The 57,671-nt window shown below is 60.1% G+C and carries 48 protein-coding genes and 3 tRNA genes (2 of these 51 only partly in view); 35 read left to right on the top strand and 16 right to left on the bottom strand.

Annotation, left to right across the window (positions count from 1 at the left end):
• Positions 1–511, top strand: partial view of a protein-L-isoaspartate(D-aspartate) O-methyltransferase gene (locus SMD27_RS19840; RefSeq protein WP_320510173.1) — the 3' portion only. The gene continues 155 nt to the left of window position 1, outside the view; the window shows 511 of its 666 coding nt (coding positions 156–666); the start codon falls outside the window, past its left edge; its stop codon occupies positions 509–511.
• A gap of 31 nt (positions 512–542) precedes the next feature.
• Positions 543–1,865 (top strand): peptidoglycan DD-metalloendopeptidase family protein, encoded by a 1,323-nt coding sequence (locus SMD27_RS19845; protein WP_320510174.1) that lies wholly within the window; start codon positions 543–545, stop codon positions 1,863–1,865.
• Positions 1,866–1,883: 18 nt separating this feature from the next.
• Here the strand turns inward: SMD27_RS19845 and SMD27_RS19850 are convergent, their stop codons facing one another.
• Positions 1,884–2,129, bottom strand: a complete 246-nt coding sequence (locus SMD27_RS19850; protein WP_320510175.1) for a hypothetical protein — start codon at positions 2,127–2,129, stop codon at positions 1,884–1,886.
• Positions 2,130–2,423: 294 nt separating this feature from the next.
• Between SMD27_RS19850 and SMD27_RS19855 the strand changes: the two genes are divergently transcribed.
• From SMD27_RS19855 to SMD27_RS19875, 5 genes are all read left to right on the top strand, one after another.
• A complete protein-coding gene (locus tag SMD27_RS19855; RefSeq protein WP_320510176.1) occupies positions 2,424–3,788 on the top strand; it encodes an erythromycin esterase family protein in 1,365 nt (454 codons plus the stop codon).
• A gap of 55 nt (positions 3,789–3,843) precedes the next feature.
• Positions 3,844–4,509, top strand: coding sequence for a phosphoribosyltransferase (locus SMD27_RS19860; RefSeq protein ID WP_320510177.1), 666 nt, complete (start codon positions 3,844–3,846; stop codon positions 4,507–4,509).
• A 224-nt stretch (positions 4,510–4,733) separates the two neighbouring features.
• Positions 4,734–5,162 carry a CBS domain-containing protein gene (locus SMD27_RS19865; protein WP_320510178.1) on the top strand — a complete coding sequence of 143 codons (429 nt, stop codon included), beginning with the start codon at positions 4,734–4,736 and terminating at the stop codon, positions 5,160–5,162.
• A gap of 10 nt (positions 5,163–5,172) precedes the next feature.
• The gene (locus SMD27_RS19870; RefSeq protein WP_320510179.1) at positions 5,173–5,361 is read left to right on the top strand and encodes a DUF3008 family protein; all 189 of its coding nucleotides are present in this window, start codon (positions 5,173–5,175) and stop codon (positions 5,359–5,361) included.
• Positions 5,362–5,550: 189 nt separating this feature from the next.
• Entirely contained in the window at positions 5,551–6,819 is a 1,269-nt protein-coding gene (locus SMD27_RS19875) for an Hsp70 family protein (protein ID WP_320510180.1), read from the top strand.
• Here SMD27_RS19875 and SMD27_RS19880 read toward each other — a convergent pair.
• Genes SMD27_RS19880 through SMD27_RS19890 form a run of 3 tightly spaced genes read right to left on the bottom strand, consistent with a single transcriptional unit; the run spans position 6,816 to position 9,938 of the window.
• Complete coding sequence (locus SMD27_RS19880) at positions 6,816–8,264, bottom strand: DUF294 nucleotidyltransferase-like domain-containing protein (protein WP_320510181.1); 1,449 nt, start codon at positions 8,262–8,264, stop codon at positions 6,816–6,818. The two genes, SMD27_RS19875 and SMD27_RS19880, sit on opposite strands and share 4 nt — an antisense overlap.
• Positions 8,265–8,274: 10 nt before the next feature.
• A complete protein-coding gene (locus tag SMD27_RS19885) occupies positions 8,275–9,069 on the bottom strand; it encodes a 3'-5' exonuclease (protein WP_320510182.1) in 795 nt (264 codons plus the stop codon).
• Positions 9,066–9,938 carry an alpha/beta hydrolase gene (locus SMD27_RS19890; protein ID WP_320510183.1) on the bottom strand — a complete coding sequence of 291 codons (873 nt, stop codon included), beginning with the start codon at positions 9,936–9,938 and terminating at the stop codon, positions 9,066–9,068. The genes SMD27_RS19885 and SMD27_RS19890 overlap by 4 nt, the downstream gene beginning before the upstream one ends.
• Before the next feature lie 215 nt (positions 9,939–10,153).
• Between SMD27_RS19890 and rplM the strand changes: the two genes are divergently transcribed.
• The 4 genes from rplM (at position 10,154) to SMD27_RS19910 (ending at position 12,740) form a co-directional block, all read left to right on the top strand.
• The gene (rplM, locus tag SMD27_RS19895) at positions 10,154–10,618 is read left to right on the top strand and encodes a 50S ribosomal protein L13 (RefSeq protein WP_320510184.1); all 465 of its coding nucleotides are present in this window, start codon (positions 10,154–10,156) and stop codon (positions 10,616–10,618) included.
• A 1-nt stretch (position 10,619) separates the two neighbouring features.
• Positions 10,620–11,123 (top strand): 30S ribosomal protein S9, encoded by a 504-nt coding sequence (gene rpsI / locus SMD27_RS19900; protein ID WP_320510185.1) that lies wholly within the window; start codon positions 10,620–10,622, stop codon positions 11,121–11,123.
• Between the two features lie 154 nt (positions 11,124–11,277).
• On the top strand, positions 11,278–12,189 hold the full coding sequence (gene argC / locus SMD27_RS19905; RefSeq protein WP_320510186.1) for an N-acetyl-gamma-glutamyl-phosphate reductase: 912 nt from the start codon (positions 11,278–11,280) through the stop codon (positions 12,187–12,189).
• Between the two features lie 17 nt (positions 12,190–12,206).
• The gene (locus tag SMD27_RS19910; protein WP_320510187.1) at positions 12,207–12,740 is read left to right on the top strand and encodes a gamma carbonic anhydrase family protein; all 534 of its coding nucleotides are present in this window, start codon (positions 12,207–12,209) and stop codon (positions 12,738–12,740) included.
• A gap of 77 nt (positions 12,741–12,817) precedes the next feature.
• Here SMD27_RS19910 and SMD27_RS19915 read toward each other — a convergent pair whose 3' ends face one another.
• On the bottom strand, positions 12,818–14,812 hold the full coding sequence (locus SMD27_RS19915) for a methyl-accepting chemotaxis protein (protein WP_320510188.1): 1,995 nt from the start codon (positions 14,810–14,812) through the stop codon (positions 12,818–12,820).
• A gap of 134 nt (positions 14,813–14,946) precedes the next feature.
• Positions 14,947–16,617: a methyl-accepting chemotaxis protein gene (locus SMD27_RS19920; RefSeq protein WP_320510189.1), complete on the bottom strand. Its 1,671-nt coding sequence runs from the start codon at positions 16,615–16,617 to the stop codon at positions 14,947–14,949.
• 266 nt (positions 16,618–16,883) lie between these two features.
• On the opposite strand from SMD27_RS19920, the gene SMD27_RS19925 reads away from it, so the two are divergent.
• Positions 16,884–17,747: a DUF962 domain-containing protein gene (locus SMD27_RS19925; protein WP_320510190.1), complete on the top strand. Its 864-nt coding sequence runs from the start codon at positions 16,884–16,886 to the stop codon at positions 17,745–17,747.
• Positions 17,748–17,760: 13 nt separating this feature from the next.
• On the opposite strand, the gene SMD27_RS19930 is transcribed toward SMD27_RS19925, so the two are convergent.
• The 5 genes from SMD27_RS19930 to SMD27_RS19950 all read right to left on the bottom strand — a co-directional run bounded on the left by SMD27_RS19930 (position 17,761) and on the right by SMD27_RS19950 (position 23,757).
• A complete protein-coding gene (locus SMD27_RS19930; protein ID WP_320510191.1) occupies positions 17,761–18,921 on the bottom strand; it encodes a trans-sulfuration enzyme family protein in 1,161 nt (386 codons plus the stop codon).
• 82 nt (positions 18,922–19,003) lie between these two features.
• Positions 19,004–20,413: a type I glutamate--ammonia ligase gene (gene glnA / locus SMD27_RS19935; RefSeq protein ID WP_320510192.1), complete on the bottom strand. Its 1,410-nt coding sequence runs from the start codon at positions 20,411–20,413 to the stop codon at positions 19,004–19,006.
• Positions 20,414–20,478: 65 nt separating this feature from the next.
• Positions 20,479–20,817, bottom strand: a complete 339-nt coding sequence (locus tag SMD27_RS19940; protein ID WP_320510193.1) for a P-II family nitrogen regulator — start codon at positions 20,815–20,817, stop codon at positions 20,479–20,481.
• 315 nt (positions 20,818–21,132) lie between these two features.
• Entirely contained in the window at positions 21,133–22,455 is a 1,323-nt protein-coding gene (locus SMD27_RS19945) for an NAD(P)/FAD-dependent oxidoreductase (RefSeq protein WP_320510194.1), read from the bottom strand.
• Positions 22,456–22,572: 117 nt separating this feature from the next.
• Positions 22,573–23,757: a pyridoxal phosphate-dependent aminotransferase gene (locus tag SMD27_RS19950; RefSeq protein WP_320510195.1), complete on the bottom strand. Its 1,185-nt coding sequence runs from the start codon at positions 23,755–23,757 to the stop codon at positions 22,573–22,575.
• A 280-nt stretch (positions 23,758–24,037) separates the two neighbouring features.
• Between SMD27_RS19950 and SMD27_RS19955 the strand changes: the two genes are divergently transcribed.
• A tRNA-His gene (locus SMD27_RS19955) sits at positions 24,038–24,114 on the top strand.
• Between the two features lie 699 nt (positions 24,115–24,813).
• Here SMD27_RS19955 and SMD27_RS19960 read toward each other — a convergent pair.
• From SMD27_RS19960 to mce, 3 genes are read right to left on the bottom strand one after another with little or no spacing between them, the layout of a single operon-like run.
• On the bottom strand, positions 24,814–25,386 hold the full coding sequence (locus SMD27_RS19960) for a DNA-3-methyladenine glycosylase I (RefSeq protein ID WP_320510196.1): 573 nt from the start codon (positions 25,384–25,386) through the stop codon (positions 24,814–24,816).
• Positions 25,386–25,643, bottom strand: a complete 258-nt coding sequence (locus SMD27_RS19965) for a DUF1467 family protein (protein ID WP_320510197.1) — start codon at positions 25,641–25,643, stop codon at positions 25,386–25,388. The genes SMD27_RS19960 and SMD27_RS19965 overlap by 1 nt, the downstream gene beginning before the upstream one ends.
• Complete coding sequence (mce, locus tag SMD27_RS19970; RefSeq protein WP_320510198.1) at positions 25,640–26,044, bottom strand: methylmalonyl-CoA epimerase; 405 nt, start codon at positions 26,042–26,044, stop codon at positions 25,640–25,642. Before mce ends, SMD27_RS19965 begins: the two co-directional genes overlap by 4 nt.
• 259 nt (positions 26,045–26,303) lie before the next feature.
• On the opposite strand from mce, the gene SMD27_RS19975 reads away from it, so the two are divergent.
• The 21 genes from SMD27_RS19975 (at position 26,304) to SMD27_RS20075 (ending at position 53,953) form a co-directional block, all read left to right on the top strand.
• Positions 26,304–26,708, top strand: coding sequence for a nuclear transport factor 2 family protein (locus SMD27_RS19975; protein WP_320510199.1), 405 nt, complete (start codon positions 26,304–26,306; stop codon positions 26,706–26,708).
• A 103-nt stretch (positions 26,709–26,811) separates the two neighbouring features.
• Positions 26,812–28,506: an SPOR domain-containing protein gene (locus SMD27_RS19980; protein ID WP_320510200.1), complete on the top strand. Its 1,695-nt coding sequence runs from the start codon at positions 26,812–26,814 to the stop codon at positions 28,504–28,506.
• Positions 28,507–28,536: 30 nt separating this feature from the next.
• Positions 28,537–30,066, top strand: coding sequence for an NAD(P)H-hydrate dehydratase (locus SMD27_RS19985; protein ID WP_320510201.1), 1,530 nt, complete (start codon positions 28,537–28,539; stop codon positions 30,064–30,066).
• A 285-nt stretch (positions 30,067–30,351) separates the two neighbouring features.
• Positions 30,352–30,436 (top strand) — tRNA-Leu (locus SMD27_RS19990).
• Positions 30,437–30,509: 73 nt separating this feature from the next.
• Positions 30,510–31,847 (top strand): trigger factor, encoded by a 1,338-nt coding sequence (gene tig, locus SMD27_RS19995; protein WP_320510202.1) that lies wholly within the window; start codon positions 30,510–30,512, stop codon positions 31,845–31,847.
• Between the two features lie 189 nt (positions 31,848–32,036).
• Positions 32,037–32,687 carry an ATP-dependent Clp endopeptidase proteolytic subunit ClpP gene (gene clpP, locus SMD27_RS20000; RefSeq protein WP_320510203.1) on the top strand — a complete coding sequence of 217 codons (651 nt, stop codon included), beginning with the start codon at positions 32,037–32,039 and terminating at the stop codon, positions 32,685–32,687.
• Between the two features lie 242 nt (positions 32,688–32,929).
• Complete coding sequence (gene clpX / locus SMD27_RS20005; protein ID WP_320510204.1) at positions 32,930–34,201, top strand: ATP-dependent Clp protease ATP-binding subunit ClpX; 1,272 nt, start codon at positions 32,930–32,932, stop codon at positions 34,199–34,201.
• 453 nt (positions 34,202–34,654) lie between these two features.
• Positions 34,655–37,063, top strand: a complete 2,409-nt coding sequence (gene lon / locus SMD27_RS20010) for an endopeptidase La (protein ID WP_320510205.1) — start codon at positions 34,655–34,657, stop codon at positions 37,061–37,063.
• A gap of 164 nt (positions 37,064–37,227) precedes the next feature.
• The gene (locus SMD27_RS20015) at positions 37,228–37,500 is read left to right on the top strand and encodes an HU family DNA-binding protein (protein WP_320510206.1); all 273 of its coding nucleotides are present in this window, start codon (positions 37,228–37,230) and stop codon (positions 37,498–37,500) included.
• 130 nt (positions 37,501–37,630) lie between these two features.
• A tRNA-Val gene (locus SMD27_RS20020) sits at positions 37,631–37,706 on the top strand.
• A gap of 1,118 nt (positions 37,707–38,824) precedes the next feature.
• A complete protein-coding gene (gene tal, locus SMD27_RS20025; RefSeq protein WP_320510207.1) occupies positions 38,825–39,910 on the top strand; it encodes a transaldolase in 1,086 nt (361 codons plus the stop codon).
• A gap of 58 nt (positions 39,911–39,968) precedes the next feature.
• Positions 39,969–41,606, top strand: a complete 1,638-nt coding sequence (gene pgi, locus SMD27_RS20030) for a glucose-6-phosphate isomerase (RefSeq protein WP_320510208.1) — start codon at positions 39,969–39,971, stop codon at positions 41,604–41,606.
• Positions 41,606–42,538, top strand: a complete 933-nt coding sequence (locus SMD27_RS20035; RefSeq protein ID WP_320510209.1) for a 2-deoxy-5-keto-D-gluconate 6-phosphate aldolase domain-containing protein — start codon at positions 41,606–41,608, stop codon at positions 42,536–42,538. The genes pgi and SMD27_RS20035 overlap by 1 nt, the downstream gene beginning before the upstream one ends.
• Before the next feature lie 30 nt (positions 42,539–42,568).
• Complete coding sequence (gene gnd / locus SMD27_RS20040) at positions 42,569–43,585, top strand: phosphogluconate dehydrogenase (NAD(+)-dependent, decarboxylating) (protein WP_320510210.1); 1,017 nt, start codon at positions 42,569–42,571, stop codon at positions 43,583–43,585.
• A 56-nt stretch (positions 43,586–43,641) separates the two neighbouring features.
• The gene (tkt, locus tag SMD27_RS20045) at positions 43,642–45,699 is read left to right on the top strand and encodes a transketolase (RefSeq protein WP_320510211.1); all 2,058 of its coding nucleotides are present in this window, start codon (positions 43,642–43,644) and stop codon (positions 45,697–45,699) included.
• A 40-nt stretch (positions 45,700–45,739) separates the two neighbouring features.
• Entirely contained in the window at positions 45,740–47,308 is a 1,569-nt protein-coding gene (gene zwf, locus SMD27_RS20050) for a glucose-6-phosphate dehydrogenase (protein ID WP_320510212.1), read from the top strand.
• A gap of 21 nt (positions 47,309–47,329) precedes the next feature.
• Positions 47,330–48,148, top strand: a complete 819-nt coding sequence (locus SMD27_RS20055) for a Cof-type HAD-IIB family hydrolase (protein ID WP_320510213.1) — start codon at positions 47,330–47,332, stop codon at positions 48,146–48,148.
• Positions 48,149–48,157: 9 nt separating this feature from the next.
• Positions 48,158–48,883, top strand: a complete 726-nt coding sequence (gene pgl, locus SMD27_RS20060) for a 6-phosphogluconolactonase (protein WP_320510214.1) — start codon at positions 48,158–48,160, stop codon at positions 48,881–48,883.
• A 3-nt stretch (positions 48,884–48,886) separates the two neighbouring features.
• Positions 48,887–49,567, top strand: a complete 681-nt coding sequence (gene rpe, locus SMD27_RS20065) for a ribulose-phosphate 3-epimerase (protein WP_320510215.1) — start codon at positions 48,887–48,889, stop codon at positions 49,565–49,567.
• Between the two features lie 203 nt (positions 49,568–49,770).
• Positions 49,771–52,407: an MGH1-like glycoside hydrolase domain-containing protein gene (locus SMD27_RS20070; RefSeq protein ID WP_320510216.1), complete on the top strand. Its 2,637-nt coding sequence runs from the start codon at positions 49,771–49,773 to the stop codon at positions 52,405–52,407.
• A 25-nt stretch (positions 52,408–52,432) separates the two neighbouring features.
• Positions 52,433–53,953 (top strand): alpha-amylase family glycosyl hydrolase, encoded by a 1,521-nt coding sequence (locus tag SMD27_RS20075; protein WP_320510217.1) that lies wholly within the window; start codon positions 52,433–52,435, stop codon positions 53,951–53,953.
• A 30-nt stretch (positions 53,954–53,983) separates the two neighbouring features.
• Here SMD27_RS20075 and glf read toward each other — a convergent pair whose 3' ends face one another.
• Positions 53,984–55,165, bottom strand: coding sequence for a UDP-galactopyranose mutase (gene glf, locus SMD27_RS20080; protein WP_320510218.1), 1,182 nt, complete (start codon positions 55,163–55,165; stop codon positions 53,984–53,986).
• On the bottom strand, positions 55,158–56,429 hold the full coding sequence (locus SMD27_RS20085) for a glycosyltransferase (protein WP_320510219.1): 1,272 nt from the start codon (positions 56,427–56,429) through the stop codon (positions 55,158–55,160). The genes glf and SMD27_RS20085 overlap by 8 nt, the downstream gene beginning before the upstream one ends.
• A gap of 267 nt (positions 56,430–56,696) precedes the next feature.
• On the opposite strand from SMD27_RS20085, the gene SMD27_RS20090 reads away from it, so the two are divergent.
• A protein-coding gene (locus SMD27_RS20090; RefSeq protein ID WP_320510220.1) for a beta-glucosidase crosses the window boundary here: on the top strand, positions 56,697–57,671 show its 5' portion. Its footprint extends 189 nt past the window's final position; only the first 975 of its 1,164 coding nucleotides appear in the window; its start codon is at positions 56,697–56,699; the stop codon falls past the right edge of the window.

Raw genomic sequence — 57,671 nt, forward strand, 5'->3', positions numbered from 1 at the left:
CATCGCCCAGGGGCAGACCATCAGCCAGCCGCATATCGTCGCCATGATGACCGAGGCGCTGCAGCTCAAGAAGACCCATAAGGTGCTGGAGATCGGCACCGGTTCCGGCTATCAGGCAGCGGTGCTGTCCAAACTGGCGCGGCGCGTCTATACGGTCGAGCGCTTCAAGTCGCTGTTGAAGGAGGCGGAGAGCCGTTTCCATCAATTGCGGCTGCACAATATCACCAGCAAGGTGGGCGACGGTTCTAAGGGCTGGCCGGAACAAGCGCCGTTCGATCGCATCATCGTCACTGCGGCCGCCGAAGAGATCCCGCAGACACTGGTGGACCAGTTGGCGGTGGGCGGCATCATGGTGCTGCCGGTTGGGCCGGATCGCGGCGATCAGGTATTGATCCGCTTGCGTAAGAATGAAGACGGGATCGAATGCGATCATCTGGCCGATGTCCGATTCGTGCCTTTGGTCGGTGGCGCCCTGCCGGAAGGCGAAGCGAAGGCGGCATCTGCGCGGTGAAAATAGCGCGATGAAAGCGAGGAGAGTTGGCATGACATGTCGGCATAAGTTGCTGTTGGCGGCAAGCGGCGTCGCGCTTGCGTTCCTGACTGGCTGTAACCAGTCGGGGCGGCCGCTCAGCGACGGCACGGCCGGACCGGCTTTCACAGGCGAAGCGCCGAAACTTGGCGTCGTCGACGGCAGCTCTTATATCGTCGCGCCCGGCGATACCGTCGGCGCGATCGCCGAGCGCACCAATACGCCGATCCGCAGTTTGATCGACCTCAATCATCTGGTGCCGCCTTATCGTCTGCAATCGGGCACCCGGCTGCTATTGCAGCCGCGCTCCAGCTATGTCGTGCGCCAGGGCGACACGATCGAGAAGGTTGCGCAAAGCCAGGGCGTTTCGCAGAGCGCGCTGATCCAGCTCAATAATCTGACGGCTCCCTATACGTTGCGCGCGGGACAAAACCTGGTCATGCCCAGCGGGGTCGAAGCCAGCAAGGCGCCGACCAGCGTCGCGGTCGGCCAGACCTTCGTGATGCCGCAAGCAACGCCGGATGGATCGACGGCGCCGACCACCGCGCCCAGCGGCGGGGTCAGCAAGAGCGCTTTGCCGCCGCTCTCTTCGGCGACTGCTTCAACGGCGGCTACTGCGCCTAAAACACTCTCGGCCCCGGCGGGTTCGGCGCAAGCGCAGACATCGGTGACAGCCACGGCTGCAGCGCCCGCGGCCAAAACCATCCAGACCCAGCCGATGGCGGCCGCCTCGCAGCAACCGGCACAGACAGCCGCGAAGACGGCAAAGGCGTCGGATGGCACTCTGGCAGCGCCGCCCGATCCAGTCTTGCCCGATCCTGATCCCTTCGATGAAGCACCGGCGAAACCGGGGACGACATCCAGTGCCGCCCAAACCGCTGCTACTCAGACCGCTTCGGCGCAGCCGGCGGCGAAGACGCTGCAACCTGCCGTACCGGCGCCGGCTGCCAATACCGGCAACGGCCAATTCGGCTGGCCGGTGCAAGGCAAGATCATCTCGAAATTCGGCGCGACCTCCGATGGGCTGCGCAATGACGGCATCAACATCTCGGCCCCGGCCGGCGCACCGGTCCAGGCCGCGGCCGATGGCGTCGTCGCTTATGCCGGCAACGAATTGCGCGGTTTCGGCAATATGGTGCTGATCCGCCACGCCAATGGCTGGGTCACGGCCTATGCGCATAACGAGTCGCTAAATGTGAAGAAAGGCGATCAAGTGAGACGCGGCCAAGTTATCGCCCGCGTCGGTTCGACCGGCAATGTGCAGTCGCCCCAGCTTCACTTTGAGATCCGCAAAGGCACGTCGGCGGTGGATCCGATGAAATATCTCGGCAGTTGATCGCGGATGCTCGCGGCCTTAACGGACGAGAACGAAGCCTGCAAGGCCGATCAGAACGATCACCGCAATCGCCACATAGAGCCAGAACCAGGTCGAGACGGTCAGCTCGCCGGAAATGGTGCGGCCGCGCTCGTCGAACGACGAGGCAGCGCTGCGATTCTTTTCGGCCCGCTGCGCTTGCAGCCGCTGCTCTGCGCTTGGCGGATGTCCACCCGCTTCCTCGTCAGTCCCCAAGGGCGCGGCGGCCGGATCGATAAAGGGCACTTTATCCCCGGCTTGTCCGGCGTCAATATCGTGCCGTAAACGATCTGCTGTGGGAGGCTGCGCTATGCGCCTCGGTGTCTGTGTGTTGCGCTCAGTCATGTGACGGCCTCATTTCCCGCTCAACAGCTTCATGAGCGCCCAGGTTCCTTATGCCCTGATTGGTCCCATATTGCCCGCCTTGCTGGCGGCATGACTGGAACGCTTTTACCAAGATACGGTTATCGATAGCAGGGGGTGCATTCATCGGTTGAAGGGCGGAAAGCGCTGGTTCAAGCGCGGAAAGGAGCCGACCTCATGAGCGATGTGGAAACCGTCAGTCGCGCGACCGTAGATCTGCAGGGCCTTGTCGACATCCTGAAGCGATCGGCCGAGCCTTTGCCCAATCCAGCCAAACAGCGGGAATTCGGAGAGTTTTTCGACCGCTTCGGCGATGCGCGGGTCGTACTTCTGGGCGAAGCGACCCATGGCAGCCGCGAATTCTACCAAGCGAGAAGCGCGATCACCCGGCGATTGATCGAACATCACGGGTTCAACATCGTTGCGGTGGAAGCGGACTGGCCGGATGCTGCGCGCATTGACAATTACGTCCGCCATGCCGCGCCGCGTCCGAACGCGCAGGAAGCCTTTACCCGCTTTCCGACCTGGATGTGGCGGAACGAAGAGGTGATGGAATTCATCACCTGGCTGCGCGGGCATAACGAAACGCGCTCGCCGGATAAACGCGCTGCCTTTCACGGTCTCGATGTTTATAGCCTGGGCACATCGGTCCAGGCGGTGCTTGACTACCTGGATCGCGTGGACCCTGCCGGAGCGGCGCTCGCGCGCAGCCGCTATGGCTGCCTGACGCCCTGGCATGAGGAGCCGGCCGCTTATGGCCGCGCCGTGCTGTGGGGCGAAGATCAGTCTTGCGAGGACGAGGCCGCTGCCCAGCTAGCTTCCCTGCTGGAGAACAGGCTCACTTACATGCGTGAGGGTGGCGCGGATTTCTTCGACGCGGCACAGAACGCCCGTATCGTTCGGGCGGCGGAACAATATTATCGCGTCATGTATCGCGGTTCGCGGGAATCCTGGAATTTGCGCGACCGCCATATGTTCGACACGCTGCAATCGCTTCTTGCCCATCATGGCGGCGCGCGTGGCGAAAAGATGGGCCAGAAGGCGAAGGCCGTCGTCTGGGCGCATAACTCCCATATCGGCAATGCTGCCGCGACACGGATGGGCTGGCAGGGCGAATTCAATATCGGCGAGCTATGCCGCACCGCCTATGGCCAGGATGCGGTCCTGATCGGCTTCGGCACCGATCATGGCACGGTCGCGGCGGCGGATGATTGGAACGGTCCCATGCGGGTGATGAACCTGCGTCCGTCGCGCCAGGACAGTTATGAATATGCTTTCAAACAGACTGGTCGGTCTTGCAGCCTTACCGACTGGCGGACACCGGAGCGGCGGGAGTTGGCAGCCGCGTTGAGCGAGCCGCGGCTGGAGCGTGCGATCGGTGTCATTTATCGACCCGATACCGAACGGAGCAGCCACTATTTCGACGCCGTCCTCGCCGAGCAGTTCGATGCCTATGTGTGGTTCGATGAAACGGGGGCCGTGACCCCTCTGGCGGCGGCCCGGCCGGCGGGCGTGCCCGAAACATATCCGTTCGGCGTTTAGCCATGACCATCACAGCGGAAGCGCAGCCTCTTAAGATCGGGTTCCGGCCCTCGCCATGACCAGGCCGCCGGCAGCGTTCAGCGACAGGCGTGAAGCCGGCCGGCAGTTGGCCCAGGCATTGAAACCTTTCCGCCTTCAGCAACCTGTCATCCTCGCTTTGCCGCGCGGCGGTGTTCCCGTTGCTTTCGAAGTCGCGAAAACGCTGCAAGCCGTCCTGGATGTTCTCCTGGTGCGCAAGATCGGTGTGCCCGGTTATGAAGAACTGGCGCTGGGGGCCATTATCGACGGTGCCTCACCGCAAATGGTCCTGAATGAAGACGTGGTCGAGCTTGTTCGCCCCGAACCGGCCCATCTGGAAGCCGCCCGCCGGCGCCAGCTCGCCGAGATCGAGCGTCGCCGCCATCTCTATCGCGGCGAGGCGGCGGCGGTCGTCTTGGCCGATCGGACAGTCATCATCATCGATGACGGCATTGCGACCGGCGCCACGGTCAAGGTGGCGATACGCGGGGTAATGCTGACTGGGCCGCGTCGTCTGATCCTGGCGGTCCCTGTCGCGCCCCAGGAGATCGTTCAGGCGCTTTCCGCCGAATGCGATGAGGTCGTATGCCTCGCCATGCCGGAACCGTTTTATTCCGTGGGCACGCATTACCACGACTTCTCGCAGACGACTGACGCGGACGTTGTCGCGCTTCTGGCGGAAGCCCGGAACCTGGCGAATTGAGGCGGTTTTTTGTGCCGGCCGTGAACCTTGGGCCGGCTTCGTGGTTGATGGTCGATCAAGAGCTTTAGAGGGCGATGCCACGAGCGCGGCCGGTCCTGGAGGTCTCGAGTTGGAGGTCTCAAGACAATATGCGAAGCGACAACACCCAAGGTCCGTTCCGCTTGCCGGGAAAATATCGGCCGCTGGTACTGGATCGCCTTCAATTCACGGAGAGGAGAATAACCATGAACATTCAGGAGTGCATGAGCAAGGATGTGCAGATTGCCTCGCCGAACCAATCCATCCGCGATGCAGCACAGAAGATGAAAGAGATCGACGCCGGGTTCCTGCCGGTTGGCGAGAATGACCGGCTAGTGGGCATGATCACAGACCGGGATATCGCGGTGCGCGGCGTCGGCGCGGGGAAAGGACCGGATACCCCCATCCGCGACATCATGAGCAAAGAGGTCCTCTACTGCTTCGAGGATGAAAGCGTAGAGGACGTTTCGCAGAAAATGGCCAAGCAACAAGTAAGGCGCATGCCGGTGCTTAACCGCGACAAGCGTCTGGTCGGGGTTATTTCGCTGGGCGACATCTCGCAGCAGGACCAATCAGGAGGCGCCGAAGCGCTCAGCAGTATCTCGTCTCCTGGTGGTCAACACGTGCAACATTGAGGAGGTAGCTATGCCAGCCAAATCCAAAGCACAGCAAAAGGCCGCAGGCGCGGCCCTGGCCGCCAAGCGCGGCGATATCAAAAAAAGCGAACTTCGGGGCGCTTCAAAGTCGATGGCCAGCTCAATGAGCGAGAAAGAATTGCACGACATGGCTTCGACCAAACGCAAGGGTAAACCGACTCACAGCTCCCGCAGCTGACCTCTGATCAAGCCCCTCGGTGCTGACCTGCGCCGAGGGGCCCTTTCGCCTATTACGTCTCTATCCGCGATTGCAGTTGGCACGTCCTTGCGCTAAAACCTGCCGCCCGTTTCCCATCCTTTTCACTCTCAGCGACGCCGTGATCTTCGAGGCCGTGGCCTTTGCCTGAGCGTTTCAGCGGACGAGACCATGCGCGCACGCCATTGCGGACTTGACTTCGGCACGTCGAACTCGACGCTCGGTTTCCGCACCGGGGCCGGCTATGCGATGTGCCCCTTGGATGGCGATAGCCCGACATTGCCCAGCGCCGTCTTCTTCGATTACGAGGAGGACCGCGTGCAATTCGGCCGGGGTGGCATTGCCGCTTACATTACCGGTGTCGAAGGCCGCTTGCTCCGTGCCTTGAAAAGCGTGCTGGGCAGCCAGTTGATCGGGGAAACGACGTTGATCGGCCGCAAGCGGGTGCCGATGCGGGCCATCATCGGCATGTTCCTGCGTCAGATGAAGAAGCTGGCGGAACAGCGCCTGGGCCACGAGATCGACAATGTCGTCCTTGGCCGCCCGGTTCGGTTTGTCGATGAGGATGACATGGCGGATCGGCGGGCGGAAGAGGAACTCGTCGGCATTGCCAAGGAGCAGGGCTTCAGGCATGTCGCCACCCAGCTGGAGCCGATTGCCGCCGCTTTAGCCTATGAGCAGTCCTTGTCGCAGGAGGAATTATCACTGATCGTCGATCTTGGCGGCGGCACGTCCGACTTCGTGATTGCGCGCCTGTCGCCCGAAGGCGCGCAGCGCAGCGATCGCTCCGGCGATATTCTCGGCCGCAGCGGCGTTCATGTCGGCGGTACTGATTTCGATTGCAGCCTCAGCATTGCGCAGGCGATGCCGCATCTCGGTTATCATGCGCTGATCGGACCCAAGCGTTTACCGATGCCGTCGCATCTTTTTCACGACCTGGCGACCTGGCACAAAATCCCTTTTCTCTATACGCCGCAGAACATCTCTTATCTGCGATCCATCATCGATGATAGCGATCAGCCGGCACGGCTTGAGCGGCTGTTGCACCTGCTGAGCAAGCGTCAGGGGCACCAATTGGCGGGCGAGGTCGAGGCGGCCAAGATTGCCTTGTCGGACGCGATGGAGGCAATTCTGCATTTGCCGCGCGATCCGGAGGCGGCACTGCCCGATGCAGCCTTCACCGTCACGCGGGCGGATCTGGACGAAGCAGTCAGCCGCGACACCGGCAGGATTATCGCTGCGATCGACCGCTGCTGCCGCGAAGCGGCGGTTAACCCTGCACATCTTCAATCGGTTTTCCTGACCGGCGGCTCGACCGGCATTCCCTCGGTACGCCGCCGCATCCTCGAGCATGTGGCGAATGCCCGTCCGGTCGCCGGAGATATGTTCGGCAGCGTCGGCCTCGGCCTCGCCATCGATGCGGATCGCCGCTTCGGCTAGATCAGGCCTAATGCATTTCGCACCAGCAGGTCGATCTCATCTACCATATGCAAGGCGCGGCGCAGCCGTTCCTTGTCGATGGAAACCAGACGCTTGATTTCGACATTGCTGCTGGGGGCGATGCCGATCTCATGATCGGCCAATTGCTGGTCGAGGATGAGGCCAAGGATCAGGCTGAAGGCATCCTCGATCCGCGCAAGATCGTCATCCGAGACAAGCTGCACAGCGGCGGCAGCGCGCCAGCGATTCAGGGTACTCGTGGTGGCGAGGCCGAGTTCCAAAGCGAGCACGCGCGCCCCAGCCACCAGCGGCTGCAACCCGTGGGCTTTGAGATCGACCCGCCCGTCGCGTGTCCTAAATTTGCCGAGCAAGCCCAGCGCCGATCCTTTGCGCCTTATGCCTTTTGCCAGCAACGCATGGAAGACGCGATGACCACGCGCGCTGGTGATCGCTTCCGCACGCAACGAAGCAGCCAGGTGGAACTCGCCGGCGACGGGCCGGAAATCGTAGAAGATATCGGCATTTAGCAAAGCTTCAGGCGTTGCCGCCTCCAGCCAGGCCGCGATGCATTTGCGCCAGCCCTTGGCATTGTGGCGCAGGTCGCGCTTCGCTGCCATGACGCCGCCACGGCAATAGGGCAGGCCGGCCACGTCCAGCAGATCGGCGACGCGCTGCCCGAGTTCGGCGAACCAAGGATGATCGTCATCTTCGCCGTCGTGGATGAGCGCATTGTCTTGATCCGCCGCCAGCAGGCTTTCGCCGCGCCCTGCCGATCCCAGGATCAGCAGGCACCAACGCGCCGGCGCCTCGCCCCTGCCGGCAGCAGTCATCTCTTTCACCGCAAGATCGGCGGCCCGGGCCGTCAGGTCGCAATAGGCGGTGCCGATGACATTGGCGATCTGTTCCGGCCGCAATTGTTCGCGGCGCAGGGCAGCCGCGAGATGCGGCAAGTAGGCATTGGCCTGGAGCAGATCATCCGAGGAATTTGCATCCGCGATATCGTTCTGCAGGGCGAGCGCATCTTCCGCCCGCTGCCGCAAGACGCTCGAGAGATGAAGGATACCGACGAGCCTCCCATCGACCGGATCGGTGACAGCGAGGTGGCGGATGCTCCGCCGGTTCATGCGGGCGATGGCAGCGTAAAGATAAGCGTCGGGCGGCAGGGACACGACCGGTGCGGACATGATATCGGAGACGGATTTCCCCAGGATCTCGGCGCGGTCCGCTGCCAAGGCCTGGATAATGTCGTATTCGGTGACGATGCCGACCGGGCGATGATGTGCACCGAGTACGATCAGGCAAGAGGATTTCAGCCGCGCCATCTCGGCAATGGCGGCATCGACCGTTTCCGTCGGCGCGATCGCTGCTGTCGGTACCGTCATGATCTCGCCAAGCCGGCGCTGAAAGGGGTAGAGGTCGATGCGGGAGGGGATCGAAGCCGGCATGCGAGCGTTCTCAAAGATCGTAAGCATCGCTGTTCAGATCGCGATGCCGCCGCCGCAACCGGGCCAGTGCCGCAGCGCTTGCTTCCTCGGCGCGGCCCAGGGTCAGTATGTCGCGGGCCGCCAGATGCGGTAGCAGCCGATAATAAAGATCGAGCGCGATCAAGGCATCACCCCGGGCGGTATGACGGCCGATGAGGGAAATCCGCAGCCGCTTCGCCACATGGTCGAGGCTGAGCGTTTCAGCTTGGGGGTAAAGAGCGGCGAACAGCAGCATCGTGTCGAGCAAAGGCGGCATTTGCCAGTCGCGGCCGGCACGCCGCATTTCATGATGCAAGAGGGCGGCATCGAAATGTATGTTATGGCCAAGCAGGACATAACCGCCGAGCCGCTTTTCCAGCATGCCGGCAAGATCGACGAAATGCGGCGCGTTGCGTACGTGGCGATCGGTGATGCCGTGAATGCGTGTGACGTTCGAGGGAATGGCACGGCGCGGATTGACCAGCATATCCAGCATCAGGCCAAGATGCAGCCGTCCGCTGCTGAGATTGACCGCCGCAATCGAGACGATTCGATCGTGTTGCGGATCGATGCCCGTTGCTTCCGTATCCAGCGAGAGAATGGGCAGATCGACCAAGGGTGTCTGCCGGTCATAGGTGGTGAGAGGCGGTAGTTCTCTCGTTCCAGCCACCGGCCAGCGCGAGCGCCGATACCGGCGTTGGGTGAGGGCAAGGCCGACCGCATAGATACGGAGCAAGGGATGCAGCGGCTGCTTGGCATAACCCGGGATCGGCCGGGGCGCTTTCATGCGCAGCCCTGCACCAGGTTGATGAGCATCGGTGCGAGCGTGCCGTCGTCATGCGCCAGATTGCGGATGACCGAATAGTGATGAGTCTCCGGCAGGATCAACAGTTGCGCTGTCCGGCCTTCTTGCCGCAGCTTGTCGTAATAGGCCTGGGATTGCGCGACCCAAAGAGGGGGCTCATCGCCACCGACCGCGACCACGCAATGGGCGTCGCTGCGTATCGGCAAGGCGAGCGGGCTGAGGCCGGGAATGTCCGCCGCCTGCAAACGGATATCTTCCTGGACCGGCAGGCGTGGGATCGGCGTCAAATCATAAAGGCCGCTGATCAGCATAGCGCTCTTGATCTGCATCTGCGGGAATCCGTCGGCCTGCCAGTCATGGCTCAACATCATCGCGGCAAGATGGGCGCCGGCGGAATTGCCGGCAATGTGGAATGAGCCGGGATCGCCATTGAAGGTGCCGGCGTTCTCATAAGCCCAGCGCAAGGCGAAGGCGGTCTGGGCTACCACGGTGCTCAGGCTGACAGCGGGGCAGAGATCGTAATTGGGCAGCACGACGCTGATGCCCCGGGCTTGCAAGGGGCCGGCAACATAGCCGTAAACCTCTTTGGACAAAGCGCGCCAATAGCCACCGTGAATGAAAACGAGGACCGGGCTGCCCGGGTCTTCCGCCGGATAGATATCGGCCACCTGCCGCGGCCCGGGACCATAACGCCGGTTTTCAATAACCGTGATGCGTTCCTTCAGCTCGGCCGTCAGACGCCGGTCGCCTGCCAGCCAGGTTTCCGCATCGGGCACGACTTCGCGCGGCATCATCTGCGCCGCCAGATCGAGGTCGCTATACCGGCTGAAATCGAGATTTTTCTTGGTCATTCGATTCCTCTCGGTAAAGATGGTTGCGGCCCGCTTGGAAAAAGTCCAGGATTTCCGCGGTTCTCCGTTGCGGTATCCCAGTACGGTATTCCTAAGTTATTGAAGTAAATATATATAATTTAATTGACGGCATTATTTCATTTCTCTATATCCAGGGCCGATCGCCGGTGCCCATTTGGGCGGCCGATATACCCGGAGCAGTAAAGCGAGCAATCATGAAGACTTATTCCGCTAAGCCGTCCGAGGTGGTGAAGAAGTGGGTCGTGGTCGATGCCGAAGGCGTCGTTCTCGGCCGTCTGGCGTCAATCATCGCCAACCACCTTCGTGGCAAGCATAAGCCAAGCTACACGCCGCATGTCGATTGCGGCGACAACATCATCGTTATCAATGCCGCCAAGGTGCACGTCACCGGCAATAAGCTCGAGGACAAGGTGTTCTACTATCACACCGGTCATCCCGGCGGCATCAAGGAACGCGTCTGGGGCAAGATCCTGGGCGGCGCTCATCCCGAACGCCTGATCATCAAGGCGGTGGAACGTATGGTTCCGCGTGGTCCGCTCGGCCGGCAGCAGATGAAGAATCTGCGCGTCTATGCCGGTGCCGATCATCCGCATGAAGCGCAACAGCCGGAAGTGCTGGATGTCGCGGCCATGAACCCGAAGAACAAGCGGAGCGCCTAAGATGAGCAATGAAACCCAGCGCCTGACGGATCTGAAGGATCTCGGCGCCGCCACCAAGGGCGCCACTGCCGCTTCCGCCGAAGCCAGGGCCCCGAAGCACGAGCGCAAGGTGGACGCTCAGGGTCGTGCCTATGCGACCGGCAAGCGTAAGGACGCTATCGCCCGCGTCTGGATTAAGCCGGGCAGCGGCAAGGTCACCGTCAATGGCCGCGACGTGGCGCAGTATTTCGCCCGCCCCGTGCTGCGCATGGTGGTCAATCAGCCCTTCGGCATCGTCAACCGCGTCGGCCAGTTCGACGTCGTCGTGACGGTGACCGGTGGCGGTCTCTCCGGCCAGGCCGGTGCGGTCCGTCACGGCATCAGCAAGGCGCTGACCTATTTCGAACCGGAACTGCGTCCCGCTCTGAAGCATGAGGGCTTCCTGACCCGCGACAGCCGTACCGTCGAGCGTAAGAAGTACGGCCGCGCGAAAGCCCGCCGCAGCTTCCAGTTCTCCAAGCGCTAAGCGCAACGGTCTGCCGGAATGGCAAAAGGGGTGCGCAACGCGCACCCCTTTTTCTTTGTCGAGCGTTTATTGCTGCCTTTTCGTTACCGACTTTTCTTTGCACCGGCCGGCCGCGCTTTCATATAGTGACGCTGTCCGCAGTAAGGAGTATCCGATGGCCAAAATCTTCATCGACGGCGAAGCCGGCACGACCGGCCTTGGCATCCGCGAGCGCCTGCTGCCGGTTGCCGGCATCGAGCTGCGCAGCCTGACCGGCGACAGCCGCAAGGATCCGGCCGCGCGCCGCGCCATGATGACCGAGGTCGATCTGGTGGTGCTCTGCCTGCCCGATGACGCCGCCAAGGAATCCGTTGCCCTGGCGGCCCAGCTTGGAAATGATGCGCCGAAGATTTTGGATGCCAGCACGGCCCATCGCGTGGCGCCCGGCTGGGTCTATGGCTTTCCCGAATTGGAACGCGGGCATGCCGAGCGCATCGCCGCCGCGCAACATGTCTCCAATCCTGGCTGCTATCCGACCGGCGCTGTCGCCTTGCTGCGGCCGCTGATCGATGCCGGCTTCATCGCCGAAGACCACCCGGTCACCATCAATGCGGTCAGCGGCTATTCCGGCGGTGGCAAGTCGATGATCGAGGCGCATGAGCGCGATCACGGCCCGGCCTTCGAGCTTTACGGTCTCGGCCTGGAGCACAAGCATGTGCCCGAGCTGATCGCTTATGGCAAGCTCACCCGGCGGCCGATTTTCGTGCCGTCGGTGGGGCATTTCCGCCAGGGCATGCTGGTTTCGATTCCGCTGCATCTCGACACCCTGGCGCGGAAAGCATCCATCGCCGATCTGCGCGACGCCTTGCGGCAGCATTACGAGAATGCCGCCCTGGTCCGCGTGATCGAGACCGAAGCCAATGGAAAACTGGAACCGCAGGCTCTCAACGATACGGACCAGCTGGAATTGCGCGTCTTCGGCAATGAGGCGCATCGCCAGGCGGTGCTGGTGGCGCGGCTCGACAATCTCGGCAAGGGCGCCTCGGGCGCTGCCGTGCAGAATATCAAGCTGATGCTGGGCCTTTAAGACAAACGGAGATCGCCATGCCTGCTTTGATCAGACCGCATCACGGCATATCGCCGCGCATCGCTTCTGATGCCTTCGTGGCCGAGACGGCGGTGGTGATCGGTGATGTCGACATCGCAGCCGGCGCGTCGATCTGGTATGGCTGCGTCTTGCGTGGCGACAGCAATTCGATCCGTATCGGTGCGCGCACCAATATCCAGGACGGCACGGTCATTCACGTCAATCACGAGCGTGAAGGTGCGAGCGGCACACGCACCGTGATCGGCAGCGGCATCACCGTCGGCCATATGGCGCTTCTGCATGCCTGCACCCTTGAAGACGACTGCTTCATCGGCATGAAAGCCTGCGTGATGGATGGCGTGGTGGTGGAAAGCGGCGCCATGGTGGCGGCCGGCGCTTTGGTCACACCAGGCAAGCGGGTGAAACGCGGCGAGCTCTGGGCCGGCAGCCCGGCCAAGTTCATGCGCAATCTCACCGAAGCCGAAATGGCCTATTTCGCCTATTCGGCCGATCACTATTGCGAACTGGCCGCTAGTCATCGGTGTGGGTGACAACCTTGTTTGTTGTCGGCGCTGTGTAATGATTATCGCTGCTGGCGCGAGCGATTGCGCTTAGTCGTAGCTTCCAGTCAACCCGCGCGCAGTTCAGCGAGGAAGTAATCGACCTGGTTCTGCAGATCCTGCGACTGGCGCGTGAGGTCTTCGGCGGCATTGAGCATCTTGCTGGCGGCCGAGCCGGTCTCGTTGGCCGATTGCGTGACATTGCCGATGCTGCGGGCAACGTCGCTGGTGCCTGAGGCGGCGTTTTCCACATTGCGGCCGATCTCCTGGGTCGCTGCGCCTTGCTGCTCCACGGCGGCGGCCACGGTCGTGGTGATTTGATTGATCTCCTCGATCGTTTTGGCGATCGCCTGGATCGCGTCCACCGCCTGGCCCGTTTCGGTCTGAATAGCGGCAATCTGTTGCGAAATCTCGTCGGTCGCCTTGGCGGTCTGGGTCGCCAGGTTCTTCACCTCGCTCGCCACCACGGCGAAGCCCTTGCCGGCTTCGCCCGCGCGCGCCGCCTCGATCGTGGCATTGAGCGCCAGCAGATTGGTCTGGTTGGCGATATCGGTAATGAGGCGCACGACATCGCCGATCCGCTGTGCCGCCACGGCAAGACCTTGCACCTGATCGTTGGTGAGGCGCGCCTGATCGGCGGCCTGGGCAGCGATGGCGGAGGAGCGCGCCGTCTGCCGACCGATCTCGCTGACCGATCCGGCAAGCTGTTCGGTCGCGGCGGCCACCGCATTGACGTTGGTTGCCGCCAGTTCCGATGCGCTGATGACGCTTTCCGCTTCGCCGACTGTGCTTTCGGCCGTGTGGGTCATCTCCTGGGCCATGCTATGCACGGAGGTGGAGGCGCTCAGCACGGAATCGGCGACACGCTTCACATGCTCCTCGAAATCGGCGGCAGCGGTCATTTCGCGTGTCACCAAGCGCCAGCTCAGCATGGTGGAGGCATAGGCACCGGAGCTGTCGAGCAGGGCGCTGGCCTGAATATCGAAATACTGCCGCCCATGGGGGATGACGGAACGGTAGGGCAAGGCCTGAATGTCTGCCAGCCGTTCCCGAACAGATTCCGGCGCATCAAAGAAAGCGAGTAGCGACACGCCGTCTTCGGTCTCCAGGACCTCCGTGTCGATTGCCAATTTCTGAAGCTCGGCGGGGAGATCGCCGGCCGGCAATTCGCCCAGGGACGTTCGCGCGAAGTGGTTCAAATAGGTGATGCGGAAATCCGCTTGTGGGTCGGCCAACACCACTTGCAACGGCATATCTTCGATCACGCGCTGCAATTTGAAGGCATTCTCGACCTGTCGCTGCAGGCCGTCGAAGGCCCGCAACATATCGCCGATCTCATCGCCGCGTTTGGGATTGAGGCCGTGCCGAAAGCCGGCATCGCCTTCGGCCAGGGCGCTCACCGCCAGGGCGGTCTTGCGCACGGCGCCGGAGATATTTCGGGCGGTGAAGAAGGTGACGATGCCTGCCAGCAAGGCGGCGAGGGCGAACACGATGAGCGATGCCTTCAGCCCTTTATCGACCGCAGCGGCAAGATCGTCCATGGCGCTTTCCTGAGAATCGCGCACGCTATCCTCTGCCGTGGTGATCGCCTCGATCAGACTATCAGTCCGATCGCCGATGCTTTGATTGAGATCGGTGAAGACCTTGGCTGCCGCCTTGGCTTCAACCGCATCCATGAGCGCCTTCTTGTCCTTGCCGAGATCGCTCAGGATCGTATTGACGGGATCCAAAGCTTCCTCGGCATCGGCGGGCAGGCCGGCCTTCTTGGCATTCATCAGATCCATCTGGATCTTGTAGGGGAGGGAGGTTAAAGCCGCGCGATGCGTCTCGTCGACTTCGCCGGAATCCTTGCTGACGATGAGCGAGACTTCGGCCAGCGCCAGTTCCAAAGCCGCCTCGCGGGCCGAGGAGAGGGCGGTGAGTTGATCGGTTGCGGCGCTGCCACGGGCCGTCTCGTTGCTGACGACGCGCGAACTGTACCAGGTCGTCGCCTCGATCACCGCCATGGCGACGGTCAAGCTGGCCGCAATAATGAAAAGCTTCCCGGCAATCCTCAAACGCACGTCGAACCTCATCTGCCAAATGATAATGCCTGGCGATTTCCTCGCTTGCGCATCAGTCTCGCGTCCGGGGGTAAACGGAATCTAAATTTCGCGCCGAAAGCGCTAATTAAATCTCGCTGGAACGGCGCCGAGAATTACAGTGTCTTGACAGAGCGCAGGAACCTCTCAACCCCGCCGCGCAGGTCGGCGGCATGACGGTCCAAGGCTTCCGTCGCCTGCAGCAGTCGGCCTGCCGCGGTCCGCGAATGACCCGCCGCGCCCGCTACCATATCTATGCTGCCGGAAACACTCCTGGCGCCGCCCGCCGCTTGTTCCACGCTGCGAGCGATTTCCTGGGTGGCGGCACCCTGTTCCTCGACCGCTGCGGCGACCGAGGTGGTGATCTGATTGATATCGTCGATGGTGGTGCTGATGCCGCGAATGGCCTGGACCGCTTGTTGCGTCTCGTTTTGGATCGATCCGATCTGGGCGGAGATTTCCTCAGTCGCCCGCGATGTCTGCGTGGCCAGGTTCTTGACTTCGCTCGCCACCACCGCGAAACCGCGTCCGGCCTCGCCCGCGCGGGCCGCCTCGATCGTCGCATTGAGCGCTAGCAGATTGGTCTGGTTGGCGATGTCGTTGATCATCTGCACAATGGCACCGATTTTCTCGGCCGCGCCAGCGAGGCCTTCGATATCATGATTGGTCTGTCGCGCTTCCTGGGAAGCCTGAGTGGCAATCTGGGTGGAGCGTGCGACTTGCCGGCTGATTTCCGAGATCGAACTGGCCAGCTCTTCAGTTGCCGCTGCGACGGAGCCGACATGATTGGCGGTTTCGCTGGACGCGCTGGTCGCATTATTTGCCTCGGTCGATGTCTGTTCCGCCAGTTCCGACATCGATTCCACAGCCTTCTGCATCTCCTGCAGCGAGGCAACCACGGCGCCAAGCACGTTGGTGATCTCGGCATCGAAATCACGGCATAGGCGGTCGATGCTGTTGGCCCGCTGCTCACGTTGTTCCTGGGCCTCGCGTTGGGCCTCGGTAAGTCGCCGGGCTTCGACTGCATTCTGCTTGAAGACCTGCAGTGCTGCCGCCATGGCGCTGACCTCGTCGCGGCGCCCGGTATCCGGTATGTCGATTTCGATCTCGCCACCCGCAAGCCGCCGCATCGCATCGGTCATGCGCGACAGCGGCCGGATGATGGAGCGGCCGATCAGCGTCAGCACACCCAGCAGCACGATTGTCGCGGCAGCGGCACCGAGGGCGATCACGATCACCAGCCAATCCATCAACTCCGTTACATGCTGCTTGGTGCCATCGGCCGCCTGTTGCAGTGTATCGCTGATGACGCTCATCTTTCCTTCCAGATCGGAAAAGGTCTTCTGGAAGTCCACGAGCTTGTCTTGGGCTGAGTAGTTATCCGTGAAGGCAGTCGTCGACATTGTCTTCGCCATGGTCAGATAGGCTTCTATGGCGGGCGCCGCCGCCTCCATGGCGCTGTGCGTCTCAGCCGGCAGGTCCAGCGCCTTATTGGCGGCGATCTCCTCGCGGAAATGGTTGAGATGTTCTTCTGTATCCTTGACCACCGCGTCCTGGGCGGTGCGGTTGCCGCTGCGTCCCTCGCGCAGAGCGATCAGCACATCTGATCGTAAAGCGTCGTGCATCATATCGGCTTCCATCTGATGTCGGATCGCCGCCGCCATCGTGTTGAGACGCGTTGCGCTCTCATTGCCGGTGAGCATGCCCCAGAGGCCAATACCGCCCACCAGGATCACGGCTATGACCGCGATGATGCCGGAAAGAAAAAGCCGTTGCCGAATAGTCATGCGCCGCTCCGACCGGTCCGAACCCGAATAGAGATTTCGAGAAATTGAGCCTCGGAGTTTCGCAGAAAGTAGTTAATGCGAAGATAATGTGGCCGATACGACGCCGTCTATGCCGCTCATCGTCAGACGATATTCCTGCACAATCCTCTGGAGAGATGCTTCCAGGGGTTGCAAGCTTCCCAACAGCTTTTCCTGGCGTGATGTAAGGGCCCTGGGCCGGCTGCATGCGCGCGGACTCGGATATCTGACGGGGGAGCGCTGTTCAAATGACGTTCAAATCCTTCTGGCCAGTCTATCTGACACATCATTCGCTGCCCGGCACCCGGCTGCTGCATTATTTCGCCACGGCCATCGGACTCTTGAGTGCTGTGGAAGCGATTGTCATGGGGCGGCCTTTGGTGCTGCTGGCCGGTATTGCCGTTGGTTACATGGTTGCGATCAGCTCACATTGGCTTATCGAACATAATCCGCCTTTGATCCGCATCAACGCCTTATGGGGCGCCATGGCAGAGCTGCGTATGTGCTGGCTAGCCCTGCGGGGCCGGCTGGCCGAGGACCTGCTCGACAGTGACACATGGCGGAGGCACCGGCAAAAGTTCGAACGGTCCAGAACCGCCCTGGCTTCCAGGCGCGGCCGTTACACGATGCTGACGATCGGCGCTTTAGGGCTGATCGCTGGTCTTCTCGATTTGGGCGATATCTTCGAACCGGATGCCGGCCTGCACTATCCGATCATTCAGCTTGGCGTGCCGGTGGCTGCCTTCATTGCGGCGATGGTCGCCGGGATCAAATCCATCGCTTTGGCGCGTCTTGCCGGTCCTGTCGCGACTGGTGCCGCGCCGGCCGACCCGGGATCCTTGAACGTGGCCATGGCCTCACTTTCGGGCGATGCGCGATCGGTCATCGGCGATTCACTCTGGCGCGCGCATCTGCTCTTGTTGGCCTTCGGGGCCATGACCATGGCGCTGGCCGAATTCGCCGAGGCCAGCTTTCAGCCATCCGCCGAATTCTATCTCGCCGCAATCCTGCTGGCCGGCGCGATATGTTGCGTGGCCGTCGTCCTCGGCGCATCGGCCCGGCGACCTGCCGGCCGGTTCTGCGATAGCGATCGATGCGACACCGAGACATGATAAGTCATAGACTTTAAACCAGCGCTGCCTCCAGATCGGCGATCAAATCATCCGGATCCTCGATGCCGACGGACAGCCGCAGCAGATCGCGCGGCACCGGCGATTGCGGTCCCTCTATGGAGGCGCGGTGCTCGATCAGGCTTTCGACGCCGCCCAGCGATGTGGCGCGTTTCCACAGCTTCACCCGGGCGGCGCAATCCACCGCCGCCTTCATGCCGCCTTCCGCGCTACTGCCCGCGAGCCGCAGGGACAGCATGCCGCCGAACCCGCCCTGCATCTGGCGGCGGGCGATAGCGTGATCGGGATGATCAGGCAGGCCGGGATAGAGGACCTCGGCGATCGCCGGATGCTCGGCGAAATGCGCGGCGATCTGCGCAGCCGATTGACTGGCCTGCCGCACACGCAGGAAAAGCGTGCGCATGCCGCGTTGCAAAAGCCAAGCCTCGAAGGGACCCGGCACGCCGCCAATCTGCGGCCGCAGGTTTTTCAGCTTTTCCCAGAAACCATCGCAGCGCGCCGTGGTGAGGCTGCCGGCCAGCACATCGGAATGGCCGTTCAAGTATTTGGTGGCGGAATGCATGACGAGGTCGGCGCCATGTTCGATCGGCCGGCTCAAGACTGGTGTTGCACAGGTTGAATCGACCGCCACCCTTGCGCCGGCTTCATGCGCCAGCTTGGCGACGGCGGCGATATCGGTGATGCGCCAGAGCGGATTGGCCGGCGTCTCGATCCAGACCAGCTTCGTCTTGTTCGGCTGCAAGGCGGCATCGACAGCGGCGAGATCCGTCATATCGACCAGGGTTACCTCCAGGCCCCAATCGAGAGCCGGTCCCGTCAGCCAGTTGCGCAATGCCCAATACATCAGTTGCGGCACGATCACATGATCGCCCGGTTTGAGGCCGGTGAAGGTGCAGACCGCCGCCGCCATGCCGGAAGAGAAGATCATGCTGTCGGCGCCGCCTTCCAACCGCGTCATCAGCTCTTCCGCCGCCTGATAGGTCGGATTGTCGTAACGCGTATAGCTCCAGCCAGAACGGTACTGATTGTCGCTGTCGCGCTGGAAGGTCGTCGCCGGGTGGATCGGCGGAATGATCGCGCGTGTCGTCGCATCGACGGATCCCATGGCCTGGGCCGCCAGGGTTGCAGGCATCCAGTCTGCCTTCGGCTGCTTCATGATCATTGCCTTCAAGGTCAAGAAAAAGCCCGCCTGAACGGCGTCCAGGCGGGCGGTAGTCCGTACTTGGGGAAGTCTCGTTTTAGAGAGAGTAGTACATCTGGTATTCGATCGGATGCGGCGTGTGCTCGATCGCATACACGTCGTTCCACTTCAGCTCGATATAGGCATCGATGAAGTCCTTGCTGAAGACATCGCCCTTCAGCAGGAATTCATGATCGGCTTCCAGCGATTGCAGGGCTTCGCGCAGGCTGCCGCAGACCGTCGGCACTTCCTTCAGTTCTTCCGGCGGGAGATCGTAGAGGTTCTTGTCCATCGGATCGCCCGGATGGATCTTGTTCTGGATACCGTCGAGACCGGCCATCACCAGCGCCGCGAAAGCGAGATAGGGATTGGCGAGCGGATCGGGGAACCGCACCTCGACGCGCTTGCCCTTCGGGCTCGCGGTATAGGGAATGCGGCAGGAAGCCGACCGGTTGCGCGACGAATAGGCCAGCAGCACCGGTGCTTCGAAGCCGGGGATCAGGCGCTTGTAGCTGTTGGTGGTCGGGTTGGTGAAGGCGTTCAGCGCTTTGGCGTGCTTAATGACGCCACCGATGTAATAGAGCGCGGTCTCGCTGAGATCGGCATAGCCATTGCCGGCGAACAGCGGCTTGCCGGCTTTCCAGATCGACTGGTGCACATGCATGCCCGAGCCGTTATCGCCCTTGACCGGCTTCGGCATGAAGGTCGCGGTCTTGCCATAGGCATGGGCGACATTCTTCACGACATATTTGTATTTCTGCATCGCATCGGCGCAGTGGGTCAGCGTGCCGAACTTCACACCCAGTTCGTGCTGGCTGGGTGCCACTTCATGGTGATGCTTTTCGACTTCCACGCCCATGGCGGCGAGGGTGGTCAGCATTTCGGCGCGCAGATCGCCGGCGCTATCCAGCGGTGCCACCGGGAAATAGCCGCCCTTCACCTTCATGCGGTGGCCGTGGCTGCCTTCGGGCACCTGCTTGCCGGTGCCATAGGGGCCTTCCTCGGAATCGAATTCGACGAAGGTGCGGTTCATGCTGACTTCGTAACGCACATCGTCGAAGACGAAGAATTCGGCTTCCGGACCGACATAGATGGTGTCGCCGACACCCGAGCTCTTCACATAGGCTTCGGCGCGCTTGGCGATGGAGCGGGGATCGCGGCTATAGGCCTGGCCGGTCAGCGGCTCGGCGACGTCGCAATAGATGATCAGCGACTTCTGGGCCGAGAACGGGTCGAGCACGGCAGTATCGCAATCCGGCAGCAAGGTCATGTCGGATTCGTTGATCGCCTTCCAACCCTCGATCGAGGAACCGTCGAACATCACACCTTCGGTCAGCAGGTCCTCGTCCACGGTGCAGACATGATGCGCCAGATGGTGCCACTGGCCTGCCGGATCGGTGAAACGGAAATCGACGTACTGCACGTCTTCTTTTTTAATCAGGTCCAGGACCTTGTTCACGCTCGACATTTTCGGTCTTCCTGTCGGTTGGTTGTCATGATGTCGCCCGTCGCGACGGATAATGATGGCATGTATCAGATCGCATCCGGCCCGCGTTCGCCGGTGCGGATACGGATTGCTTCTTCCACGTTCAGCACGAAGATCTTGCCATCGCCGATACGGCCGGTGGCGGCGGCTTGGCGGATCGCTTCGATCGCCCGTTCCACCAGATGGTCTTCCAGCACCACTTCCAGTTTCATCTTGGGCAGAAAATCGACCACGTATTCCGCACCACGATACAGCTCCGTATGGCCCTTCTGGCGGCCGAAGCCCTTGGCCTCGGTCACGGTGATGCCTTGGATGCCGACTTCATGCAGCGCATCCTTCACCTCATCCAGCTTGAACGGCTTGATGATCGCTTCGATTTTTTTCATTCCGGCATCCCTTTCGTTAATCGATGCGGCGCTTGCGCCTTTAAGAGCAATTGCCATGCCAACGGTGCTTGCCGCAGGTTTCTGCGAATTTCCTGGTATTTCAGCAGCTTCGCCTGCTGCCCATCAGTCGTTTGCCTAATTTACAGGCGTGAGTTTGCTCAAAATTTGGGCACGCAAATTATATCGGTGCGTCGATGACTTCCAGTTGAAGCAGATCTGCTTCAACTGGAAAGGTGAATCGCCCTCTATCTTGTGAGTAGAGCGGCTTCAGATTACGCCTCCAATCGCTTCGGCGACTGCAGGTGCCATCCGGCTCTAATATATCGCACGTGGCTTCTTCACGTCGCCCTCGGCAAACCGGGTGAAGCGGAAGGCGCGAAGGTCGAGCGCCGTTGCACCCGTCGTGATCAGCTCAGTCATCAACTGGCCGGTGATCGGTCCCATGGCGAAACCATGGCCGCAATAGCCGGTCGCAATCAAGAGGCCCTCGATCCCCGGCAGCGGCCCGATGACGGGAATGCCGTCGGGAATGCAATCGATATGGCAGGCCCAGCTTTCCACCGCCTGCACGGCGCCGGCCGCAGGGAAAGCATGGCGCAGATTGGCGATGGCGCGGTGTACCCGTTTGGGATTTGCGGGGATCAGCGGGTCACGGTCGTGGATCAGCGGCTGCTGCGCTTCCGGCCGCCAGGGCAGGCGGTGCACCAGATCGCGCCAGGCGAAATCGTTCACACGGAAGGTGAACATATCGCGCATCTCCACCATCGGCGGCAGGAACCAGCGCATGGCCCGCAGATGACCCAGCGTCAGGTCGACATCGGTGGAGACTTCATCCGCCAAAGTGATGCTGCCATCCTTGCGCTGGCGGAAACCGATATGCTGGCCATAGAAACAGAGTCCGGTCAGCGGCGCGATGCGATTGGTGCGCATCGCCGTCGAGCGGACATATTGCTGCGGCAGATCGAGGCCGAGGCCCCGCAGCACCCGCCAGGAACTGGCGCCGGCGCAGACCAGCACCGCATTGGTACGGACCGGGCCTGCTTCGGTCAGCACCGTATCGACCTTGCCGTTGATGGTTTCCACTTTCACAGCGCCGCAGCCTTCGAAGATCAGCGCGCCAAGTTCAGCGGCGCGTTGTGCAAAAGCCGGCGCCACCTTGCGTGGCTCGGCCTGCCCTTCGCTCGGGCTGTAGAGGCCGCCCTTTCCCGAACCGCGCAGGCCCGGCAGCAGCTTCGCCACTTCGCCGGCGCTCAGCAGCTTCGTGTCGAGTTGATAGTCCCGTGCAATCGGCATCCATTCTTCATAGCCCTGGAGCTCCTTCTCGTTATCGGCCATGAACAGGCAGCCTTCCCGACGCCAGTCCAGATCGGTCTGCAATTCCGCTTCCAATCCGGGCCAGATATTCATCGCTTCCATCATCAGCGGCACCTCGGCCGCATCGCGGCTCATGATCCGCACGAAGCCCCAGGCGCGGGTCGATTGCTGACCGGCGATGCGCGATTTATCCAGCAGCACCACGCTGACCCCGCGCTTGGCGAGATAATAGGCCGTGGCGCAGCCCATGATGCCAGCCCCGATGATGGCGACATCGGCACGGTCCGGCAAAGGCTGGCCGGTGAAGCTGGAAAACACGCTCATGATCTGCGTCCCCTGGATACTGACCGGAAGACTGTAACGGGGAATGAAGCGCACGCAATGAAAAAGGCCCGGATTGCTCCGGGCCTTTCGTCATTTCTGGAACGAGACGAGGTGTTATCAAGCGGCCTTGCGGTTGGCGTCGAGCCACTTGCCGATCCGCTTCATCGCTTCGCCAATATTCTCGATCGAATTCGCATAGGAGATGCGGATATAACCTTCGCCATGGGCGCCGAAGCTGGTGCCGGCGATCGAAGCAACGCCCGCTTCGTCCAGCAACTTCACTTCCAGCTCCTTCGACTTGAAGCCGGTGCCGCTGATATTCGGGAAGGCGTAGAAGGCGCCATAGGGATTGATGCAGCTGACACCCGGCAGCTTGTTCAGCTCGCCGACCACGAAGCGGCGGCGCTCGTCGAAGGCCTTCATCATTTTGGCGACTTCATCCTTCGGGCCGGTGAGGGCGGCGACACCGGCCCATTGGGCAGCGGCATTGACGCAGGAATGGCAGTTGATCGCCAAACGCGTCGCCTGCTCGATCAGATGCTTCGGCCACACCGAATAGCCCATGCGCCAGCCGGTCATGGCATAGGTCTTCGACCAGCCGTCCAGCATGATCAGGCGATCGGCGAGCTGCGGATATTTCAGCAGGCTGGTGTGGATCTTGCCGTCATACAGCATCTCGGAATAGATCTCGTCGCTCATGATGGCGACATTGGGGAACTTCTCCAGGCCGGCGACCAGCTTGTCGATCTCCGCCTTCTCAACAATGCCGCCGGTCGGGTTGGCCGGGCTGTTGATGATGATCAGGCGGGTCTTCGGCGTGATCAGGCTCAACACGTCATCGGCCTTGAAGCCGAAGCCGTTCTTTTCCAGCAGCGGCATCGGCACCGGAGTAGCGCCGGTGAACTTGATGGCCGATTCATAGATCGGGAAACCCGGATTCGGATAAACGATCTCGGCACCCGGTTCGCCGAACATCAGGATGGCGAAGAACATGGTGACCTTGCCGCCCGGCACGATCAGCACATTGGCCGGATCGACATTGACGCCATGGCGCTTGTTGAGATCGGCAGCGACAGCTTCGCGCACCTGCGGAATGCCATTGGCCGGCGTATAGCCGTGATGGCCCTCCTTCAGCGCCTTGATGGCAGCTTCCACGATATGCCCGGGGGTCTGGAAATCGGGCTGGCCGATCGACAGCGAGATGATGCTCTTGCCTTGAGCTTCGAGCGCCTTGGCACGTGCCAATACCTCGAATGCTGATTCCGTTCCCAGGCGGCCCATGCCGCTCGCCAGTTGAAGCATTGACTGATCCTTATTCTCTAGCGGTTTCTCTAGCGTTGAAGAAAGCCGGCATCGCGCGGCAATGGCCCCGCCCGGCCGGATGGGAGGAGTGTAGCTGGAATCGAGGTCGAATAAGACCGCCGGACGACCAGATTTTGCGAAATGACGACCACGATACCGGTAACTTGCCGCCGGCCCCGCCCAAGCCCGGCAGAAGCCGACAAATTCGGGCTCTTCTAGGAACTTACGGCTTATTGCTTGACGCGGTGCGGCGCCTTCGGTTACACCCTGCGCGCCTGTGGCGGGTGTAGCTCAGTTGGTTAGAGCGCCAGATTGTGGCTCTGGAGGTCGCCGGTTCGAGACCGGTCACTCGCCCCAACGGGCCCTCCCAGGAGGGCTTTCCTTAAAAAGGGATTTTCGCATGCAGTCGGTCGATCGCCGGCTGCATTTTTGTGCGCAGTGCTTCCTCTGGGAAGTTCGACAGGGCGGAGAGTTGGATCCGGTGAGTCGGAGCTAGGCGCTGGGCGTCGACAGGTTCCGCCTGACTATTCAGAAAGAGTCAGGAAAGTGGCCTATTTGCGACCTCGCCTTGAGGTAAATTGTCGCGGATATGGTAATATTCTCGTCACAATTGGATTCTATCCTTTAAATCAATAACTTAATCTTTTAGATAAAACTGACCGATTGGTCAGATTACGGAATCGTTTATTCCGTAATTGCGAACTTCGCAACTCAGTCATGTATTTGCCGCGTGACTGACCCGATCCCGTTACGATAGGCTCCCTCTATCGACGTCAAGTCGAGCCGAGTGGCAAAAGCCACGGTCCAAGTTCTGGGAAGATGTGTCACTCCGTGGTTCGGCCCGGTTCCGGCCTTGGAGAGGGGAGTAATCGGCAGAAAAGGCAAGCGCGTGGAGGCTTGCCTTTTTTGCTGTCCGCATCCTGGCAAGCCCACTGTTTCTGAACTAGGAAAATCCCGGGGCGTTCGCAAGTCCCTGCGGCCAAAACCCGCATCTCGCTGTGACGAGTATCACGCACAGGTTCGGACAACGCCGGATGAGTGCAAGCCGGTACGTCTTCAATCGTGGAAGCGCATGCCCTTGTTGACCGCCTTCATCCAAGGCGGGCCGAGCTTGGCGATCTTCTTATAGACCGGACAGGCTTCGACATGTGCGCCGGGCAGGTAGCCGGTGCTCATCAGGAATTCGCCGACGATCTCGCCGCCGGTGAAGACGAAGGTATTCTTGAACAGCTTCACCCAATCGGGCTTGCGCAGCGGATGCTGTGCGGCGAGCCAGGCCTGAAAACTGCCATGGCTCTTTTGCAGCGCCCGTATGCGCCGCGCATTTTCGATCGCCGCCTCGACTTTCAATCGATTGCGGATGATGCCGGGATCGGCGAGCAACCGCTCTCGATCCTTCTCGCCGTATTTTGCGACCCTGGCGATGGAAAAATTGCTGTAAGCGGCGCGAAAGGATTCCTGGCGTTTCAGAATCGTCAGCCAGCTCAGCCCGGCCTGATTGATTTCCAGGACGAGCCTTTCGAAAAGCTGATCGTCATCGGCAATGGGAAAGCCGTAATGCCGATTGTGATAAGGCTCATGCCATTCATGGCCCAACGCGCTTTGGCAATAACCCGTCAAGCCGCTCATCACTTATTCTCAAAGACGGATTGCAGCGAATAGCCGAGAATGTGGGTGACATAAAACAGGATGCCCCACAGCACCAAGGCGAGGATCGTGGTCGCAAGCGCCTTCTTCTTCAGTGCCGGATTGACCGGCGCCCCGGCATCGTGGCCCACTTCGGGCGCTTCGTCGCGCTTGACGCCGAAGGGCAGCACGATGAACAGGCACAGGAACCAGAACAGGAAATAGATCAGGATCTGCGCGAAGACGTCGGAAAAATTCATGCCTGCTCCAGTTCGATCAGGGTACCGACGAAATCCTTCGGATGCAGGAACAGGACCGGCTTGTCATGCGCGCCGATTTTCGGCTCGCCGTCCCCCAGGACGCGCGCACCTTGCTCCTTCAGGCGGTCACGTGCCGCAATGATGTCGTCGACTTCGTAACAGACGTGATGGATGCCGCCGCTGCTATTGCGCTCCAGGAACGCGGCGATCGGGGAATTCTCGCCCAAGGGATGCAGCAGCTCGATCTTGGTGTTCGGCAGTTCGACGAAAACCACGGTGACGCCGTGCTCAGGCTGCGGCACCGGATCGGACACTGTCGCGCCCAACGTATCCCGGTAAAGCGCCGTGGCTGCGGACAGGTCCGGCACGGCAATTGCGACGTGATTTAAACGGCCGATCATGTATCTCTCCCTTGTTGCGGCGCATGGTGCAGAGACGGCGGGGTAAAGGCAAGACCCGCACCGACAGCAAGCCATCCCTGCGGCGACCCGGCGCAGGCCGGCGGGAAGCTGACAGCTTCGGATATCTGCGCTAACGCTAATGCTGAATAGCCGCAGCGGGCCATGAAGTACAGGTATTGTGAAGTAGGGGGATTGGGACGTACGGCATTGGGAAGTAGGGGCATTGCAATGATGGACCGCAGCAGAGAGGCACATCGCCATGTCGGATATCGATCTCATCGGTTTCGCCAATGAAGCTTTCTACCGCGCTTTTGCCGCTTTGGACGGCGACCTGATGGCGGAAGTCTGGGCCCAGGAGACGGAGGCCCGTTGCCTGCATCCTGGCGCCCAACCGATCCGCGGCCGCGAGCGCATCTTAACGAGCTGGCAAGAGATCTTTGCTAATAGCGAACCTAACAGCATCAGTTTCCAGGTACAGGATATCGCCTTGGTCAATGGTGTCGGTATTGTCTGCTGCTTCGAAGCGGTGAACGGCCATTTCGGCGTCGCGACCAACCTGTTCGTGCGCGAGGGGGCGCTCTGGCGGATGATCCATCATCAGGCCGGGCCGATTTCAGCTCCTCCCCAGAAGCAGGCTGGCGAAACGCCCTCCCGGCCGAACTGATCCGGTCTGGAACGGCAGGTTTTAGAGGATGGTCCGTGCGGTGAATGGTTGTGGAGCTGCTTTGCGAATTGCGATCCCACGGACCCGGCGGCATAGTTGCGACATGAACTCGACTCGACTTTTTGGCCCGCTGCAGGCGCATTGCAGCCCGAACTCTGCGGCCCCGTCTTCCCGCCAAGCCTTTTCATCCTGGCGGCCGCTTCTCGGGCTGATGGTGATTTGCGGTGCCCTCGCTGTCGCTGCCCCGGCCTTTGCCGATTACCGCAGCGGCCTGCAGGCCTTCGGCAGCGGCGATTTCCAGACCGCCTTTCATGACTGGCAGGTTGCCGCGCAAACCGGCGATCCCCAGGCACAGCAGGGCCTCGGCCTGCTTTATGAAATGGGTAAGATCGGCGGCAGGCCTGATCTCAAATCGGCGGTCCGCTGGTATGAGGCGGCGTCGAAACAAGGGCTGCCCGGCGCCAAGAACAATCTGGCGCGCCTCTATGCCGATGGCCGCGGCGTCGAGCGCAATTCGGCCAAGGCGGTCCAGCTTTGGACCGAGGCTGCTGCGGCGGGCTATACCGTGGCCTTGTTCAATCTGGGCGTTCAATATTCCAGCGGCAATGTCGTACAGCAGGATGACCGCAAGGCGCTGGAACTGATTACCCAGGCGGCGGAAGGCAATCTCCCCGAAGCGCAATTCGCACTCGGCAAAATGTATGGCGACGGTCTCGGCGTCGCCAAGAATCCGAAGCTTGCCTATGACTGGTATGGCCGCGCTGCTGAGAACGGCCATCCGGGTGCCAAGGCGCTGATGGCGGCACTGGCCCCGGAAGCGGCCGGCGTCACGGCAGCTCAGGCGACGCAAATGCCATTGCCGCAAGTAGATCAGACGGCTGAAACGAAGCAACAGCGGCAATCGGCGGCTACTGAAGATGCCGCAAAGACACCGGAAAAAACCGAGAAAGCGCCGCCGGAAAAGCCGGCGGCCGAAGCACCGAAGCAGCCGGAAACCGGCCATCAGGTAGCGGCGGCTGACAGCGACGAGAACAAGGAAGCCCAGGCAAAGGGCGATGAGACCACGGCTGAGCCCGCGAAAGGGGCGCAAGCCGCGCGGGATCAGGCAGAGACTGATGCAGCTACGCAAGACAAGGCCGACCAGGCTTCGGCGCTGCGGCCCGATGAAATGTCTACCCCCGATCCGGCCGATGCAGCATCCGATGAAGCCAAGACGGATAGTGCTGAAAAGGTAGCGGACGCCGCACCGGCTCGCGATACCGCCAAACAGCCGGATCCGGCTAAAGAAGAACCGGCCGCGCCTGCGTCGACTGAGGCGGAAAAAGCCGAACCGGCGAAGCCCGCCGCGGCGACCGACGAGGGTCGCGAAACGCCGGCGGAAAGTGCTGCAAAGACGGATGCCGCACCGACGGAAAAAATGGCGACGCAAGATACTGCCGCGCCTGCCAAACCGGAATCCGCCACTGCCGAAACCAAAACAGCTGATGCGGCAAAGCCAGCCGAGCCGGCCGTCCCCGTCGCTGAGGATCTCAGCAGCGGCAAGCGCGTCTATCGCATCTGGCTTGCCAGCAAGCGTGATCAGGGAGCTGCGCAATCGGCCTGGGACCTGTTGCTGCAGAAATATCCGAGCGTCCTGAAAAAGCTGGAGCCGGATTTCCGTTATTACGACAACAGCCAAAAGGGCGAGATTTATCGTCTCTTCGCCGGGCCCTTCAACTCGCTGGAAGCAGCGCAGAAAGCCTGTACCGATATCCGGGAGCGGTACAGCGAGGAATTCTGCCGCACGGTCATCAATTAAAAGCAACAACTGAAGGTCCGGTGATCCGGCATGTCGCCCGCATTCAACGAGAACTCGAAACAAAAGGCAGGCGCCGGCGCCTTCGCATTGCGAATCGTGACCGCGCGGGAAATGCAGCGGACCGAGCAATTGGCCTTCACCGCCGGACTTGACAGTTACACGGCCATGGAGCGCGCAGGGCGCGCAGTGGCAGATGCCATCCTGGCGCGCTGGCGTCGCCGGCCGGTTCTGGTGCTCTGCGGTCCGGGCAATAACGGCGGCGATGGTTACATCATCGCGGCCACCTTGCGTGCGGCCGGCTGGCCGGTCAGTGTCACAGCGCTTGCGGCGCCCAGTTCCACAGATGCGCGGCGCGCGGCAACCGGCTGGGGAAGCACCGCGTTGGAGCCCGACGACATCACCTGGCCCGAGGCGGGCGGACTGATCGTCGATGCGCTGTTCGGTATCGGGCTGACCCGTCGGCTGGATGGGGTAGGGGCTAATCTCGTGCAGCGCGCCAACCAATGCGGCGCGCCGATCGTCTCGGTGGATATCCCCAGCGGCGTTCACGCCGATACCGGCGCAATGCTCGGCACCGCCATCGCGGCGACGCTCACTGTCACTTTCGCCTGGTGCAAGCCCGGTCATGTGCTGCTGCCCGGCCGCACGGCGACAGGCGAACTCGTCATTGCCGATATCGGTTTGCCGGCCGCCCCCTTGCCGGATGACTTATCGCCCGTTTGGCGAAATACCCCGGCTTTATGGCGCCATGCTTTGCCGGTGCCGCGGGTGCAGGACCACAAATATAGCCGCGGCCATCTGGTGGCGATCGGCGGCGGCGTCATGACCGGCGCCGTTCGGCTGGCCGTGCGTGCTGCGCGCCGCGCCGGAGCGGGTCTGGCGACGATTCTGGCGCCCGCCGCGGCAGTTTCCGTCTATGCCCAGGATCAGGCCGGTGCAATTGTCCGGCCGCGGCCCGAAACGGCGGATGTTGTCGCTTATCTCAAAGACAGCCGGGTGTCGGCAGTTTTAATCGGGAGCGGCCTGGAATCCGGCGGCGAGACTTCGGACCTGCTCCGCCATGTCCTGGCCGCCCGCCATGCGACCGTCGTGGATGGTGGCGGGCTGGATGCCTGGCGGGACCTCGACCACCATTTAATTGCGGAACGTGCCGGACCGGTGGTTCTGACCCCGCATGAGGGCGAATTCGCCCGGCTTTGCGGCAATCTCGGCGCCGATCTGGGGCCGGGGCTGGGCAAATTGCAGCGGGCCCAGGCGGCCGCTCGTCTTTTCGGCGCCGTTATCGTGCTGAAAGGTCCCGACACGGTGATCGCGGCGCCGGACGGAAGGGCAATTGTCAATGGTGAGGCTCCGGCTTATCTGGCGACGGCCGGCTCGGGTGATGTGTTAGCTGGGCTTATTGCCGGACTGCTCACACAAGGAATGGACGCCTTCGCGGCCAGTGCCGCCGCGGTATGGCTCCATGCCGAAGCCGCTCGGCGCTTTGGCCCCGGCCTCCTCGCGGAAGATTTACCCGACTTGCTGCCCAAGGTGATCGCAGAGTTGAGCGCAGCCTCATAATTAACTGATAAATAATAATTTTTTTAAATAAATCCCGGGAACGGCGCTGGCTCCTTGCCGCTACGCGGGTGGGCATGTCTCATGTTCAGCCTTAAGGTCTTCATGCGCTGCGTGAACCTTCGACATGTCCTGGAACCCCACATAGCCGATGAAACCGCGCCTTCGGGCTGGGTTGAGCATTGTTTTTCGATGGGATTTCTCTTGTGCCAGTGACCGCGCTGGGATACACCGCCCCCCGACAATGGCGTGCGTTCCGTCGCGGGATGTGCGGCAGCCGTCCAGCGCGCGGGCGTGGCGGAATTGGTAGACGCGCCGGATTTAGGTTCCGGTGACGCAAGTCGTGTGGGTTCAAGTCCCTCCGCCCGCACCAACTGGCGATGCCCGCTTTCAGCAATGATGCGCGTCCGTCTGGGAGCCCTTTCTTCTGAGGACAGAGTATTTCGATGCAGGTCACTGAAACCAATACCGATGGCTTGAAGCGCGAATTCAAGATCGTCATTCCCGCACAGCAGGTGCAAAGCCAGGTGGACGACCGTCTGCGTGAACTCAGCGGTCAGGTGAAGTTGCCCGGTTTCCGCCCCGGCAAGGTGCCGCTGTCGCTGCTCAAGCAGCGCTATGAGCAGTCGGTGAAGGGTGAAGTGCTGGAGCGGGCGGTGCATGATGGCTCGCACAAGTTGATGAACGAGCACAATATCCGCCCGGCCGGTCTGCCGAAGGTGGAGATCGTGAAATTCGAGGATGGCGGCGACCTGGAATTCTCCGTCGCGCTGGAAGTCATTCCCGAAATCACACCGATGGATTTCAAGACGGTCAGCCTGGAAAAGGTGACGGTCGACGTGCCTGAAAGCGAAGTCACCGAGAGCCTTGAGCGTATCGCCAAGCGCCAGCGTCAGTCGGCGCCGGTGGAAAATGACCGCCCGGCTGAAAAGGGCGATGTCGTCGTGATCGATTTCCTCGGCCGCATCGATGGCGTGGAATTCGCCGGCGGCAAGGCTGAGGGCCAGTATCTCGAACTCGGCTCCAGCATGTTCATCCCCGGCTTCGAGGACCAGCTGATCGGCGCCAAGAAGGGCGACAAGAAGGTGGTGAAGGTGCAGTTCCCGGCCGATTACGGCAATGCGGAACTGGCCGGCAAGGAGGCGGAATTCGAAACCACGGTGAACGAAGTCCGTGAAATGAAGGACGTGCCGGTCGATGACGAATTGGCGAAGTCACTGGGCCTCGACAATCTCGACGCGCTGAAGAAGTCCGCGCGCGAGCAGATCGAAAAGGAATACGGCTCGATCGCCCGCGCCCGCACCAAGCGCAAGCTGCTCGACGTTCTCGCCGACAAGCATGACTTCGAATTGCCGGAAGGCCTGGTCGAAGCGGAATTCAGCGCGATCTGGCAGCAGATCGAAAACGACATGAAGAACGACCGCCTGGAAGCGGAAGACAAGGGCAAGAGCGAAGAACAGCTCAAGGCCGAATATCGCGACATCGCCAAGCGCCGCGTGAAGCTCGGCCTGCTGCTTTCGGAAGTCGGCCGCATCAATAATATCCAGGTTCCGAATGAGGATTTGACCCGCGCCGTAATCGCCGAGGCGCGCCGTTATCCGGGTCAAGAAAAGCAGGTCATCGACTACTTCCAGAAGACGCCGGAAGCGCTCAACCAGCTTCGTGCGCCGATCTATGAAGACAAAGTCATCGATTTCATCCTCGATCTGGCCCAGCTCAGCGAGCGCAAGGTGTCGCCGGCTGATTTCGCCCGGGAAGAGGAAGAGGCCGCCAAATCGGCTTGATCTCGCGGTCTTGCAACTCGGCTCGGTGATACCGATATCGAGTAGCGGATTACGAGCGTCATCAGGGATCGCCATTGCGCTCCCGGGCCGGGCTTCTATGATCGTCGGCGGTCGCGAGTCGTCGCGACCGCCGAATTTCTGTCCGAAATCGGCGGCATGTTGGCGTAGTTTGGAGTTCAGGAGAGGGCGATGAGAGACAGGGATCCGATCGAGATTTACAACAACATGCTGGTGCCGATGGTGGTCGAGCAGACCAATCGCGGCGAACGGGCCTATGACATCTATTCGCGCCTCCTGAAGGAGCGGATCATTTTCATCGTCGGCCCGGTGAATGACGGCATGTCGAGCCTGGTCTGCGCCCAGCTCCTATTCCTGGAATCGGAAAACCCCAGCAAGGAAATCTCGCTCTACATCAATTCGCCGGGCGGCGTCGTCAGCTCCGGCCTCGCGATGTATGACACGATGCAATATATCCGTCCGGAAGTGTCCACGGTCTGCATCGGCATGGCGGCCTCGATGGGCTCGCTGCTGCTGACCGCCGGCGCCAAGGGCAAGCGGTTCAGCCTGCCGAATTCCAAGATCATGATCCACCAGCCCTCCGGCGGCTTCCAGGGCCAGGCGACGGATATCGAAATTCACGCCCGCGAAATCCTCAAGACGCGCGACCGGCTGAACAAAATTTATGTTCATCATACCGGCCAGGAGCTGTCGAAGGTTGAAGGCGCGATGGAGCGTGACAACTTTATGGAACCGGATGAAGCAAAAGCTTTCGGGCTGATCGATGAAGTCGTGCTGGAACGTCCGAAGAACGCCGATGATCGAACCGGCGATCGGACGTGATCGGAACTTTAACGATTTCACAGGGGTTTAACCCCTAGACTTGACAGACGGTCCGGACTCCAGGTGCCGGACCGTTTTCGCTTCGGCCGGCGTGAGGGCGACATCAATTGGCCGACGGCGACAGGGCCGACGGGCTTAACCGACTGAGTCGGAAAAAGCCGTTGTGTTCCTGAAATTACCGGGGCTAACATGACAAAAAGGCTGCGGTCGTGTCGATCGCCGGCCAACTTGGATGGATCAGGATGAATAGTAAGGCCAGCGGCGGCGACTCGAAAAACACTCTCTATTGTTCGTTCTGCGGCAAAAGCCAGCACGAAGTCCGGAAGCTAATCGCCGGTCCGACGGTCTTCATCTGCGACGAATGCGTCGAATTGTGCATGGATATCATCCGTGAAGAACACAAGACGACGCTGGTGAAATCGCGCGATGGGGTGCCCAGCCCGAAAGATATCTGCAAGGTTCTGGACGATTACGTGATCGGCCAGGATCATGCGAAGAAGGTTCTCTCCGTCGCCGTCCACAATCACTATAAGCGCCTGTCGCATGCCGGAAAGAACAACGACGTCGAGCTGTCGAAGTCGAATATTCTGCTGATCGGCCCGACCGGCTGCGGCAAGACGCTGCTGGCCCAGACGCTCGCGCGCATCATCGATGTGCCCTTCACCATGGCCGATGCGACCACGCTGACCGAAGCGGGCTATGTCGGCGAGGACGTTGAGAATATCATCCTCAAGCTGCTGCAGGCCGCCGATTACAATGTCGAGCGTGCGCAGCGCGGCATCGTTTACATCGACGAAGTCGACAAGATCAGCCGCAAGTCGGACAACCCCTCGATCACCCGTGATGTGTCGGGCGAGGGCGTGCAGCAGGCCCTGCTGAAGATCATGGAAGGGACGGTTGCCTCGGTACCGCCCCAGGGCGGCCGCAAGCACCCGCAGCAGGAATTCCTCCAGGTCGACACCACCAATATTCTCTTCATCTGCGGTGGCGCCTTCGCCGGCCTGGAAAAGATCATTGGCGGTCGCGGCCGGGGCGGCTCTGCCATTGGCTTCGGCGCCGATGTCCGGGGGCCGGACGAACGCCGCGCCGGCCAAATCCTACGTGAGGTTGAACCGGAAGATCTGCTGAAATTCGGCCTCATCCCCGAATTCGTCGGCCGCTTGCCGGTCGTCGCGACCTTGGACGACCTCGACGAAGCTGCGCTGGTGCAGATCCTCACCGAGCCGAAGAACGCGTTGGTGAAGCAGTATCAGCGCCTGTTCGAGATGGAAGACGTGCGGCTGGAATTCGCCGAGGATGCGCTTTCGGCCATCGCCCGCAAGGCGATCGCCCGCAAGACCGGCGCGCGCGGTTTGCGCTCGATCCTGGAATCGATCCTGCTGGAACCGATGTTCGAGCTGCCCGGCCTGGACGGGGTCGAAGGCATCGTGATCAGCCGCGAAGTGGTGGAAGGCGGTGCGAAACCGCTTTACATCTACACCGACCGTCGTGGCGATGTGGGGGCTGGCGCTTAAGCCATCCAAACGAGACGTGATTAAGCGATGCGCGGCGATTTGCCGCGCATTTGCTTTGTGGATAACCCTGCTGTGGATAACCGCATAACCCGAAAATTGTTAGGGCCTTGCAATTTGTGACTGGCGCCGGTCCGCTCCGCGCTTGGCTGACAGGTTGACCAGAACTTGACGGGACGCAGCTATCACCCAACATGTTAACGTGACTGCCGAGGCGACTGGTGGAATTCTTCTCAGTCGTTGACTGTGCCGGTTTCCGGCGCGGATCGTGATACAGGCGGAGACCTTTTCCGTCTCGACACTTGGCTCGATCGACTCCGATCGCTGCTGTTTACGACATCTTCAACCTCTCAACGACAGGATGCCATCAATACTTGAGGCATTCGGGTGCTGAAGGTTGCGGGATTGCCGGGCGAAGGGGTAGTCTCGTTTTGGATCTAACGATTGAGAAGAATCATGCAGGAAACGCAAACATCGTCGTCGCAATATCCGGTTCTGCCGTTGCGTGACATCGTCGTGTTCCCGCACATGATCGTGCCGCTGTTCGTCGGGCGCGAGAAATCGGTGCGGGCGCTGGAAGATGTTATGAAGGATGACAAGCAGATCCTGCTCGTCACTCAGAAGAATGCGGCGCAGGACGATCCCAGCTCCGATGACATCTTCACCGTCGGCACGGTCGGTACCGTCCTGCAATTGCTGAAGCTACCGGACGGCACCGTGAAGGTGCTGGTCGAAGGCGGGCATCGCGCCGTCATTCAGCGCTTCGTCGCCAACGAAGAATTCTTCGTCGCCGAAGCCGTGGCGATGCAGGATGCGAATGGCGAAGGCAAGGAAGTCGAAGCGCTCGCCCGTTCGGTGATTTCGCAATTCGAACAGTATATCAAGCTCAACAAGAAGATTCCGCCGGAAGTCCTGGTCTCGGTCAACCAGATCGACGATCCCTCGAAGCTGGCGGATACGGTTGCTTCGCATCTCGGCCTGAAGATCAGCGACAAGCAGGAATTGCTGGAACTGATTTCGGTGACCGAGCGGCTTGAGCGTGTTTATGCCTTCATGGAAGGCGAGATCGGCGTTCTGCAGGTCGAGAAGCGCATCCGCAGCCGCGTCAAGCGGCAGATGGAGAAGACCCAGCGTGAGTACTATCTGAATGAGCAAATGAAGGCCATTCAGAAGGAGCTTGGCGAGGGCGAGGACGGCAAGGATGAAGTCGCCGAACTCGAAGAGCGGATCAAGAAGACCAAGCTCAGCAAGGAAGCGCGGGAAAAGGCCCAGGCCGAAGCGAAGAAACTGCGCACCATGAGCCCGATGTCGGCGGAAGCCACGGTCGTGCGCAACTACCTCGACTGGCTGTTGTCGATCCCCTGGAACAAGCCGACCAAGGTCAAGAAGGATATCAAGCTTGCCGAGAAGGTCCTCAATGACGATCACTACGGTCTGGAAAAGGTCAAGGAGCGCATCCTTGAATACTTAGCCGTGCAGCTGCGTCAGAAAAAGCTGAAGGGCCCGATCCTGTGCCTCGTCGGTCCCCCAGGTGTCGGCAAGACCTCGCTGGGTAAATCGATCGCCAAGGCGACCGGCCGGAACTTCGTGCGCATCAGCCTCGGCGGCGTGCGCGACGAAGCGGAAATCCGTGGCCATCGCCGGACCTATATCGGTTCGATGCCGGGCAAGATTATCCAGGCGATGAAGAAGGCGAAGTCGTCGAATCCGATGTTCCTGCTGGACGAGATCGACAAGCTCGGTGCCGATTGGCGGGGCGATCCGTCCTCGGCCCTGCTGGAGGTCCTGGATCCGGAACAGAATGTCAATTTCAACGACCATTACCTTGAGATCGACTACGACCTTAGCGATGTGATGTTCGTCACTACGGCCAACAGCCTGCGCATGCCGCAGCCGTTGATGGACCGTATGGAGATCATCCGGCTCTCGGGCTACACCGAGGATGAGAAGGTCGAGATCGCCAAGCGCCACCTGATCCAGAAGCAGATGAAGGATCATGGCCTGAAGAAGACCGAATGGGTGCTGTCGGAGGACGCCATTCGCGATCTCGTGCGCTACTACACGCGGGAAGCCGGCGTGCGTAGCCTGGAGCGCGAAATCGCCAATCTGGCGCGTAAGTCGCTGAAGGAGATTCTGCTGAAGAATCTCAAGAAGGTGACGATCAACCGCCGCAACCTGGCGAAATATGCCGGGGTCCGGAAGTTCCGCTACGGCGAAGCCGAGGCGGAAGATATGGTCGGTGTTGTGACCGGCCTCGCCTGGACCGAAGTCGGTGGTGACATCCTCACGATCGAAGCGGTCATGGTGCCCGGCAAGGGCAAGGTGATCGCCACCGGTAAGCTCGGCGATGTCATGAAGGAATCGGTGCAGGCCGCCGAATCCTACGTGAAGTCGCGGAGCATCGAATTCGGCATCAAGCCGACGATCTTCAACAGGAAGGACATCCACGTGCACGTGCCGGAAGGCGCGACGCCGAAAGATGGTCCGTCTGCTGGCGTCGCGATGGCGACAACCATCGTCTCGGTGCTGACTGGCATTCCCGTGCGTCGCGATGTTGCGATGACCGGTGAAGTCACCTTGCGTGGTCGTGTTCTGCCGATTGGCGGCTTGAAGGAGAAATTGCTGGCGGCCTTGCGGGCCGGCATCAAGATCGCCTTGATCCCTTCGGAAAACGAAAAGGATCTCGCCGACATTCCGGAGAATGTGAAACGTGGTTTGGAGATCATTCCTGTCTCCTCCGTCGATGAAGTGTTGAAGCACGCATTGACAAAACCATTGACGCCGATCGAATGGATCGAACCGGCCGATGTGGACCCCGTTGCCACCAACAACAAAGAAGACGACCGCAGCATCGTCACGCATTGATCTGACATACTGCGACTGCGTCATCGCACTGCGAAGAGCCGCGATTTTCCTGGGGATAATCGCGGTTCTTTCGTTGACGGCGTTTTGGACGGAGCTCTAAAATCGCCGCTTCATCGCGCAGCCGGCGCTTTTCTTTCCTTTCCTTAAAACCAAGGGGGTAACCTGTGAATAAAAATGATCTGATCGCCGAAGTGGCGGAAGATACTGGAATGTCGAAGACCGATGCTGCACGTGCTGTTGATGCTGTCTTTGATGCTGTCACGAAGGCATTGAAGCGTAACCAGGAAGTGCGCCTCGTCGGTTTCGGCACGTTCAGCGTCTCCAAGCGTGACAAGTCCAAGGGCCGCAATCCCCGGACCGGCGAAGAGATCGTCATCCCCGCCTCTAAGCAGCCGAAATTCAAAGCCGGCAAGGGTCTCAAGGACGCAGTGAACTAATCGCGCCGCATCCAGACCGGATCTTTAAGAGATCGCCGGCCGTCGCAAGACGGCCGGTTTTCTTTTGTACAGATCGTGCTATAAGAACGCCCGTAAACCATGACCCGATCGGTTAACGTCATGGTTATGAGGGCGATTAGCTCAGTTGGTAGAGCGCTTCGTTTACACCGAAGATGTCGGCGGTTCGAGTCCGTCATCGCCCACCATCCTTTCCAGAAGCCCCGCATCCCTGAAGCAAGAACAGTTGCAACTGCCTGATCGGGCTGCGTCCCACTCGACGCGCCGAGCTCAGTTTGCTTTTCTCTTTTTCGCGCACTGGACCAGATTTGTACGTAGGGTCGTTGGCGCGATAAGGCTGCAACCGCGGCCGAGCGCTCGGGAGTGATGCGGTGAGGTTAAAGAGACCGCTAGGTCTCAGGCTAGCGCGGTCGAAACTTCCGCCTCGGTCAAGAGAACGTCTCTCGATATCGATCATCGAAGTCATAGATGTTCGTGTTGGATTGATCATGCCTCTAAATGCTCGCGAGCTTAAAAATCGAAATTGAAATCGTCGAGAGACTTCGAAGAGAGATACAGCCTCCATAGCGGCCGCTCAGTCGGGAAGGCTTGGCGAAATTTACCGAGCTTAACGCATCTATACGGTCGAACGGATCGTCATACAGCCAGAGACCTAATCACGCTGGAAAATTCGTTTCATCGGTACTGGCGGTTTCGGCATGACAGGTGCTCGAAAGAGAAAAACGATAGTCATCAGCCTACTTATCCCCGGACGCTGAGAATACGTCGCCGAGAAATTGCTGCGGTCGGTGGAACGCTGTGGCGGCTCGGGCCGTTTAGACAAGCAGACGAGGGGCCCGCCTCATACCGGTTGTCAGCAGCTTCAGAAAAACTGATTTGAAATCGCAGAGATCGATCGGATCGGATTTGGAAATTTTTCGTATAGCTGCTTCAACGCAGTCAACTCGCTGCGTCGAGGCATCCTCTTCGCAGGCTTTCATCTCAGCACCTCTTGTCATTTGCGCTTTCATGTTGGAAATTGGTGTGCAGATCATGCACGCCGCTCTTTTGGAAAGCGGAAACGCTCTTGTCATGTCTCATGGGACCTCCCAGCGCGGGCTCCATGGAAAGTCTGAATTTATTCCGAGCGCGCATTAGTAATGCGGCCCGTTCCTCAACGTTGACGCCGACCTGACGACTCTCTTCGACAATCCTGCGTTGGTGTTAATCACCAATCGAAAGTGTTAACGTTGATGGAGACGTCCGAAATCACGTCAGGAGAGAAAGAACTACCGACCTCCTCGCATTTAGCCAGCAGGTGACGCAAATGAAACCAACGAAGGCGCTCCACAACTTGGGCCAGAGTATCTGGCTCGACAACATCACCCGGGAATTGCTGAACAGCGGCACGCTGCAACGCTATATCAACGAGCTCTCGGTAACCGGGCTCACTTCAAATCCTACGATCTTCGATCATGCCATCCGGAATAGCGCGACCTATGACGGAGACATTTCCAAGAAAGCCTCCTCGGCGAAATCGCCAGAGGACCTGTTCTTCGATCTGGCGCTCGCGGATTTGAGCCGCGCCGCTGACCTGTTCCGGCCTGTTTTCGACCGTACCGATGGCACGGACGGCTGGGTCTCGCTTGAAGTGTCGCCCCTCCTGGCACATGACACCAAAAAAACCCTGGCTGCTGCCCGCGATCTGCATCAGCGTGGCGGCAAGCCCAATCTCTTCATCAAGATCCCCGGTACACCGGAGGGAGTGCCGGCGATTGAAGAGGCGATCTTTGCCGGCGTTCCGGTGAATGTCACGCTCTTGTTCTCGCGCGAACAATATATCGCGGCGGCAGAAGCCTATCTGCGCGGTGTTGAACGGCGTATCGAAGCTGGGTTGAATCCGGCAGTCGCTTCGGTCGCCTCGGTCTTTGTCAGCCGGTGGGACGTCGCGGTCAGCGGGAAGTTGCCGAGCGAACTGACCAATCGCCTCGGAATCGCGATTGCCCAGCGCACCTACAAGGCCTATCGGGAATTGCTTGACTCAGCGCGCTTCCAACGTGCTGCCAATGCAGGCGCACGAGCCCAGCGCCTGCTCTGGGCCAGCACCGGCACCAAGGATCCGCAGGCCTCGGACATCCTCTATGTGAAAGCTCTTGCGGCGCCCTTCACCGTCAACACCATGCCGGAGGGCACGCTCAAGGCTTTCGATGATCACGGCGAGGTCGGTGACGTTCTGGCGGCGGATGGCGGCGATTGTGAGAAGGTTCTCGGCGACATCTCCAAGGCTGGTATCGATGTCGATGCGCTTGCCGTCCGGCTCCAGGAAGAAGGCGCCTCGTCCTTCGTCAAATCCTGGACCAGCCTGATAGCCTGCATGGATTCCAAGAGTAGTGCGATCAGCAAGGCGGGCTGACGCAAGTGGCGGCACCCCGTCTGTCCAATCCTGCAGCAGCATCGGCGAGGGAAAAATCATGAGCGTGGCAGCTTTACGTGTGCGCCCGGCCTGGGCCTTGCTGGAAAACCACTTCCAGAAGATGCAGGGCCTGCATCTCCGCCAGCTTTTTGCGGAGGACGCAAAGCGCGGCGAGAAATTTGCCGTCGAGGCTGCGGGGATCTATCTCGACTACTCGAAGAACCGGATGACCGCCGAAACACTGCAGCTTTTGCTCCAGCTCGCGGAGGAATCGGGCCTACGCGAACGCATCGATGCGATGTTCCGTGGCGAGAAGATCAATGTCACTGAGAAGCGTTCGGTGCTGCATGTGGCGCTGCGTGCGCCACGCGATGCGACGATCATGCATGACGGCGAGAACGTGGTGCCGCAGGTACATTCGGTTCTGGATAAGATGGCGGATTTCGCCGTCCGCTTACGCAGCGGCGCATGGCAAGGGCATACCGGCAAGCGTATCCGCAATGTCGTCAATATCGGCATCGGCGGCTCCGATTTGGGGCCGGTGATGGCCTATGAGGCGCTGCGATATTACAGCGAACGCGCAATGACTTTCCGCTTCGTCTCCAATGTCGACGGAACGGATTTTGCCGAAGCGGTACGCGACCTCGACCCGCTGGAGACGCTGTTCATCATCTCCTCCAAGACCTTCACCACGCTCGAGACGATGACCAACGCACATACGGCGCGCGACTGGCTATTGGCCGGTTTGAACGGCGAAGAAAAGGCCATTGCAAAGCACTTCGTCGCCGTTTCGACCAATACGAAGGAAGTCGCGAAATTCGGTATCGATACCGACAACATGTTCGGCTTCTGGGACTGGGTCGGTGGGCGCTACTCCATGGATTCGGCGATCGGCCTATCGACCATGATTGCCATCGGTCCGGAAAATTTCCGGGCCATGCTCGACGGGTTCCACGAGATGGACGAGCATTTCCGTACTGCGCCCTTCGATCGCAACCTGCCGGTACTGTTGGGCCTGCTCACAATCTGGTATGCCGATTTTTTCGGCGCCCAGACGGTGGCCGTGCTGCCTTACGAGCAATATCTGAAGCGCTTTCCCGCCTACCTCCAGCAGCTCACCATGGAAAGCAACGGCAAGCATGTGACCCTCGATGGCACGCAGGTCGATTATGATACCGGGCCGATCTACTGGGGTGAACCAGGCACCAATGGCCAACATTCCTTCTACCAGCTGATTCACCAGGGGACGCGCCTGATACCTTGCGACTTCATTGCCTTCATGCAGAGCCTGAACCCCCTGGGACGGCATCATGACATGTTGCTAGCCAATGTCTTCGCCCAGACGGAGGCGCTGGCCTTCGGCAAGGTCGAAGAAGAGGTCAAAGCGGAAGGAACGCCGGATTGGCTCCTGCCGCACCGGCTTTTCGCGGGCAATCGCCCATCCAATACCATTCTTCTCGACCGGCTGACGCCGGCCGCGCTGGGCAAGCTGGTCGCCCTTTACGAACACAGCGTCTTTACCCAGGGCACGATCTGGCAGATCGACTCCTTCGACCAGTGGGGTGTCGAGCTCGGCAAGGTACTCGCCCAGCGCATCATCCCGCAACTGGAGGACACCGCCGAACCGAAGCTCGAGCACGACAGTTCGACGAATGCGCTGATCCGGCGTTATCGGAAGCGTAAAGGATCGACCTGATGCCTCGAGGATATGACCGTCCGCTCTACATCCTGCCGTTCGATCACCGCGGCTCGTTCCAGAGCAAGCTGTTCGGTTGGACGTCGCCACTGAGCGCTGCACAGACAGCCGAGATCGCCGGTGCCAAGCAGATCATCTACGATGGCTTTCAGATGGCGCTCCAGGCCGGCGTGCCCAAGGAAAAGGCCGGCATTCTGGTCGACGAGCAATTTGGTACTGCCATTCTGCGCGACGCGCCGGGGAAGGATATTGTCACCGCTTGCCCGGCGGAGAAGAGCGGGCAGGATGAGTTCGAGTTCGAATATGGCGAAGATTTCGGGCGCCACATTCAAGCGTTCGATCCGACCTTTTGCAAGGTGCTGGTACGCTATAATCCGGAAGGCGACCGCGCGCTGAATCAAAGGCAAGCGGTCCGATTGAAACGGCTGTCCGATTATCTCGCTGCGGAGAACCGCAGCCGCTTCATGTTCGAGCTTTTGGTACCGCCGGAGAAGGCGCAGCTCGATAAGTTGAAAGGCGACAAGAAGGCCTATGATCTCGAGTTGAGGCCCCGCCTGATGGTCGAAGCCATCCGCGAGCTGCAGGAGGCTGGCGTCGAGCCGGATCTGTGGAAGATCGAAGGACTAGACCGTCGTGAAGACTGCGAGGCTATCGTGGCGCGGGCGCGGGCCGGCGGCCGCAACCAGGTCAGCTGCATTGTCCTGGGACGCGGGGAAGACGATCAGAAGGTGGGAGAATGGCTTGGGGTTGCGGCACAGGTGCCGGGCTTCATCGGTTTTGCGGTGGGCCGCACCGATTTCTGGGACCCGTTGGTCGCCTGGCGCGCCAAGAAGGCGACGCGCGAGCAGGGCGTCGCTGAGATTGCGGGACGCTATCGGGCATTCGTGAATGTTTTCGAGACCGCGCGCTCGAGTGCCGCCCGGTCGGCTTGATTGGTTTGGAGCGGAAGGGAGAGCTTACTCATGCAACTCGGAATGATCGGTCTCGGCCGGATGGGCGCGAATATGGTGCGGCGCCTCTTGAAAGGCGACCACGACTGTGTCGTTTACGATAAATCCGAAACGGCGGTGGCGGAGCTTGCAAAGGAGAACGCCGTCGGCACCGGATCGTTGTCGGAGTTTGCCAAGCGCCTGACGAAGCCGCGTGCAATCTGGCTGATGGTACCGGTCGGTGCAGTAGATAAGGCCATCGCCGATTTGCTGCCGCATCTCGATCGCGGCGATATTCTGATCGATGGCGGTAATTCCTATTACGTCGACGATATCCGCCGCGCCAAGGAGCTGACGGCGAAAGGCATTCATTATGTCGATGTCGGAACCAGCGGCGGCGTTTGGGGTCTGGAGCGCGGCTATTGCATGATGATCGGTGGCGAGACCGATGTGGTGAGGTCGCTCGATCCGATCTTTGCCACGCTCGCGCCGGGCCGCGGCGATATCCCCTCCACACCCGGGCGAGAAAAAGGTGGAACCGCTGAGCAAGGCTATCTCCATTGCGGACCGAACGGCGCCGGGCACTTCGTCAAGATGGTGCATAATGGAATCGAATATGGGTTGATGGCCGCCTATGCCGAAGGCATGGCGGTTCTACACGCAGCCAATGCGGGAACCAGGTCCCGTGCCGTTGATGCGGAAACCACACCGCTGCGTGATCCGGAGCATTATCAATACGATTTCGACCTGGCCGATATAGCGGAAGTATGGCGCCGGGGCAGTGTGATCGCCTCCTGGCTGCTCGACCTTACTGCCGGCGCCCTCAGCCGGGATTCTGCCCTCTCGGAATTCGCCGGCCGCGTGTCCGATTCCGGCGAAGGCCGCTGGACGATCAAGGCGGCGATCGATGAGAGCGTGCCGGTTCCGGTGCTCTCCTCCGCTCTTTTCGAAAGGTTCAGTTCGCGCGGCGAAGCGGATTTCGCCGACAAGATGCTTTCCGCCATGCGCTATGCCTTCGGCGGGCATTTGGAAAAGCTGGCGAAATCCTAGCAGCTCTATTCAAGTAGTTCTTGGGGGCATCGGCACAGGAATCTGGAGTAACCGGCATGTCTGAGAACGATATCGACCTTTTGGCGATCAACACGATCCGAACCCTCTCCATCGACGCGGTCCAACAAGCGAAATCCGGCCATCCCGGCACGCCCATGGCGCTAGCGCCCCTGGTCTATACGCTCTGGAACCGTGTCATGCGTTTCGACCCAAAGGATCCGATCTGGCCTAACCGGGACCGCTTCGTTCTATCCAACGGCCATGCTTCGATGCTCCTCTGGTCCGTGCTGCATCTGACGGGAACGATGGCGGTGAATGCCGAGTATGAAATTCTGGGGAAGCCGTCAGTCACCCTTGACGACATCCGCCATTTTCGCCAGCTCGAAAGCAAGGCGCCGGGTCATCCGGAATATCACCTGGTCTCGGGCGTTGAGACCACCACGGGTCCGCTGGGACAAGGTATTGCCACCAGTGTCGGCATGGCAATCGCCAGGAAATGGCTGGGCAGTCGTTACAATCGATCCGGCTTTGAGGTCTTCGACTACAACATCTATGCGGTTTGCGGCGATGGCTGCTTGATGGAAGGTGTCGGATCCGAAGCGGCCTCGCTGGCCGGGCATCTTGGCCTCGACGATCTGTGCTGGATCTATGACAACAACCACATCAGCATTGAGGGCAGCACCCGCATTGCCTTTACCGAAGATGTCGCCGCCCGCTTCCTTGGCTATCACTGGAACGTGCTGAGGGTTGGCGATGCCAACGATCTTGAGCGGATCGAGGACGCGCTTGCGGTGTTCCGCAAGACGAAGGGGCGGCCGACCCTGATCATCCTCGATAGCCATATCGGCTATGGCTCGCCCAACAAGATCGACACGGCCGCGGCCCATGGCGAACCCCTGGGCGAAGATGAAATTCGGCTCGCCAAACGCGCTTACGGCTGGCCGGAGGATGCCAAGTTTCTCGTCCCCGACGGGGTGCGCGAGCATTTCGACGATGGAATCGGCCGGCGCGGCGCCGAAGCGCGCAGTCGGTGGGAACAGCTTTTCGAGACGTACCGTTCCCAGTTTGCCGACCTCGCCACGGAGATCGATCAGATGCAGCGCCGTGAGCTGCCCCAGGGCTGGGACCGCAACCTCCCCAGCTTCAAGGCCGATCCGAAGGGTATCGCGGGACGCGACGCATCGGGCGAAGTGTTGAACCAGCTTGCGCAGAACATACCTTGGTTCCTGGGCGGATCGGCGGACCTCGCGCCCTCGAACAAAACCAGGCTGAAGTTCGAGGGGGCGGGCGATTTCGAGGCCACGACGCCCGAAGGCCGGAACCTGCATTTCGGTGTCCGTGAACATGCGATGGCGGCAATCGTCAACGGGCTCTCGCTGTCGAAACTCCGGGCCTTCGGAGCGACCTTCTTCATCTTCAGCGATTATGCACGACCCGCCATCCGGCTTTCCGCCATGATGGAGCTGCCCACCATCTTTGTCTTTACCCACGACGCCATGGGCAATGGCGAGGATGGGCCGACCCATCAGCCGGTGGAACAGCTCGTCTCGATGCGGGCCATTCCGGGGCTGGTCGTGCTCCGCCCAGGTGATGCCAATGAGGTCACCGAGGCCTATCGCTACATCTTGCAACTGCGGCACCAGCCAGCCGTGCTCGCACTGACGCGCCAAGCCCTGCCGACCTTCGATCGCAGCAAATATGCTTCGGCGGCGGGTCTCGCGCGTGGGGCTTATGTGATGGCGGATTCGCCCGGCGGTCCGCCCCAGGTCATCTTGATCGGTTCGGGCAGCGAGGTCCCCCTCGTGGTCGACGCCTATGAGACCCTGACGAAAGAGGGAATTCGCGCGCGTGTGGTCTCGATGCCTTCCTGGGATATCTTCGAACATCAGCCTCAGGCCTATCGAGACAGCGTATTCCCTCCGGACATCAAGGCGCGCGTCGCGGTGGAACAGGGATCTGTCTTGGGTTGGGATCGCTATGTCGGCGCGACCGGCCAGATCATCGGCATGAAGACCTTCGGTGGCTCCGCGCCTCTGAAGGAGCTGCAGCGGAAATTTGGTTTCGAGCCCGAGCGGATCGTCGCGGCAGCGAAGGAAGTGCTCGCGCAGAAATAGCGGACCGGATGCGAAGCACATAGAGGGAGAAAAACCAGCAATGGCGGATAGTCGCGATCAGCTGACGAAAACCAGGAGCGCAGCGGCGGACGATACCGTAGCGCCGCCATGTACGATGGTCATTTTCGGCGCTGCCGGTGACTTAACCAAGCGCCTGGTCGTGCCGGCGCTTTATAACCTGGTTACTGCCAAACGCCTCTCCAAAAACTACCGGCTTGTCGGCGTCGATCTATCTCCCAAGACGACGGCGGAATGGTGCCAAGGCCTGGAGGACATGATGCATGAGTTCGTCGTCCGTGGCGGCGGCGAATTCCAGGCCGACCATATCAACGAGGCCGCCTGGCGCTGGTTGGCCGATCGCATGACCTATCTGCAAGGCGACCTCAACGACCCCGGCACCTACAGCCGACTGAAGGAGCATCTGGCGGACCTGGATAAGACCTCCGGAACGGCGGGCAATTATCTTTTCTATCTCGCCGTCGCCGAACGGTTCTTCAGCGTGACCGTCGCAGGCCTGGGTGCTGCCGGCCTGGTGACCGAAAAGGACAACCAGTGGAGGAGGGTGGTGATCGAGAAGCCGTTCGGTCATGACCTCACCTCTGCCAAGGCGCTTAACGCGGAAATTCTAAAGTCGCTGCAGGAGCATCAGATCTATCGGATGGATCATTTCCTGGGTAAGGAGACGGTCCAGAACATCATGGCGCTGCGCTTTGCCAATGGTTTGTTCGAGCCGCTGTGGAACAGACAGCACATCGACCATATCCAGATCACTGCGGCGGAGACCGTCGGCGTCGAGCGCCGAGGGAAATTCTATGAGAAAACCGGGGCACTACGCGACATGGTCCCCAACCATGTCTTCCAGCTACTGGCGCTGACGGCCATGGAACCCCCGATCTCCTTCGACGCCGATGCGGTCCGGGACAAGAAGGCCGAGGTGATCGAGGCGATACGACCCTTGAAGCCAGCGCAAGCGTTGAGGGATGCCGTGCGGGGTCAGTACGACGCCGGTACGGTCTTGGGCAAGCAGGTCCAGGCCTATCGCTCGGAACCCGATGTATCCCCGGATTCAATCACCGAAACTTATATCGCCTGTAAGCTGAAGATCGACAACTGGCGCTGGGCCGGGGTGCCCTTCTATCTGCGCACGGGTAAATATCTGAAGCGCCGCTGGACCGAAATAGCCATCCGTTTCCATCAGGCACCCTACACACTTTTCCGCGGCACGCGTGTGGAACGGATGAATCCCAATTGGATGATCCTGCGCATCCAGCCCGATGAAGGCATTGCGCTCGAGTTTGCCGCCAAGCGGCCCGGCCCGACTGTGAAGCTCAGCAATGTCAGCATGGATTTCGCCTATAAGGCCTATTTCGATATGGCACCCAATACCGGGTATGAGACGCTGATCTACGATTGCATGATCGGCGATGCGACGCTGTTCCAGCGCGCCGACAATATCGAGGCTGGATGGCGAGCAGTACAGCCTATCCTCGATGCCTGGGCGAACAACCCCCCGCCGGAATTTCCGAACTATGTTGCAGGTGGCGATGGCCCGGCCGCGGCGGACGATCTTCTTGCCCGCGACGGGCGCGCCTGGCGATCCCTGGACTAAGTCAACGCTGCAGAGGCCCCCATGGCAGAGCAAAGAAAAATTTCCCTGGTACTGTCGGACGTGGATGGAACGCTTGTCACCGAGGAGAAAGTACTGACCAAACGGGCAGAGGCGGCCGTGCGGAACCTGCACGATGCCGGCATTCGTTTCGCCGTTACCAGCGGCCGGCCGCCGCGCGGCATGGCCATGCTGTTTGACGCCCTCAGGCTCGATACGCCGATAGCTGGATTCAATGGCGGGCTGTTCGTCAGACCGGATCTTGCCGTCATCGAGCAAAAGACCTTGCCGGAAGATATTGCCGCCAAATCCATCGACCTGATCCGCGCCCATGGTCTGGATGCCTGGGTCTATCGCGGCAATGACTGGCTCATCACCAAGGCCGATGCCCCGCATGTCGCCCGCGAAGCCTGGACCGTCAAATTCGAGCCGACGATCGTGCGCGATGTTGCAGAAGATCTCGATCAAATCTCCAAGATCGTCGGCGTCAGCGATGACCACGACAAGGTGCAGCGCTGCGAGGCCGATGCCCAGGCGGCTTTTGGAGATCGTGCGTCGGCGAACCGGTCGCAACCCTATTACCTGGACGTGACCCATAAGGATGCGAACAAGGGTGCGGTCGTCGAATTTCTCTCGCGCCACCTCGAGATTCCGGCCGCAGAGATCGCTACCATCGGCGACCAGCCGAACGACGTGCTCATGTTCAAGCGCTCGGGTTTTAGCATCGCCATGGGCAATGCTTCGGACCAGGTCAAGGGGCAGGCCGACGCCGTCACTGACTCGTTCAACGACGAAGGCTTTGCCAAGGCCATCGAACGTTTCATCCTAGGTTCGTTGGGTTAGGAGGCCGGCATGGCTAAAATGAACGGCCGCATCGACATACTTCCCGATCCCGCCACATTGGCGCGCCACGTGGCCGATTGGATGACCGCGGCCGCGCTTGCATCGACGGGACCCTTTCGGGTCTCGCTTTCGGGCGGCTCGACGCCAAAAACGCTTTACGAGCTTCTCGCCTCCGACGCATTTCGCCAACGGTTTCCCTGGCCGCGCGTTCATTGGTATTGGGGCGATGAGCGCTTCGTTCCCCATGATCATCCGGACAGTAATTACCGGATGATCCGTGAAGCGATGTTGGCCAAAGTGCCGGTTCCGCCAGAAAACATCCATCCCATGCCCGTCGATGGCGCGCCCGAGGAAGCTGCCTCGAGCTATGAACGGATGCTGCAGGCGGCATATGGCGCGGCAGTGCTCGATCCTGCCAAGCCTTTTTTCGATATCACGCTGCTTGGCCTCGGTTCGGACGGCCATACCGCCTCGCTCCTGCCGGATCACCCCGTTTTGCAAGAGCGAAAACGCTGGGTTGCAGCCGTGTTACACGGCCGGCCCGAGATCCGTATCACGATGACTTATCCGGCCATCGAAAGTAGCCGGCAGGCCGCATTTCTGGTCGCGGGCAAGGAAAAGGCGGCTGTCTTCAGCGACATCCGCACGGGCAAAAGCCAAGTGCCCGCTGCCCGCATCAAACCTGTCGGCGAGCTGATCTGGTTCGTTGACCGCGCCGCCGCCGGGGAGAGCTGATACGTGCCGATCCTGGTGGCGCCATCGGTGCTGTCAGCGGACTTCACCCGATTGGGCGAAGAGGTCCGGGCGATCGATCGCGCTGGCGCCGATTGGATCCATGTCGATGTGATGGATGGCCGCTTCGTGCCCAACATCACCCTCGGACCGGTCGTCTTACAGGCGATCCGCCGCTCGACGGGAAAGCCGCTCAATGTTCATCTGATGATAGCCGAGCCGGAGCGATATCTCGACGCCTTCGCAGAAGCCGGTGCCGACCATTTGCTGATCCAGGCCGAGCCAGGCTCCACGATCCATCTGCATCGTGTGCTCGCCCGGATCCGCGCGATGGGCAAGAAGGCGGGTGTGGTGCTCGATCCCGCCAGTCCTCCGGCACTCATCGAATACGTCCTGCATCTCTGCGACATCATTCTGGTGATGACGGTCAACCCCGGTTTTGGTGGCCAAGCCTTTCTGCCGGAAATGCTGCCGAAGATCCGGGGCATCCGGGCGATGTGCACGGAACGCGGCCTGGACCCGGTGATCGAGGTCGATGGGGGTGAGAACGACGTGACGGCAAAGCAAGCTGGTGCCGCCGGCGCCACGGCGATCGTCGCCGGCTCCGCCATCTTTGGCGCGGAGGACTATAAGACTGCCATTGCGGCAATCCGCGAAAGCGCCACGGCAGGCAGGGCGAGTGAATGAAAAGAACAGGGGGGTATCAGATGCCGGCGACCGTATTTCAGGGCCTAGCCGATGCCTAGACGGAAACCCGGTTCCGGAGACTCTCCTTTGGCCATCAGCATCGGCCCGCCCGTCGCGGAGTTTACTGACACGGTCATTCGGCTGTTCGCCACATCGCGGCGGTCGGTCAAAGCGTGATTCCCAAAAAAATGGATTAACAGCAAATGCCAGCAAGGGCCAATCCGGAGCAGACACGCCTCGAAGAAGGAAATTCGCGCCGTCAAAGCTGGCGCAAATGGGGACCTTATGTAAGCGAGCGCCAATGGGGAACCGTGCGCGAGGACTATAGTGCCGATGGGGATGCCTGGAACTACTTTCCCCATGATCACGCGGCCGGCCGTGCCTATCGCTGGGGCGAAGACGGACTCGGCGCAATTTGTGACACGAAGCAGCGTCTATGCATGGCTGTCGCCCTTTGGAATGGTAAGGACCCGATCCTGAAGGAGCGCATGTTTGGCCTGGGCAACCGCCAGGGCAATCATGGCGAGGACGTGAAGGAACTCTATTACTATCTCGACGCGGTGCCGACCTATAGCTACGCCCGGATGCTCTATAAATATCCGCAGGCCGCGTATCCATATGCCCGTCTGGTGCAGGAGAACGCACGACGCAGCAAGCACGAGCCGGAATTCGAGCTCCTGGATACCGGCATCTTCGATGACGACCGCTATTTCGACGTCGATATCGAATATGCCAAGGCGAGCGCCGAGGACATTCTCCTGCGGCTAACCATTCATAATCGCGGACCCGAGGCAGCACCAATCCATGTGCTGCCTTCGGTCTGGTTCCGCAACACTTGGAGCTGGTTCACGGAGGGGCAAAAGCCCTCGCTCGACTTGATAGATGGCGCAGTGGTGATCAAGCACGGAAAACTCGGCTCCTATGCGGTCCACTTCGAGGAGCCGGACGAAATTAAATTCTGCGAGAACGAGACCAACGCCGCCAAATTCTACGGTAATCACGAACCAGGACGTTTATATAAGGACGGTTTTCACGACTATATCGTCAGGGGAAAGCTGAACGCGGTCGATTCCAGGAACGGGACGAAGGCTGCCGGCATTTACCGCCGGAACATCCCGCCTGGCGCCAGCGCGACCATCCGGGTCCGGCTTTGTCAGGAACAATCCAGGCCCGCCGAACCCTTTGCCGATTTCGAACGGATATTCGCGCTGCGCAAATCGGAAGCCGATGCCTTCTATGCGGAACTGCAAAGCAAAGTGCTCGACGAGGATCTCCGTCGCATTCAGCGCCAAGCCTTCGCGGGCATTCTCTGGTCAAAACAATACTTCCACTACGATGTCACCGAATGGCTGAGTGGTGATTCAGCACAACCCAAGCCGCCCCGGGATCGCCTCTCCGGGAGGAATTGCGAATGGGTTCATGCCAATATGGAAGATATCGTCTCGATGCCGGATAAATGGGAATTTCCCTGGTTCGCGGCTTGGGACTGGTGCTTTCACCTGACCACACTCGCCTGTCTCGATCCGGAAGACGCCAAGCGTCAGTTGCTTCTGCTCTGCCAGTGCTGGTACATGCATCCGAATGGCCAACTGCCGGCCTATGAGTGGAATTTCAGCGACGTGAACCCGCCGGTGCAAGCCTGGGCGGTCTTTCGCATCTATGAAGCCGAACGCCGCCGGAACGGCAAAGGCGACCGCAAATTCCTCGAGAACATCTTCACCAAGCTGCTGCTCAATTTCACTTGGTGGGTGAACCGCAAGGACCCGCACGGCCTGAATGTCTTCCAGGGCGGATTTCTCGGCTTGGACAATATCGGTGTTTTCGATCGCTCGGCTTCGCTGCCGACCGGATGCACACTGGTCCAGTCCGATGGCACGTCCTGGATGGCGATGTACAGCCTCAACATGCTGCGGATCGCTATCGAGCTGGCGCAGGAGGACGATGCTTATCAAGACATCGCCACAAAATTCTTCGAACATTTCCTGATGATCGGCGGTGCCATGACCAATCTCGGCGGCGAAGGGATGGGGCTTTGGGATGATCAGGACAATTTCTTTTATGATTGGCTGGTCAGGACGAATGGCGAGAAGACGCCCTTGCGTGTGCGCTCGTTGGTCGGCATCATTCCGATCTTCGCGGTCGAGGTCATTGATCCATCTTTGCTGGAGAGGATGCCGGTGTTTGTCCGACGGCTGGGATGGTATCTGCGTTACCGCCCGAAACTTGCTGCCCTGGTTTCCAGATGGAACACGCCGGGCGCCAACGACACGCATCTCCTGGCCATGACGCGGGCTTTCCGTTCCTCCAAGCTGCTGGAGCGCCTGCTCGACAAGAATGAGTTCTTGTCGGATTACGGCGTGCGCGCACTGTCGCGATTTCATCTCGAACATCCTTACGTCTTCGAAATGGACGGCGTTCGCGCCGAAGTTAAATATACTGCGGCTGAGTCCGATAGCGATCTCTTCGGCGGAAATTCCAATTGGCGCGGGCCAATCTGGATGCCGATCAACTACCTGATCGTCGAAAGCGTGCAGAAATTCGCGAAATTCTTCGGCCCGGATTTTCGGGTGGAATGCCCGGAAGGCTCCGGCCAAATGCTGTCGTTGAAGGAGATTTCCGATGATCTGCGCTGCCGTTTGATCAACATCTTTCGCCGCAACGAGGAGGGCCGGCGTCCTGTCTTCGGCACCAGTGAAAAGATGCAGGCCGACCCCCATTTCAAGGACTATATCCTCTTCCATGAATATTTCGATGGCGACACCGGGCGCGGGCTGGGCGCGTCGCACCAGACGGGTTGGAGCGGGTTAATCGCAAATATGATCGCCGAGCTTTATGAGTAGTAAAGCGGTTCGCGATTTGGCAGCAATGAGCGCTGGTGCTTCACCGGCTGCCAGGCTTTCTCACCTGTCGCGCTATCCATCGTTGATCGAGGTGAACGCCAGACCATGGCTCTCCCGCCTGTCACTCAAGGCCGGCAAGCCGCTCACCCTCGCGGAGGTCGATGAGGCAACCCTGGATGCATTCTCCCATCAAGGTTTTGATTGGGTCTGGCTTTTGGGTGTATGGCAGATCGGGCTCGCCAGCCGGACATTGTCGCGGCGAAACCCCGCTTGGCGAAGGGAATTTCAGTCGGCGCTGCCCGATTTAAGCGAGGAAGATATTTGCGGATCGTGTTTTGCCATCGGTGCCTATGAGGTGGATGAAGCACTTGGCGGCAAGGCGGCCCTGGCCGACTTCCGTGCCAGGCTCGCTGCGCGCGGCATTCGTCTGATGCTCGATTTCGTGCCCAATCATACGGCGCTTGATCATCGCTGGGTTAAGGAGCGTCCCGATTTCTATATCGAAGGCAGCGAGGAAGCACTGGCCGTAGCACCACAGAATTACTGCCGCGTAGAGACCCACCAAGGTGCTCGCATCTTCGCCCATGGGCGAGATCCCAATTTTCCCGGCTGGCCGGACACGCTCCAGCTGAACTATGCCAATCCAGCGCTGCAGGTAGCGCAGATGGCCGAGCTGGCCTCGATCGCCGAGCAGTGCGACGGCCTTCGATGCGATATGTCGATGCTCTTGCTGCCGGAGGTCTTTCAACGCAGCTGGAACGTGACGCCGCCGCCTTTCTGGCCGAAGGCCCTTGCGGGGGTGCGCCAAGCCCATCCGCGCTTTACCTTTCTGGCCGAGGCCTATTGGAATCTCGAATGGGAGTTACAGCAGCAAGGCTTCGACTATTGCTACGACAAGCGCCTGTATGATCGCCTTCGGACCGCAGACGGCACGGCGATCCGCGCCCATCTGGCAGCTGGTCTCGACTATCAGGACCGCCTCGCGCGTTTTCTCGAGAATCATGATGAACCGCGCGCGGCCGCCACTTTCCCTTGGCCGCGGCATCAGGCAGCCGCCATCATCACGTTTCTCGCGCCGGGATTTCGTTTTTTTCATCAGGGCCAGCTTGATGGCGCGCGCATTCACCTGCCCGTGCATCTGTGCCGCGGGGCGCCTGAACGGCCGTATCCGGAAATCCTCCGCTTCTATGAGCGGCTGATGACGGTCTTATCCGAACGTGCTGTTCTTCGCGATGGCCGATGGTCGTTGATTCCGCCGGAACCAGCTTGGGCCGGCAATCCGACCTGGCAAGATTTCATTGCATATGCTTGGCACGCCGCTGATGGCGGCCATTGCCTTGCCATCGTCAATTATTCTGATCACCAAGCCCAATGCCGGCTGCGGCTGCCCTTCGCGGCCCAGGCCGGCAACAGATTTCGGCTTACCGATGTGATGGGAGGCGAAGTCTACGATCGAGACGGTAGTGGCATGCTCGATCCGGGCCTCTATATCGACCTCGGCCCATGGCGCTATAATCTCTTCGCGATGGAACCGGTCTCGCCATGATCACGCGCTCCGTGTTCGTCCTTTAATGCTTCACTTGCCACCAACGGCCGAAAGTTGGTCGTTTTGCATCGACCTCACCGCGCTAGGCACGTTTGCAAAAGGCTGAGCTTGACGCGGCAAGGTCTCGTCCAATCGACGAAAGGTGGCCAGTGCTTGGCCTACCACCTGATCCATATTGTAGTAGCGATAAGTTGCTAGCCGCCCGACAAACCAGGTATCGCCGGCTTTCAGCGCGAGCTCCTCATATTTCTTGTAAAGCGTTTGGTTGTCAGGACACGGAACCGGGTAATAGGGATCACCCATATCGGTTGGATACTCGAAAGTAATAGCTGTCTTTCGGTGCTCTTGGCCCGTCAGATGTTTATACTCCGTCACCCGAGTATAAGAATGGGTCTGAGGATAATTGATCACGCCGACCGGCTGGTGCCAGGTTTTATCCAGCGTGACGTGATCAAATCGCAAGGAGCGATATGGGAGGCGACCAAAACAGAAGTCAAAATATTCGTCGATCTGCCCGGTGTAAATAAGGCGGCGATGGGGAACGTACTTTCGTATATCTGCATAGTCCACTTGCAGCATGATATTGATGTTCGAATGACGAAGCATTCGGTGAAACATCCGACTATAGCCGTGCTTGGGCATTATTTGGTAACGATCGGTAAAGTACCGATCATCGCTATTGGTGCGCGTGGGGACCCGGGCAGTGACAGATTTGTCGAGTTGACTGGGGTCCAGATTCCATTGCTTGCGCGTATAGCCGCGAAAAAATTTTTCATATAGATCTCGTCCTACCGAGCTGACCACCACGTCCTCTGCAGTATTGATCGAATCCAGCGGCTCGGCCTGCGATGCGAGGAAAGCAGCAACTTCGGCATCGTCCGACAGCGATAAGCCGTACAAGACGTTGATCGTTGTGCGGTTGATGGGGATAGGAAGGAGCTTGCCATCGACTTCGGCCAGGACGCGGTGGCTGTACTTCCGCCATTCAGTGAAGGATGATAGGTAGTCGACGATTTGTGCACTATTGGTATGGAAAATATGAGGCCCATAGGCGTGGATTAAAAGGCCGGCCTCGTTGTAGAAGTCGTAGGCATTGCCTCCGACATGGCTGCGCCGGTCGATCAGCAATACCTTTTCATTCCGCTGGCTTGCAAGGCGTTCGGCAAGGACACAGCCTGCGAAACCTGCGCCGACGATCAACCAGTCAAACATGGCTAGGCTCGGCAAAATGCTCCAACGGATGTTGGCGGCGCTCCTCCTCGCCGGATTTTATCGTCCCTTCCAGCAGCGTCCGCATGGAATCCCAGGACTTGTCCCAGGATGTGGTGGAAAGATAATGATCGACTTCAGCCAGCCAGAGATTGAATGCATCCTTGTCTGCCCGCCGTTTCAATATGTCGCTGAGGCGATCCGCGAAGGCGCTGGCCGTATCGGCAATCTCAACGAGGCCCCTTTCCTTATAAGGGCTGACGACATCGGTGATGGGCGTTGACACGACGGGAATACCCCCGGCCAGGAACTCAAGCGTCTTGGTCGGGCTGATAAACCGCGTAGCGTCATTCAGTGCAAATGGCATAAAGCCCGCATCCCAGCCGGCTAGGTACGTGGGCAATTCGGCGTAGGGCTTCGACCCCAGCCAATGAAGGTTTGGGCGTATCGGTAGCCCGGCTGGGTCGATTTTGACGACCGGTCCGATCATGATGAACTGCCAGTCTGGACATCTATCCGCGAGATCCGCGATCAGTCTCTGATTTAAGCGTTCGTCAATGACGCCGAAAAAACCGATTCGGGGCGCCGGAATATCAGCTTGATCTTGGGGGCCGGGCAGGGCCAGCGGGTTTCGCGCGCGGAGGAAGTGAAGCGCGTCAATGCTCGAGGGAAATGCATGGACATTGGGATGTCGCTTGGATTTCGAGGCGTATAGACTCATCCCGCCCGTGAAGACCACATCAGCTCGTTCGAACAGCGCTCGTTCCTGCTCCACTAAGCGAGAAGACGCACCGAGGAAGGCCGAAAGCTCATCCATGTTGTCATAGACAACGACGTCTGCAGTCAAATCCATGGTGAATTCGATGGCTGCAGGCGTGTAATACCATAAAATCCGTGAGCACGGCCGCGGTTCTGGCACAAGCTGCCTGAGGAGGCTGCGCAGTGAGGCATTATTAGCTTCGGCACTGCCACCTTCCGCCAGGACTGGCACTGCTATCGTAATACCTCCGGGGCGCTCGCTGATCTTGAAGTGCCCGGCCAAATTCTTGTCTCCGGAAAAGCCATCGTCGCCGAGCACCTCATGCGGAACGAATACCGGTTCCTCAATATAAAGCACGCGATAGAGCCGGGCCGCGCGGGATAAAAGATGTTGCGGTCGCTGCCAAACAAAATCCCATCGAAGATGGGAAAAGCAAATGAGCTCAGCTTGGATGGATGATTTAAGGGCAGGCGGTGAATAAGAGGGGACAGCCGACGACTCATTCATACATGGTTTCCTTTACAGACGATCCGTGCTGGCTGCACAAATGCCGCTGCTCCTTCAAGAATGTCGCTGGCTCAATTGCTGATCAGGGAATCTTCCGTCCCTTCGATCGCAGGGTCTCCCGCCCCAATCCTCCCAAGCGCGGGCGCAGTTGAATGTTCCCGGGCTCACAGCGACGTGAAGCCGGTGATCTCGTAAATGGCATGGGCTGAGAGAACTGAATGCTGGGCTCTAGACTTGATGCCTAGACAGATATCAAGGAGCCGCACAGTGGACGTAGCCGCCAACATGTTCGAAAGCTACTTCATGGCTGGCTTCGAATGTTCCACGCAACGCCGGCGCGATGATCGACGTTTGGATATGGTGTCGGCAACTGCGCATGATCGGCTGGCTGCGCTCGACTATCGGGCGGTAAGCCGCCTTGGCTTGCACACCGTCCGTGACGGCGTTCGCTGGCATCTCATCGAAACTGTGCCCGGACTTTATGATTGGTCGAGCTTTCTGCCGATGCTGAAGGCGTCCGCGGAAGTCGGCGTGCAAGTGATTTGGGATTTGTGTCACTATGGTTTGCCAGACTGGCTTGATATTTGGTCGCCGGCTTTCGTCGAGCATTTTGCCCGATTTGCTGCAGCGGTAGCCGGGCTGGTGCACGCAGAGACTGGATCCCGCCCCGTCTACTGCCCAATCAACGAGATTTCCTTTTGGTCCTGGGCGGGCGGCGAGGTCGGCTACATTCACCCTTGTGTCGAGGGAAAAGGGGCTGATCTGAAGCGCCAATTGGTGCGAGCGGCAATCGCGGCAATGGGCGCGATCCGCGCCGTGGACAACCGAGCGCGATTTCTTTTGGCCGAACCTCTGATTCATATTTCAGCTCCGGCACAGCCGCGACAGAACCAGATGGAGGCCGAAGTACATCGTCTGTCCCAGTTCGAGGCATTCGACCTGCTCTCTGGCCGTCTGGAGCCGGAATTAGGGGGAAATGCCAGTTACCTCGACATCCTCGGCCTCAACTTCTACCCGCATAACCAATGGTATTTCGGCGGCGCGACGATACCCTTCGGACATCCAGATTACCGGCCTTTTCGAGAGTTGCTGGTTGAAGTTCAGGCGCGCTACCAGCGGCCGGCGCTGATCGCAGAAACCGGTAGTGAAGGTACCGCGCGGCCTTCCTGGCTCCATTATGTTTGCGCGGAAGCACGCGCCGCCCGCGATGCCGGCGTACAGCTCCTGGGCATCTGTCTTTAT

It is taken from the genome of Dongia soli, from assembly GCF_034044715.1.
Classification (GTDB): Bacteria; Pseudomonadota; Alphaproteobacteria; order Dongiales; family Dongiaceae; genus Dongia_B; species Dongia_B soli.

Bases quoted from the DNA above. Each gene is read 5' to 3' on its own strand.
- SMD27_RS20075 (WP_320510217.1), top strand. From the start codon at position 52,433: ATGAGCGCTGGTGCTTCACCGGCTGCCAGGCTTTCTCACCTGTCGCGC.
- SMD27_RS19960 (WP_320510196.1), bottom strand. From the start codon at position 25,386: ATGAGCGGCTTGACGGGTTATTGCCAAAGCGCGTTGGGCCATGAATGG.
- SMD27_RS19845 (WP_320510174.1), top strand. From the start codon at position 543: ATGACATGTCGGCATAAGTTGCTGTTGGCGGCAAGCGGCGTCGCGCTT.
- gnd (WP_320510210.1), top strand. From the start codon at position 42,569: ATGCAACTCGGAATGATCGGTCTCGGCCGGATGGGCGCGAATATGGTG.
- SMD27_RS19855 (WP_320510176.1), top strand. From the start codon at position 2,424: ATGAGCGATGTGGAAACCGTCAGTCGCGCGACCGTAGATCTGCAGGGC.
- tkt (WP_320510211.1), top strand. From the start codon at position 43,642: ATGTCTGAGAACGATATCGACCTTTTGGCGATCAACACGATCCGAACC.
- SMD27_RS19910 (WP_320510187.1), top strand. From the start codon at position 12,207: ATGCCTGCTTTGATCAGACCGCATCACGGCATATCGCCGCGCATCGCT.
- tal (WP_320510207.1), top strand. From the start codon at position 38,825: ATGAAACCAACGAAGGCGCTCCACAACTTGGGCCAGAGTATCTGGCTC.
- argC (WP_320510186.1), top strand. From the start codon at position 11,278: ATGGCCAAAATCTTCATCGACGGCGAAGCCGGCACGACCGGCCTTGGC.
- SMD27_RS20035 (WP_320510209.1), top strand. From the start codon at position 41,606: ATGCCTCGAGGATATGACCGTCCGCTCTACATCCTGCCGTTCGATCAC.
- SMD27_RS19880 (WP_320510181.1), bottom strand. From the start codon at position 8,264: ATGCCGGCTTCGATCCCCTCCCGCATCGACCTCTACCCCTTTCAGCGC.
- SMD27_RS19865 (WP_320510178.1), top strand. From the start codon at position 4,734: ATGAACATTCAGGAGTGCATGAGCAAGGATGTGCAGATTGCCTCGCCG.
- SMD27_RS19930 (WP_320510191.1), bottom strand. From the start codon at position 18,921: ATGAAGCAGCCGAAGGCAGACTGGATGCCTGCAACCCTGGCGGCCCAG.
- SMD27_RS20055 (WP_320510213.1), top strand. From the start codon at position 47,330: ATGGCAGAGCAAAGAAAAATTTCCCTGGTACTGTCGGACGTGGATGGA.
- SMD27_RS19920 (WP_320510189.1), bottom strand. From the start codon at position 16,617: ATGACTATTCGGCAACGGCTTTTTCTTTCCGGCATCATCGCGGTCATA.
- SMD27_RS19975 (WP_320510199.1), top strand. From the start codon at position 26,304: ATGTCGGATATCGATCTCATCGGTTTCGCCAATGAAGCTTTCTACCGC.
- SMD27_RS20085 (WP_320510219.1), bottom strand. From the start codon at position 56,429: ATGAATGAGTCGTCGGCTGTCCCCTCTTATTCACCGCCTGCCCTTAAA.
- SMD27_RS19965 (WP_320510197.1), bottom strand. From the start codon at position 25,643: ATGAATTTTTCCGACGTCTTCGCGCAGATCCTGATCTATTTCCTGTTC.
- SMD27_RS19950 (WP_320510195.1), bottom strand. From the start codon at position 23,757: ATGCTTCAACTGGCGAGCGGCATGGGCCGCCTGGGAACGGAATCAGCA.
- clpX (WP_320510204.1), top strand. From the start codon at position 32,930: ATGAATAGTAAGGCCAGCGGCGGCGACTCGAAAAACACTCTCTATTGT.
- rplM (WP_320510184.1), top strand. From the start codon at position 10,154: ATGAAGACTTATTCCGCTAAGCCGTCCGAGGTGGTGAAGAAGTGGGTC.
- pgl (WP_320510214.1), top strand. From the start codon at position 48,158: ATGGCTAAAATGAACGGCCGCATCGACATACTTCCCGATCCCGCCACA.
- tig (WP_320510202.1), top strand. From the start codon at position 30,510: ATGCAGGTCACTGAAACCAATACCGATGGCTTGAAGCGCGAATTCAAG.
- SMD27_RS19890 (WP_320510183.1), bottom strand. From the start codon at position 9,938: ATGACCAAGAAAAATCTCGATTTCAGCCGGTATAGCGACCTCGATCTG.
- SMD27_RS19945 (WP_320510194.1), bottom strand. From the start codon at position 22,455: ATGAGCGTGTTTTCCAGCTTCACCGGCCAGCCTTTGCCGGACCGTGCC.
- glnA (WP_320510192.1), bottom strand. From the start codon at position 20,413: ATGTCGAGCGTGAACAAGGTCCTGGACCTGATTAAAAAAGAAGACGTG.
- lon (WP_320510205.1), top strand. From the start codon at position 34,655: ATGCAGGAAACGCAAACATCGTCGTCGCAATATCCGGTTCTGCCGTTG.
- SMD27_RS19875 (WP_320510180.1), top strand. From the start codon at position 5,551: ATGCGCGCACGCCATTGCGGACTTGACTTCGGCACGTCGAACTCGACG.
- SMD27_RS19985 (WP_320510201.1), top strand. From the start codon at position 28,537: ATGTCGCCCGCATTCAACGAGAACTCGAAACAAAAGGCAGGCGCCGGC.
- SMD27_RS19980 (WP_320510200.1), top strand. From the start codon at position 26,812: ATGAACTCGACTCGACTTTTTGGCCCGCTGCAGGCGCATTGCAGCCCG.
- clpP (WP_320510203.1), top strand. From the start codon at position 32,037: ATGAGAGACAGGGATCCGATCGAGATTTACAACAACATGCTGGTGCCG.
- mce (WP_320510198.1), bottom strand. From the start codon at position 26,044: ATGATCGGCCGTTTAAATCACGTCGCAATTGCCGTGCCGGACCTGTCC.
- SMD27_RS19870 (WP_320510179.1), top strand. From the start codon at position 5,173: ATGCCAGCCAAATCCAAAGCACAGCAAAAGGCCGCAGGCGCGGCCCTG.
- zwf (WP_320510212.1), top strand. From the start codon at position 45,740: ATGGCGGATAGTCGCGATCAGCTGACGAAAACCAGGAGCGCAGCGGCG.
- pgi (WP_320510208.1), top strand. From the start codon at position 39,969: ATGAGCGTGGCAGCTTTACGTGTGCGCCCGGCCTGGGCCTTGCTGGAA.
- SMD27_RS19860 (WP_320510177.1), top strand. From the start codon at position 3,844: ATGACCAGGCCGCCGGCAGCGTTCAGCGACAGGCGTGAAGCCGGCCGG.
- rpsI (WP_320510185.1), top strand. From the start codon at position 10,620: ATGAGCAATGAAACCCAGCGCCTGACGGATCTGAAGGATCTCGGCGCC.
- SMD27_RS20070 (WP_320510216.1), top strand. From the start codon at position 49,771: ATGCCAGCAAGGGCCAATCCGGAGCAGACACGCCTCGAAGAAGGAAAT.
- SMD27_RS19940 (WP_320510193.1), bottom strand. From the start codon at position 20,817: ATGAAAAAAATCGAAGCGATCATCAAGCCGTTCAAGCTGGATGAGGTG.
- SMD27_RS19885 (WP_320510182.1), bottom strand. From the start codon at position 9,069: ATGAAAGCGCCCCGGCCGATCCCGGGTTATGCCAAGCAGCCGCTGCAT.
- glf (WP_320510218.1), bottom strand. From the start codon at position 55,165: ATGTTTGACTGGTTGATCGTCGGCGCAGGTTTCGCAGGCTGTGTCCTT.
- SMD27_RS19925 (WP_320510190.1), top strand. From the start codon at position 16,884: ATGACGTTCAAATCCTTCTGGCCAGTCTATCTGACACATCATTCGCTG.